This is a genomic window from Streptomyces sp. YIM 98790 (genome assembly GCF_011421595.1).
Classification (GTDB): domain Bacteria; phylum Actinomycetota; class Actinomycetes; order Streptomycetales; family Streptomycetaceae; genus Streptomyces.
Genome location: NZ_WTLH01000021.1, coordinates 1 through 48,443, shown reverse-complemented (window position 1 = coordinate 48,443; position 48,443 = coordinate 1). Strand labels below are relative to the sequence as shown.

At 72.4% G+C, this 48,443-nt stretch carries 47 protein-coding genes, 2 tRNA genes and 2 pseudogenes; 27 read left to right on the top strand and 24 right to left on the bottom strand.

Annotated elements, in window-relative coordinates:
* Nucleotides 1-161 precede the first annotated feature (161 nt).
* The 8 genes from rpmE to GQS09_RS06305 all read right to left on the bottom strand — a co-directional run bounded on the left by rpmE (nucleotide 162) and on the right by GQS09_RS06305 (nucleotide 10,371).
* The gene (rpmE, locus tag GQS09_RS06340; protein ID WP_093841034.1) at nucleotides 162-377 is read right to left on the bottom strand and encodes a 50S ribosomal protein L31; all 216 of its coding nucleotides are present in this window, start codon (nucleotides 375-377) and stop codon (nucleotides 162-164) included.
* A gap of 122 nt (nucleotides 378-499) precedes the next feature.
* Nucleotides 500-1,648: an LCP family protein gene (locus GQS09_RS06335; protein WP_165984994.1), complete on the bottom strand. Its 1,149-nt coding sequence runs from the start codon at nucleotides 1,646-1,648 to the stop codon at nucleotides 500-502.
* A gap of 201 nt (nucleotides 1,649-1,849) precedes the next feature.
* The gene (gene rho / locus GQS09_RS06330; protein WP_165984993.1) at nucleotides 1,850-3,835 is read right to left on the bottom strand and encodes a transcription termination factor Rho; all 1,986 of its coding nucleotides are present in this window, start codon (nucleotides 3,833-3,835) and stop codon (nucleotides 1,850-1,852) included.
* A gap of 505 nt (nucleotides 3,836-4,340) precedes the next feature.
* Nucleotides 4,341-5,285, bottom strand: coding sequence for a homoserine kinase (gene thrB, locus GQS09_RS06325; protein WP_165984992.1), 945 nt, complete (start codon nucleotides 5,283-5,285; stop codon nucleotides 4,341-4,343).
* A gap of 243 nt (nucleotides 5,286-5,528) precedes the next feature.
* Entirely contained in the window at nucleotides 5,529-6,641 is a 1,113-nt protein-coding gene (gene thrC / locus GQS09_RS06320; RefSeq protein ID WP_165984991.1) for a threonine synthase, read from the bottom strand.
* Nucleotides 6,642-6,676: 35 nt separating this feature from the next.
* Nucleotides 6,677-7,969, bottom strand: a complete 1,293-nt coding sequence (locus GQS09_RS06315; RefSeq protein WP_165984990.1) for a homoserine dehydrogenase — start codon at nucleotides 7,967-7,969, stop codon at nucleotides 6,677-6,679.
* A 92-nt stretch (nucleotides 7,970-8,061) separates the two neighbouring features.
* On the bottom strand, nucleotides 8,062-9,453 hold the full coding sequence (gene lysA / locus GQS09_RS06310) for a diaminopimelate decarboxylase (protein WP_165984989.1): 1,392 nt from the start codon (nucleotides 9,451-9,453) through the stop codon (nucleotides 8,062-8,064).
* A 123-nt stretch (nucleotides 9,454-9,576) separates the two neighbouring features.
* Nucleotides 9,577-10,371 carry a DALR anticodon-binding domain-containing protein gene (locus GQS09_RS06305; protein ID WP_165984988.1) on the bottom strand — a complete coding sequence of 265 codons (795 nt, stop codon included), beginning with the start codon at nucleotides 10,369-10,371 and terminating at the stop codon, nucleotides 9,577-9,579.
* A 215-nt stretch (nucleotides 10,372-10,586) separates the two neighbouring features.
* On the opposite strand from GQS09_RS06305, the gene GQS09_RS06300 reads away from it, so the two are divergent.
* The 3 genes from GQS09_RS06300 (at nucleotide 10,587) to GQS09_RS06290 (ending at nucleotide 11,937) form a co-directional block, all read left to right on the top strand.
* Nucleotides 10,587-10,658: transfer RNA gene (locus tag GQS09_RS06300), tRNA-Arg, on the top strand.
* A 290-nt stretch (nucleotides 10,659-10,948) separates the two neighbouring features.
* Nucleotides 10,949-11,269: a hypothetical protein gene (locus GQS09_RS06295; protein WP_165984987.1), complete on the top strand. Its 321-nt coding sequence runs from the start codon at nucleotides 10,949-10,951 to the stop codon at nucleotides 11,267-11,269.
* The gene (locus GQS09_RS06290; RefSeq protein ID WP_165984986.1) at nucleotides 11,269-11,937 is read left to right on the top strand and encodes a nucleotidyl transferase AbiEii/AbiGii toxin family protein; all 669 of its coding nucleotides are present in this window, start codon (nucleotides 11,269-11,271) and stop codon (nucleotides 11,935-11,937) included. Before GQS09_RS06295 ends, GQS09_RS06290 begins: the two co-directional genes overlap by 1 nt.
* 1,176 nt (nucleotides 11,938-13,113) lie before the next feature.
* On the opposite strand, the gene GQS09_RS30910 is transcribed toward GQS09_RS06290, so the two are convergent.
* Nucleotides 13,114-13,383, bottom strand: a complete 270-nt coding sequence (locus GQS09_RS30910) for a hypothetical protein (protein ID WP_399552424.1) — start codon at nucleotides 13,381-13,383, stop codon at nucleotides 13,114-13,116.
* Nucleotides 13,384-13,516: 133 nt separating this feature from the next.
* Between GQS09_RS30910 and GQS09_RS06275 the strand changes: the two genes are divergently transcribed.
* From GQS09_RS06275 to GQS09_RS06225, 11 genes are all read left to right on the top strand, one after another.
* Nucleotides 13,517-13,581: transfer RNA gene (locus tag GQS09_RS06275), tRNA-Arg, on the top strand.
* Nucleotides 13,582-14,106: 525 nt separating this feature from the next.
* Nucleotides 14,107-14,370, top strand: coding sequence for a CopG family transcriptional regulator (locus tag GQS09_RS06270; protein WP_165984985.1), 264 nt, complete (start codon nucleotides 14,107-14,109; stop codon nucleotides 14,368-14,370).
* Entirely contained in the window at nucleotides 14,367-14,780 is a 414-nt protein-coding gene (locus tag GQS09_RS06265; RefSeq protein WP_165984984.1) for a PIN domain-containing protein, read from the top strand. The genes GQS09_RS06270 and GQS09_RS06265 overlap by 4 nt, the downstream gene beginning before the upstream one ends.
* Before the next feature lie 381 nt (nucleotides 14,781-15,161).
* Entirely contained in the window at nucleotides 15,162-15,536 is a 375-nt protein-coding gene (locus tag GQS09_RS06260) for a BlaI/MecI/CopY family transcriptional regulator (RefSeq protein ID WP_165984983.1), read from the top strand.
* The gene (locus GQS09_RS06255; protein ID WP_165984982.1) at nucleotides 15,533-16,513 is read left to right on the top strand and encodes a M56 family metallopeptidase; all 981 of its coding nucleotides are present in this window, start codon (nucleotides 15,533-15,535) and stop codon (nucleotides 16,511-16,513) included. Before GQS09_RS06260 ends, GQS09_RS06255 begins: the two co-directional genes overlap by 4 nt.
* A 216-nt stretch (nucleotides 16,514-16,729) precedes the next feature.
* On the top strand, nucleotides 16,730-17,395 hold the full coding sequence (locus GQS09_RS06250) for an SCO family protein (RefSeq protein ID WP_165984981.1): 666 nt from the start codon (nucleotides 16,730-16,732) through the stop codon (nucleotides 17,393-17,395).
* Nucleotides 17,396-17,412: 17 nt separating this feature from the next.
* A complete protein-coding gene (locus GQS09_RS06245; protein ID WP_313896010.1) occupies nucleotides 17,413-17,955 on the top strand; it encodes a DUF2752 domain-containing protein in 543 nt (180 codons plus the stop codon).
* 88 nt (nucleotides 17,956-18,043) lie between these two features.
* Entirely contained in the window at nucleotides 18,044-18,313 is a 270-nt protein-coding gene (locus tag GQS09_RS06240) for an SHOCT domain-containing protein (protein WP_165984997.1), read from the top strand.
* A gap of 870 nt (nucleotides 18,314-19,183) precedes the next feature.
* Nucleotides 19,184-19,831, top strand: coding sequence for a DUF3105 domain-containing protein (locus GQS09_RS06235; protein ID WP_165984980.1), 648 nt, complete (start codon nucleotides 19,184-19,186; stop codon nucleotides 19,829-19,831).
* Nucleotides 19,828-20,472: a DUF305 domain-containing protein gene (locus tag GQS09_RS06230; RefSeq protein WP_165984979.1), complete on the top strand. Its 645-nt coding sequence runs from the start codon at nucleotides 19,828-19,830 to the stop codon at nucleotides 20,470-20,472. Before GQS09_RS06235 ends, GQS09_RS06230 begins: the two co-directional genes overlap by 4 nt.
* A 228-nt stretch (nucleotides 20,473-20,700) precedes the next feature.
* Nucleotides 20,701-21,567, top strand: coding sequence for a F510_1955 family glycosylhydrolase (locus tag GQS09_RS06225; RefSeq protein WP_165984978.1), 867 nt, complete (start codon nucleotides 20,701-20,703; stop codon nucleotides 21,565-21,567).
* Nucleotides 21,568-21,601: 34 nt separating this feature from the next.
* Here GQS09_RS06225 and GQS09_RS06220 read toward each other — a convergent pair whose 3' ends face one another.
* From GQS09_RS06220 to GQS09_RS06195, 6 genes are read right to left on the bottom strand one after another with little or no spacing between them, the layout of a single operon-like run.
* Nucleotides 21,602-22,228 (bottom strand): TlpA disulfide reductase family protein, encoded by a 627-nt coding sequence (locus GQS09_RS06220; RefSeq protein WP_165984977.1) that lies wholly within the window; start codon nucleotides 22,226-22,228, stop codon nucleotides 21,602-21,604.
* Nucleotides 22,229-22,230: 2 nt separating this feature from the next.
* On the bottom strand, nucleotides 22,231-22,545 hold the full coding sequence (locus GQS09_RS06215; RefSeq protein ID WP_165984976.1) for a hypothetical protein: 315 nt from the start codon (nucleotides 22,543-22,545) through the stop codon (nucleotides 22,231-22,233).
* Nucleotides 22,542-22,796: a DUF2933 domain-containing protein gene (locus GQS09_RS06210; protein WP_207957517.1), complete on the bottom strand. Its 255-nt coding sequence runs from the start codon at nucleotides 22,794-22,796 to the stop codon at nucleotides 22,542-22,544. Before GQS09_RS06210 ends, GQS09_RS06215 begins: the two co-directional genes overlap by 4 nt.
* Before the next feature lie 11 nt (nucleotides 22,797-22,807).
* Nucleotides 22,808-23,119 (bottom strand): glutaredoxin family protein, encoded by a 312-nt coding sequence (locus tag GQS09_RS06205; protein WP_165984975.1) that lies wholly within the window; start codon nucleotides 23,117-23,119, stop codon nucleotides 22,808-22,810.
* Nucleotides 23,116-23,823, bottom strand: a complete 708-nt coding sequence (locus tag GQS09_RS06200) for a peroxiredoxin (protein ID WP_165984974.1) — start codon at nucleotides 23,821-23,823, stop codon at nucleotides 23,116-23,118. Before GQS09_RS06200 ends, GQS09_RS06205 begins: the two co-directional genes overlap by 4 nt.
* Nucleotides 23,813-24,844 (bottom strand): cytochrome c biogenesis CcdA family protein, encoded by a 1,032-nt coding sequence (locus GQS09_RS06195; RefSeq protein ID WP_243761156.1) that lies wholly within the window; start codon nucleotides 24,842-24,844, stop codon nucleotides 23,813-23,815. Before GQS09_RS06195 ends, GQS09_RS06200 begins: the two co-directional genes overlap by 11 nt.
* 175 nt (nucleotides 24,845-25,019) lie before the next feature.
* On the opposite strand from GQS09_RS06195, the gene GQS09_RS06190 reads away from it, so the two are divergent.
* Together GQS09_RS06190 and GQS09_RS06185 are read left to right on the top strand one after the other, a co-directional pair.
* Complete coding sequence (locus GQS09_RS06190; RefSeq protein WP_165984973.1) at nucleotides 25,020-25,796, top strand: cytochrome c biogenesis protein CcdA; 777 nt, start codon at nucleotides 25,020-25,022, stop codon at nucleotides 25,794-25,796.
* 77 nt (nucleotides 25,797-25,873) lie between these two features.
* Complete coding sequence (locus GQS09_RS06185; protein ID WP_165984972.1) at nucleotides 25,874-26,515, top strand: TlpA disulfide reductase family protein; 642 nt, start codon at nucleotides 25,874-25,876, stop codon at nucleotides 26,513-26,515.
* Nucleotides 26,516-26,878: 363 nt separating this feature from the next.
* On the opposite strand, the gene GQS09_RS06180 is transcribed toward GQS09_RS06185, so the two are convergent.
* A complete protein-coding gene (locus GQS09_RS06180) occupies nucleotides 26,879-27,184 on the bottom strand; it encodes a hypothetical protein (RefSeq protein ID WP_165984971.1) in 306 nt (101 codons plus the stop codon).
* Nucleotides 27,185-27,962: 778 nt separating this feature from the next.
* On the opposite strand from GQS09_RS06180, the gene GQS09_RS06175 reads away from it, so the two are divergent.
* The 6 genes from GQS09_RS06175 (at nucleotide 27,963) to GQS09_RS06150 (ending at nucleotide 34,098) form a co-directional block, all read left to right on the top strand.
* The gene (locus GQS09_RS06175) at nucleotides 27,963-29,330 is read left to right on the top strand and encodes a vanadium-dependent haloperoxidase (protein ID WP_165984970.1); all 1,368 of its coding nucleotides are present in this window, start codon (nucleotides 27,963-27,965) and stop codon (nucleotides 29,328-29,330) included.
* Between the two features lie 105 nt (nucleotides 29,331-29,435).
* Nucleotides 29,436-30,635, top strand: a complete 1,200-nt coding sequence (locus tag GQS09_RS06170; RefSeq protein WP_165984969.1) for a sensor histidine kinase — start codon at nucleotides 29,436-29,438, stop codon at nucleotides 30,633-30,635.
* Nucleotides 30,636-30,654: 19 nt separating this feature from the next.
* Nucleotides 30,655-31,347 (top strand): response regulator transcription factor, encoded by a 693-nt coding sequence (locus GQS09_RS06165; protein ID WP_165984968.1) that lies wholly within the window; start codon nucleotides 30,655-30,657, stop codon nucleotides 31,345-31,347.
* A gap of 414 nt (nucleotides 31,348-31,761) precedes the next feature.
* Complete coding sequence (locus GQS09_RS06160; protein ID WP_165984967.1) at nucleotides 31,762-32,706, top strand: ABC transporter ATP-binding protein; 945 nt, start codon at nucleotides 31,762-31,764, stop codon at nucleotides 32,704-32,706.
* Between the two features lie 14 nt (nucleotides 32,707-32,720).
* Complete coding sequence (locus tag GQS09_RS06155; protein ID WP_165984966.1) at nucleotides 32,721-33,458, top strand: ABC transporter permease subunit; 738 nt, start codon at nucleotides 32,721-32,723, stop codon at nucleotides 33,456-33,458.
* Nucleotides 33,448-34,098: a TetR/AcrR family transcriptional regulator gene (locus tag GQS09_RS06150; RefSeq protein WP_165984965.1), complete on the top strand. Its 651-nt coding sequence runs from the start codon at nucleotides 33,448-33,450 to the stop codon at nucleotides 34,096-34,098. The genes GQS09_RS06155 and GQS09_RS06150 overlap by 11 nt, the downstream gene beginning before the upstream one ends.
* Before the next feature lie 222 nt (nucleotides 34,099-34,320).
* Here the strand turns inward: GQS09_RS06150 and GQS09_RS06145 are convergent, their stop codons facing one another.
* From GQS09_RS06145 to GQS09_RS06120, 6 genes are all read right to left on the bottom strand, one after another.
* Complete coding sequence (locus tag GQS09_RS06145; RefSeq protein WP_165984964.1) at nucleotides 34,321-35,256, bottom strand: anchored repeat-type ABC transporter permease subunit; 936 nt, start codon at nucleotides 35,254-35,256, stop codon at nucleotides 34,321-34,323.
* A complete protein-coding gene (locus GQS09_RS06140; RefSeq protein ID WP_165984963.1) occupies nucleotides 35,253-35,990 on the bottom strand; it encodes an anchored repeat-type ABC transporter ATP-binding subunit in 738 nt (245 codons plus the stop codon). Before GQS09_RS06140 ends, GQS09_RS06145 begins: the two co-directional genes overlap by 4 nt.
* Entirely contained in the window at nucleotides 35,987-37,510 is a 1,524-nt protein-coding gene (locus tag GQS09_RS30285; RefSeq protein ID WP_165984962.1) for a choice-of-anchor M domain-containing protein, read from the bottom strand. The genes GQS09_RS06140 and GQS09_RS30285 overlap by 4 nt, the downstream gene beginning before the upstream one ends.
* A gap of 62 nt (nucleotides 37,511-37,572) precedes the next feature.
* Entirely contained in the window at nucleotides 37,573-39,102 is a 1,530-nt protein-coding gene (locus GQS09_RS06130) for an anchored repeat ABC transporter, substrate-binding protein (RefSeq protein WP_165984961.1), read from the bottom strand.
* Nucleotides 39,099-40,238, bottom strand: a complete 1,140-nt coding sequence (locus GQS09_RS06125; protein ID WP_165984960.1) for a choice-of-anchor M domain-containing protein — start codon at nucleotides 40,236-40,238, stop codon at nucleotides 39,099-39,101. The genes GQS09_RS06130 and GQS09_RS06125 overlap by 4 nt, the downstream gene beginning before the upstream one ends.
* Before the next feature lie 136 nt (nucleotides 40,239-40,374).
* A complete protein-coding gene (locus GQS09_RS06120) occupies nucleotides 40,375-41,016 on the bottom strand; it encodes a choice-of-anchor M domain-containing protein (RefSeq protein ID WP_165984959.1) in 642 nt (213 codons plus the stop codon).
* 279 nt (nucleotides 41,017-41,295) lie between these two features.
* Here GQS09_RS06120 and rpsR point away from each other — a divergent pair, with 279 nt between their 5' ends.
* A complete protein-coding gene (rpsR, locus tag GQS09_RS06115) occupies nucleotides 41,296-41,532 on the top strand; it encodes a 30S ribosomal protein S18 (protein WP_165984958.1) in 237 nt (78 codons plus the stop codon).
* An 89-nt stretch (nucleotides 41,533-41,621) separates the two neighbouring features.
* Nucleotides 41,622-42,212: a GNAT family N-acetyltransferase gene (locus GQS09_RS06110; RefSeq protein ID WP_165984957.1), complete on the top strand. Its 591-nt coding sequence runs from the start codon at nucleotides 41,622-41,624 to the stop codon at nucleotides 42,210-42,212.
* 351 nt (nucleotides 42,213-42,563) lie between these two features.
* Here GQS09_RS06110 and GQS09_RS06105 read toward each other — a convergent pair whose 3' ends face one another.
* Both GQS09_RS06105 and GQS09_RS06100 read right to left on the bottom strand, forming a co-directional pair.
* On the bottom strand, nucleotides 42,564-44,948 hold the full coding sequence (locus GQS09_RS06105; RefSeq protein ID WP_313896009.1) for a carbohydrate-binding protein: 2,385 nt from the start codon (nucleotides 44,946-44,948) through the stop codon (nucleotides 42,564-42,566).
* 184 nt (nucleotides 44,949-45,132) lie between these two features.
* Nucleotides 45,133-45,893, bottom strand: a pseudogene (locus GQS09_RS06100) (polysaccharide lyase family 1 protein); the annotation flags it as partial.
* A 391-nt stretch (nucleotides 45,894-46,284) separates the two neighbouring features.
* On the opposite strand from GQS09_RS06100, the gene GQS09_RS30585 reads away from it, so the two are divergent.
* From GQS09_RS30585 to GQS09_RS06085, 3 genes and pseudogenes are all read left to right on the top strand, one after another.
* Nucleotides 46,285-47,676 (top strand): FAD-dependent oxidoreductase, encoded by a 1,392-nt coding sequence (locus GQS09_RS30585; RefSeq protein WP_165984956.1) that lies wholly within the window; start codon nucleotides 46,285-46,287, stop codon nucleotides 47,674-47,676.
* Between the two features lie 87 nt (nucleotides 47,677-47,763).
* Nucleotides 47,764-48,015, top strand: a complete 252-nt coding sequence (locus GQS09_RS06090; protein WP_165984955.1) for a hypothetical protein — start codon at nucleotides 47,764-47,766, stop codon at nucleotides 48,013-48,015.
* A 27-nt stretch (nucleotides 48,016-48,042) separates the two neighbouring features.
* Nucleotides 48,043-48,443: pseudogene (locus tag GQS09_RS06085) on the top strand (radical SAM protein); the annotation flags it as partial.

The window sequence follows — 48,443 nt, the reverse complement described above, 5'->3', positions numbered from 1 at the left end:
CGGTCCGGTCCCGCGGGCCGGTGGCCGGGGAAGGGGTGCGGCCCCGCCCCCGGCCACCGCACCGGGCCGGGTGAGCGGCGGGCGCGCGCAGCGCACATGCAGCCGGTCCCGGCCGTCCCCGTGGGGCGGCCGGGACCGGCGCTGCGACGCTGTGGTCGGCGTTACTTCTTCTTGTTCTTGCCGAAGCGCGCCTCGAAGCGGGCCACACGGCCGCCGGTGTCGAGGATCTTCTGCTTGCCCGTGTAGAACGGGTGGCACGCGGAGCAGACCTCCGCGCGGATCTGCCCGCTGGTCACGGTGGAGCGGGTGGTGAACGAGTTGCCGCAGGTGCAGCTCACCTGGGTCTCGACGTACTCGGGGTGGATGTCGCGCTTCAAGGCATCTCCTAGATCTCGGGAGGGCGCCGGGTCGCTCCGCCGTGCGCGTCGCGTGAACCGGGGCCGACGTCCCAGTCTGCCAGGACCGGGCCGCGTCATTCAAAACGGCCCCGGGGCCCCCGCTATTCCCCCGCGTCCCCCGGCTCCGGCACGGCGCTGACCTCGGGCGACGGCTCCTGTCCGGCCACCGGGCCGCGCAGCGCGGAGGCCGGTACCCGCCGGTCGGCGCGCAGCGCGTCCCACACCTGCCCGGCCTGCGGTTCCAGCGGCACGACCCGGTTGGGGGCGGACGGGTCGGTGGTGACCGGCAGGGTGATCAGCTGCAGGTCCTCCGGCTCCAGGCCGCGCAGCGTGCGGCCCAGCCCGGCCAGCCGGGCGACCGAGGCCAGATCGCTGTCGGTGGTGACCGCCGAGGTGGCGGCGGAGGCCAGCTCGTAGAGCCGTTTCGGGCTGCCGAACAGATCCAGGCCGCTGACCCGCTCGGCCAGCGCCTCGATGAAGACGTGCTGGAGCTCTATCCGGGCCAGATCACTGCCGTCGCCCACGGCCTTGCGGGTGCGGACCAGGGCGAGCGACTGCTCGCCGTCCAGATGGTGGGTGCCGGCCGCGAGGTGGAGCTTGCTGTCCTCGTCGTGCAGCGGCCCGTCGAGGGTGACGGTCACCCCGCCCAGCTTGTCCACCAGGGTGGCGAACCCCTTGAAGTCGATCTCCAGGTAGTGATCCATGCGGATGCCGGTCGCCGCCTCCACCGTGCGCACCGCGCACACCGGGCCGCCCAGCGCATAGGCCTCGTTGAACATGGCCCGGTCGGCGGCCGGCACCTTGCGGCCCTCCCGGTCGGTGCAGGCCGGGCGGGGCAGCAGGGTGTCCCGGGGGATGGAGACCACGGTGGCGGTGTCCCGGTCCCGGTGCAGGTGGACGACCATGGCGGTGTCCGACCGCGCCTGCCCGCCGGCGTCCCGGCCGGCCCGGCCGCTGCGCGCGTCGGAGCCCAGCACCAGCAGGTCGAGGGAGCCGTTGTCGGTGTTCTCGGGGCGCCCGCCGCCGGAGATGTCCACCTGGTCGATGTTGCTGTTCAGCCGCAGGTACAGCCCGGCCCCGGCGGCCCCGGCGGCCAGCAGGGTGCCCACGACGGCGGCGGCCACCAGGCGGCGGGTGCGCCACCGGCGGCGTCCCGCGCCGGAAGCGGTGCTGCCCGGCGGTCTGCCCGGCGGGCCGTCCCGCGGGCCGTGCGCCGGGCGGTCCGCACGGTCGTCCGCTCTGCCGTTCATAGGCCCAGGTACCTCTCCTGACGGGCCGGACGCACAGCGCCGTTCCGTCCGGCCGGTGCGAATACCCCCGAACAGCCGACAGGCCCCAGTCTCGCGCGGGCGTCCGCGGGCCGCCTCCCGGCAGCCGCGAGGGCCGCCGCCACCTGCGGTGACGACGGCCCTGCGGGGTCGTGCGGAAACGGGGAGGGGGGACGGGCCCGGTCAGTCCCCGTTGCCCGGGGTGGGCGTGTTCTTCTGGATCTGCAGCAGGAACTCGGCGTTGGACTTGGTCTGCTTCATCTTGTCCAGCAGCAGCTCCACGGCCTGCTGCTTCTCCAGAGCGTGCAGCACCCGGCGGAGCTTCCAGACGATGGCCAGCTCCTCGCCGCCCATCAGGATCTCCTCCTTGCGGGTGCCGGAGGCGTCCACGTCCACGGCCGGGAAGATGCGCTTGTCGGCCAGCTTCCGGTCCAGGACCAGCTCCATGTTGCCGGTGCCCTTGAACTCCTCGAAGATCACCTCGTCCGCCCGCGAGCCGGTGTCCACCAGCGCGGTGGCCAGGATGGTCAGCGAGCCGCCGTCCTCGATGTTCCGCGCGGCGCCGAAGAACTTCTTCGGCGGGTAGAGCGCGGTGGAGTCCACACCGCCGGACATGATCCGGCCGGAGGCCGGGGCCGCCAGGTTGTAGGCGCGGCCCAGGCGGGTGATGGAGTCCAGCAGCACCACCACGTCGTGGCCCAGCTCCACCAGCCGCTTTGCCCGCTCGATGGCCAGCTCGGCGACGACCGTGTGGTCCTCGGCCGGGCGGTCGAAGGTCGAGGAGATGACCTCGCCCTTCACCGAGCGCTGCATGTCGGTGACCTCCTCGGGCCGCTCGTCCACCAGCACCACCATCAGGTGGCACTCGGGGTTGTTGCGGGTGATCGAGTTGGCGATGGCCTGCATGATCATCGTCTTGCCGGCCTTGGGCGGCGAGACGATCAGACCGCGCTGGCCCTTGCCGATGGGCGCCACCAGGTCGATGATCCGCGGGGTGAGCGCGCCCGGGTCGGTCTCCAGGCGCAGCCGCTCCTGCGGGTAGAGCGGGGTCAGCTTGTTGAACTCGGGCCGCTGGCGGGAGACTTCGGAGGCCATGCCGTTGACCGAGTCCAGCCGCACCAGGGCGTTGAACTTCTCCCGGCGCTCGCCCTCGCGGGGCTGGCGCACGGCGCCGGTGACGTGGTCGCCCTTGCGCAGCCCGTTCTTGCGGACCTGGGCGAGGGAGACGTACACGTCGTTCGGCCCCGGCAGGTAGCCGGAGGTCCGCACAAAGGCGTAGTTGTCCAGGATGTCCAGGATGCCGGCCACCGGGATGAGCACGTCGTCCTCGGTGATCTGCGGCTCGCCGGCCTCGTCACGGCCCCGGCGGCGGCGGTCGCGGTAGCGGCCGCGGCGCCCGCGGCGCCCGCCCTCGAAGTCGTCGTCCCGGCCGTCCCGGCCGTCCCGGCCCCGGCCGCCCTGCTGCTGGCCCTGGCCGCCGCCGCCCTGCTGGCGGTCCTGGCGGTCCTGGCCCTGCTGCCGCTCCTGGCGGTCCTGCCGGTCCTTGCCGCGGCGCTCGCGCTTGCCCTGGCGGTCCTGACCGTCCTCACGGCCGCCGCCGTCGGCGCCCCGCGTCTGGTCGCGGGAGCCCTCGGCCTTCTCGGCCTTCTCCGCCTTCTCGGCCTTGGCGGTCTTCGCGGACTCCCGCTGCGCGGTCTCGGCGATGCTCTCCGCCTGGGCGGGGGCGGTGTCGCCGCCCTGGCCGGGGATCTCGGCCTGCTGCGGCGCCGCCGCGGCCTGCTCCCCGGTGCGCGACCGGGAGGTGGCCCGGCGCTTGGGCTTCTCGGCCGCGGGCGCCCCCGCACCCGGCTGCGCCGGTGCCTCGGCGGCGGGTGCCGGCTCCGCCGGCCTGCTGTCCGCGCCGCCCCCGCCGTTTCCGCCGGTGGCGGCCTGCTTCTCCTTGATGACCTCGATCAGCTGGCCCTTGCGCATCCGTGCGGTGCCCCTGATGCCGAGGGCGGACGCAACCTGCTGGAGCTCCGCCAGCACCATGCCCTCGAGGCCGGTGCCGGAACGCCGACGCCGCGGGGCGCGGCTGGGGGCAGCGTCCTTGCCGGACGCGGTGGCATCACCGGAGGTCTGGTCTGCGGTGTCGGCACTCACGCCCATCAGATCGGTGGTGTCGCTCACGAAGGGTCCTTCCCTGGAGCGGACGTCGGCCTGTCTGGCTCGGCGACCGGTCGTGCTGTCCGGCTGCGGTCCCGTCGGTGAAGTCCGGCGGACCGGGCCGGGCGGTGGATTCCGCCGTTCCCTGTGAATGTGGCGGAAGGAATGGGTTTGACGTGTGGTGCGGGGCGATCATCAGGATCGTTTTGCACCGGCTCCGGAGCATGCTCCGCACTGCCTGGCAGGCTGCTGAGGCAGTGGAGGCTCCCGAAGAGAGGCGGTCCCAGCGAAGTGGGGCCAGGAATAGCGTGCCGTCCCTTGGTGCGTCCGGTGGTTGTCGTCCCCCGCCGGAGCGTCCCGAGCGGGTGAGCCCCGCATGGTCGGTACGCCTAGACCTTGAGATTAACACTACCGGATGCCGATGCATTCCCCCTTCCTGCCTACCCTTTTCCCGGCCGCTTCATGTGCGCGCCCATGTGCGCACCGCAGCCCGCCAGTTCCGGCCGCCGGGAGCAGGTTCCCCCGCGGGTCACCGGGCGGTCTCACCCGCTCCGGCCAGCGGCAGGACACTTGCCCCGGTCAGGTCCAGAGAGAGCCGGTTGGCCGTCCAGCCCTCCCCGGCGAGCCGGGAGATCTTCTCCGCGTCGCCCTCCTGGGCGAGCGCGAGCACGGTCGGTCCGGCGCCCGAGATGACGGCCGGCACGGCGTCGGCGCGCAGCCTGCGCACCAGTTCCATGCTCTCGGTCATCGCCGGTTCGCGGTAGTCCTGGTGCAGCCGGTCTTCGGTGGCCGGGAGCAGCAGCTCCGGGCGCCGGGTCAGCGCCTCCACCAGCAGGGCGGCGCGGCCGGCGTTGTGCGCCGCGTCCACATGCGGCACGGTGCGCGGCAGCAGGCCCCGGGCGGTCTCGGTGAGCAGCGGCCGGGCGGGCACGAACACCACGGGCACCACGGCGGCGGCCGGCTCCATCCGGATGGCCCGCACCGAGCCGCCCGCGCCGGCCTCGCTCCAGGCCAGGGTGAAGCCGCCGAGCAGGCAGGCGGCCACATTGTCCGGGTGGCCCTCCAGCTCGGTGGCCAGCTCCAGCAGGGTCTGGTCGGTGAGGCGGTTCTCGCCGCCGGTGGTGACCGCGCGGGCGGCCAGCAGACCGGCGCAGATGGCGGCGGAGGAGGAGCCCAGGCCGCGGCCGTGCGGGATGCGGTTGGCGCACACCACCTCCAGGCCGCGCGGCTGGCCGCCGAGCACGTCGAAGGCGTTGCGCATGGCCCGCACCATGAGGTGCCGTTCGTCGCGCGGCAGGGTCCGGGCGCCCTCGCCCGCGATGTCGATCTCCAGCCCGGCGTCCGCCACCCGCACCACGACGTCGTCGTAGAGCCCCAGGGCCAGCCCCAGGGCATCGAAGCCGGGGCCGAGATTGGCGCTGGTCGCGGGCGTCCGTACCCGGACGGCAGCGGCGCGGAAAGCGGGGTGAGCCATCGCTCGGTGACGCTCCTCGATGTCATGCGGATGCTGCGCCGGGCGCCTTCGCGCACGGCGGACGCGGTGCGGGACGCGCGCTCGTGACCCCTGCCGGTCCCCCCGACGGGTCACGGTGGTGGACGGCCTGCCCGTACTCGGCAGGGACGGCAGGTCCACGCCGGAACACATACCAGCCTATCGAAGGAAAGTTCAGCCGCGATACAGGGTGCCCGCAGCGCGGACACCCGTGTCGCGGACGGCTCAGGCCAGGCCGAGGCGCCGGGCGGCGGCGTCGGCGTCCACCGGGACCGTCACCGGGCGGGGCGCGCCGGCCACCGCCCAGTCCGGGTCCTTCAGGCCGTTGCCGGTGACCGTGCAGACGATGCGCTGGCCGGGGTCGATCAGGCCCTGGTCGGCGGCCTTGACCAGACCGGCCACCGAGGCGGCCGAGGCGGGCTCCACGAACACGCCCTCCTGCGAGGCCAGCAGCTTGTAGGCGGCAAGGATCTGGCGGTCGGTCACCTCGTCGATCAGGCCGCCGGATTCGTCGCGCGCGGCCACGGCCTGCTCCCAGGAGGCCGGATTGCCGATCCGGATCGCAGTGGCCAGCGTGGACGGGTCCTTGACCGGCTCGCCCCGCACGATGGGCGCGGCTCCGGACGCCTGGAACCCAAACATGCGGGGCGTGCGGCTCGCCGGGGCGCCCAGCGGGTGGGCGGTGTCCGCGTACTCGCGGTAGCCCTTCCAGTAGGCCGTGATGTTTCCCGCGTTCCCCACCGGGAGGACGTGGATGTCGGGGGCGTCGCCCAGCATGTCGACGATCTCGAAGGCCGCCGTCTTCTGGCCCTCGACACGGTCGGGGTTGACCGAATTCACCAGCGCCACCGGGTACTTGTCCGCCAGCTGCCGGGCCAGCGTGAGGCAGTCGTCGAAGTTGCCGTCGACCTGGAGGATCTGCGCCCCGTGCACCAGGGCCTGGCCCATCTTGCCCAGCGCGATCTTGCCCTGCGGCACCAGCACCGCACACACCATGCCCGCCCGCACCGCGTAGGCCGCGGCGGAGGCCGACGTGTTGCCCGTGGAGGCGCAGATGACCGCCTTGGCGCCGCTCTGCCTCGCCTTGGAGATGGCCACCGTCATGCCGCGGTCCTTGAAGGAGCCCGTGGGGTTGGCGCCCTCGACCTTGAGGTGCACCTCGCAGCGTGTCAGCTCCGACACCACCTGCGCGGGAACCAGCGGGGTACCGCCCTCACGGAGCGTGACCACGGGCGTGCGGCTGTCGACCGGCAGCCGCTCCCGGTACTCCTCGATCAGCCCGCGCCACTGCCGGCTGGTGCCGCTGCCGGTGATGCCGGCGGCCTGCTGTGCGTCCATGACGTCCACTGCTTCCTTCTGCTCCCTTGTCGGGGCTACTCCCCTTCGACCCGCATGGTGCTCGCCACATCACGCACCGTGTCGAGCCGGCGCAGCGCCTGTACCGTTGCGCCGAGCGCGGCATCGGTCGCCTCGTGAGTGACGATGACCAGCGAGGCCTCCCCGTCCTTGCCCTGCTGGCGGACGGTGTCGATGGAAACGCCGTGCTCGGCGAAGCTCAGGGCCACCTGCGCCAGCACGCCGGGTTTGTCGGCCACGTCGAGACTGATGTGATACCGGGTGGTCACCTGCCCCATCGGGCTGACCGGAAGCTGCGCGTAGGCCGACTCGCCGGGCCCGCGCGCCCCGCCCAGCTTGTTCCGGCAGGCCGCGACGACATCGCCCAGCACCGCCGAGGCGGTGGGCGCGCCGCCGGCCCCCGGCCCGTAGAACATCAGCCGGCCCGCCGACTCGGCCTCGACGAACACCGCGTTGTAGGCCTCGCGCACCGAGGCCAGCGGATGGCTGAGCGGGATCATGGCCGGATGGACCCGGGCGGTGACCGACCGCCCGTCCGGGGCGCGCTCGCAGATCGCCAGCAGCTTGACCGTGCAGCCCATGCGGCGGGCCGAGGCGATGTCCCCGGCGGTGACCTCGGTGATGCCCTCCCGGTGCACTTCCTCCAGCCGCACCCGGGTGTGGAAGGCGATGCCGGCGAGGATCGCCGCCTTCGCCGCCGCGTCGAACCCCTCGACGTCGGCGGTCGGATCCGCCTCGGCGTATCCCAGGGCCGTGGCCTCCGCAAGCGCCTCCCCGTAGCTGACGCCGGTGGACTCCATCCGGTCGAGGATGAAATTGGTGGTGCCGTTCACAATGCCGAGGACGCGGTTCACCGTGTCACCGGCGAGGGACTCGCGCAGCGGGCGCAGCAGCGGGATCGCCCCGGCGACCGCCGCCTCGAAGTACAGATCCGCCTGGTGCTTCTCGGCGAAGGCGTGCAGCGTGGGCCCGTCCTCCGCCAGCAGCGCCTTGTTGGCCGTCACCACGCTGGCGCCGGCCTCGAAGGCCGCGGTGATCAGCTTCCGGGCGGGCTCGATCCCGCCGATCACCTCCACCACCACGTCGACGTCCTCGCGGGAGACCAGGCCCGCGGCATCCGTGGTGACCAGCGCCTCGGGCACGCCCTCCCGGGGCCGGCCGGCGCGCCGCACCGCGATCCCGGCGAGCTCCACGGGAGCGCCCACCCGGGCGGCGAGATCGTCCGCGTGCGTCGTCATGAGGCGGGCCACCTGCGAGCCGACCACTCCACAGCCCAGCAGCGCCACCTTCAGCGGACGCGTACGCACCATTCGCTCTCGCCTTTCAGCTCACTCGCGGAATATCAGTCTCACGCACCGGTCTGACACCGCCCTCTCCCGGTTCAGTATGCGAGATCCGGGTGTCAGCCGACATCGAGCCGCAGCAGATCCTCCTCGGTCTCCCGCCGCACGATCACCCGGGCCTGGCCGTCGGCCACCGCGACCACCGGGGGGCGCGGGACGTGGTTGTAGTTGCTCGCCATGGAACGGCAGTAGGCGCCGGTGGCCGGGACCGCCAGCAGGTCCCCCGCCTCGGTGTCCGCGGGCAGATACGCGTCCCGCACCACCACGTCGCCGCTCTCGCAGTGCTTGCCCACCACCCTGGCCGCCATCGGCCCGGCCTGCGAGGACCGGCTCACCAGCCCGACCGTGTACGCGGCGTCGTACAGCGCGGTCCGGATGTTGTCCGACATCCCGCCGTCCACGCTCACGTACGTCCGCAGCCCGGCCAGCGGCTTGACCGTCCCCACCTCGTAGAGCGTGAAGGCCGACGGCCCCACGACGGCCCGCCCCGGCTCCACCGACAGCCGCGGCACCCGCAGCCCCGCGAACTCGCACTCCCGGGTGACGATCTCGCCCAGCGCCTTGGCGATCTCGTGCGGCCCGCGCGGATCATCCTCCGAGGTGTAGGCGATCCCGAGCCCGCCCCCCAGATCGATCTCCGGCAGCTCCAGGCCGTGCTCGTCCCGGATGGCGGTGAGCAGCCCCACCACCCGGTGCGCCGACACCTCGAAACCCGCCATGTCGAAAATCTGCGAGCCGATGTGGCTGTGCACCCCCACCAGCTCCAGCGCGTCGGGATGCGCCAGGACCCTGCGGACCCCCTCGGCCGCGTCGCCGCCCGCCAGCGCCAGCCCGAACTTCTGGTCCTCGTGCGCGGTGGCGATGAACTCGTGCGTGTGCGCCTCGACCCCCACCGTGACCCTGACCAGCACCTTCTGCCGCACGCCGGACAGCCGCGCGGCGACCGCCACCCGCTCGATCTCCTCGAACGAATCCACCACGATCCGCCCGACCCCCGCCGTGACCGCCCGCTCGATCTCCGCGACGGACTTGTTGTTGCCGTGCATGGCGATGCGCTCCGGCGGCATGCCCGCGCTCAGCGCCACCGCCAGCTCGCCGCCGGTGCAGACATCGAGATTCAGCCCCTCCTCCTTCAGCCAGCCCACCACGGCCCGGCAGAGGAACGCCTTGCCCGCGTAGAAGACGTCCGCCCCCGCGAACGCCTCCCGCCAGGCGCGGCACCGCTCCCGGAAGTCCCGCTCGTCGAGCACATAGGCCGGGGTGCCGAACTCCTCCGCCAGCTCCCGGACCCCGATCCCGCCGAGGGAGACGGCCCCGTCCTCCCCGCGCCGCGCGGTCAGCGGCCACACCTTCTCGTCGAGCGCGTTGAGATCCGCCGGCGGCGGACTGTAGTGGCCCTCCGGCAGCACATCGCCATGACGGGGCCCGGCCGGGTGCGCAGAACGGCTCATCTCTTCTTCGACCTCTTCACTCTTCTCGTCTTCCGCCGCCCGCCGGCGCCCGCCGCCGCCCCCGGCGGCTTCCGGTGCGTTCCGGTGCCCTCCGGTGGTACGGCTCCGCGGCGGCCGCAGCGGCTACAGGTGATCAGGAGCACTCACGCCCAGCCGGTACAGGCCGTCCGCCAGCACCGTCCCGGCGGCCTGGGCAAGGGCCAGCCGGGCGCGGTGGACGGCCCCGGGTTTCTCGTCCCCGGCCGGCAGCGGCGGCCGCTCCGTCACCGCCCGCATCAGCGCCTCCGCCGCCTCGGTGAGATACCGCGCGATCCCCCGGCGCCCGCCGCCCTGCCGCGCGACCCGCGGCCACTCCCCCAGCACCGCGGCCAGCGCCACCTCGGCCCGCCCGCTCAGCCCGCCCGGCTCCGGCTCGAGCCCCATCCTGCTGCCCTCGCGCACCAGCGCCCGGCACCGCGCGTGCGCGTACCGCACCTCGAACAGCGGATTCCCGGCGCGCTGCACCAGCAGCGCCGCCTCGCCGGCGGCGGTCCCGGCCGCCCGGGCCCAGGCCCGCGCGTCCCGCCCCGGATCCTCCCGGAGCACCGGCACCGGCGGACGCTGCAGCGTCTCCTCCACCGTGGTCCGGACGGCGGCCCCGCCGGCGGTCCACACGTTCACGAATCCCGGCCCGGCGACCTCGGCCCGCTCCACCCCGGGCAGGCCCGTCAGCCCGTCCCGGATCAGCCCGGCCACCTCCCGCGCCGGCCGTCCGGCCTGCGCGGCCAGCTTCAGCGCGATCCCGGTCGCCCACTGCGCGTCCCCGTGCGGCGGACGCCGCACCCCGGCCTCCGCGGGCACCCCGGCCTGCAGCACACCACTGTCCACCGCGCCGCGCACGCAGCGCAGCACGGCCTCGGACAGCTCGGCGGGGGTCACGCCCCCAGCGTACGGAAACCGCCCTTCCCCCACCTCCCGATTCCACCCCGTGGACCTCTGCGTCCCCGTCACCCCGCTCACCCCACCGGCCCCCGGCGGCCCCACCGGAAGTGGTGCGCGAGCACCCTCCACGAGCTGATAGTGTTCTTCCGTCGCCGCAAGCACCGCGACGACACCGCCCCCGTAGCTCAGGGGATAGAGNCCGCGACGACACCGCCCCCGTAGCTCAGGGGATAGAGCAACGGCCTCCGGAGCCGTGTGCGCAGGTTCGAATCCTGCCGGGGGCACCGGAAAACGAGGCCCTGACCAGCGGAAACGTTGGCCAGGGCCTTATTTGCATGCGTCGATCACCAACGGTCATCCCAACAGTGGGTCCTCCATCCGCTCCTGCCCGACCTGAGCATTCGCCCTCTCGCGTGCTGGGAATGTGAAATGTCCGATCCTGGAAGTTGCCTCACGCGCGGGATGCACACGGGACAAGCAGGCCGCCCGGAGGGGTTCTCATCGGGCTCGATGCCTCCGGCTCGGTCGGATAGTTCGGTACCACAACGGCATGAGTCTGCGGCATGCTGGACCTATGAGCAGGTACGCCGCCGCGCGGTTCTACACACTGCCGGAGTCACTCGACGACCTGGTCGGGCCGACTTCGGGCACCGTGATACTGCCCAGGCACATCGACTGGGGCCCTCACTATGAGTACGACCTCGCCGACGAGGCCGATGTGCTGCTCATGTACGAACGAGTCATCCGGGAAGCCCAGAGCCCTGACGACCTGCGGGCGTATCTGAACGCCGATCTGCTGCGTCGGCACTGGATGCACCTCTTCCTCCCCGTCCGCGCCTGCACGGCGTGGCAGACCCGCTTCCCCGAACTCACCCCGAGGGTGGCCGCCGCATAGTGGACGAGCTGCACCGCCGACTCATCCGTATCGGGCTTGACGCACTCGCCGACGACTTCGGGTATGCCCTGGCAGGCGGCTACGCCGTCCAGGCCCACCAGATCGTGAGCCGGATCAGCGACGACGTCGACCTCTTCGCTCCGATCAGCCGGGCCACCACGGAGATGCCCGCCGCCACCGAACGTATCGTCGCCGCCTACCAGGCCGCGGGCTTCACCGTGGAGGTCGTCCACCAGAGCCCGCAGCACACGTACACGCGGCTGAACGTGATCGACCCCGCCAATGGCGTCCAGAACAAAGTGGAGCTCGTCGCCGAGTTCCTCCATCACCTTCCCGTGTCCTGCGAGCTGGGTCCGGTTCTGCACCCTGACGATGTTGCCGCGGGCAAGACCAGCGCACTGGACAGCCGGGCTGAGGTCCGTGACGCCATCGACGTCGATGGTCTCCTCAAGGCCGGCTACACCCGGAGACGCCTGATCGAGCTGGCCCAGCAGACGGACAGCGGCTTCGACCCGCACATGTTCGCGGATTCACTCGCCCGGATCCAGCGCTACACCGACAAGCAGTTCGCCGCCTACGGTCTCGACGCTGCCGAAGCGTCGGCACTGCGTGAGCGGTTCGCCGACTGGCAACACCAGCTCACCGCAGAGCATCCTCATCGCTTCTGAAACGCGTGGCTGCTCACCCGGCACTCGGCGTAGCGAGTAGGCAGGAGCTCGACGCTGTTGTCGGCCCGCTCAACAGCCTCGGTGCGGCCCACCCACCCCGAGCGCCAAGGCGTTCCAGGTTTCCCTATCGCTCGAGCCTCACCCGCCCCCACGGCCTGCGCCTCTCACCGGACGGCCGCTACGCCGAGGCCAATGGCCTGCGCTGGACCGACGCGGAGGAGCCGGTAGCCACCCGCACCGACGCCCCGCTCCCACTCGCCGACTTGCTGCGCATCCCGCCGGGCGAGCCGATGTACACCCAACCAAGGGCTCCAGACCGCCGACCGTGGCCGCCTGCGCCAGCTCCACAGCACCTACGTGCCGTTCTACGCACTCATCGGTTCCAAGTACGAGGAGCACAGGCCCCGCCGCCAGCCCCACACTGTACGAAGCCCTGGCCGAACTGGGCCACCAACTCCACGTCACCGAGTACCTGCGCACCCGGATGCCACTTCCCGACCAGGCCCAGGCCCTACGCCCTCCTGATGGCGTCCCCCTGCTCCACATCCTCCGCGTCGCCCTCACCGACGCGGACAAGCCCCTAGCCCTAGAGGAGTTCCAACCCCCGGCGACGACCTGGAGCTGTCCTACCAGCTCTGACCATCGCCCGGTTCAGACTTTCTCTACATCATCAAGTCGCCGCGCAAGCGGCGGCCCCGGGGCCGCCGCTCCTGTCTTCGCCCCGCAGCGCCCCGGCCCGCCGACCCACCGGCCCGCGCTGGGACACCCACGACGAATACTCCACTCCATAGGACGGGTAGAGAGTCAGGCCGAAGAAGGCACCTCTAGGATGTCTCGGATCGCTCGATCATTGTTTCAACAGACAAGGTCTCACCCGACGCCAAGAGAGTCTTCTCTGAACTGAACAGAACCCCTCGGACTCGCCGCATGGGCTATGCTCAGCCAAGTAACGCCAGTACTGGCCAACCAATATACGTGGAAGGCCTTGAAAACGTCACATCAACCTTTACGCAGGAAGTGCAAAGAGTTTCGACTAATCGAGCCAACTCGTACCTCAAAATTCCCGAGGTCTTGACCGGTTACACGCTTTCTGATTTTTGGAGCTAGGTTCACACAGCACCAATCAAGCACGCAAGGCACTGGAAGACCTTCATCGTGGACATACCGGCTGAACAGCTAACGTTTTCCGTAATACAGGCGTCGGCTAGCGGGTGGGCTGAATACCACGCAGATCGGAGCTGTAACGGCCTTGGCTTCACTGCGGGACATCGGTTCCAGGCTGCCGGGGTCCCGGGCGATGCGGACGATGACCGGGGCCGAGGCGAGGCGGTAGACCGCGTTGGAGCCGAGGCGGAGCAGCTCGGCGCCGGAGGGGTCGAGGCCCGCCGCGCGGCAGGTCTGTGCGAGCACGTTCCCCGCCAGCTCTGCGGTGAACTCCGCCGCCATGCCCGGTACCTCCCCGATCACGAGAACCCGAAGCCACCCTTCCACACCTCCCCCGGGCCGGAGCCGGAGGAACGGTATTGTGGCGCATTCTTGGCTCGTCTCGGCCGTGCAGCCGTTGCGCGGGAGCTTGACCAGCGCAGACGCCGGTTGTGCACGGGGCCTCCGGAGCCGTGTGCGCAGGTTCGAATCCTGCCGGGGGCACCGGAAATCAAGGCCCTGAACTGCGGAAACGCGGTTTGGGGCCTTTCTTGTGCATGCCGAAACGCACACGCGCATCGGCCGTGGCCGCTCGCCCGGCATGTCTTCGACCTGCGACTTTATGGCGCCAGACGGGTAAGGTCCCAAATGTCCGGTCGTGGGACGGAAATGCCGCGAGGCGGTGCCGCCCCCGGAGGGCACCTGCTGTGAACTGGTTGGTGCTGACGACGAGGGTGGTGCGGGGTGCTCGGCGTGCTCGAGCGCGAAGACGCAGGGAGAGGAGCCGAGCCCTTGGCCATGGGCTGGCTTGCGGCGCAGGCGCCAGCGGTAGGTCACACCGTCCACCACGACGTCGAGTCGGTCCAGGCCCGGCCGGACCTGTCACCGGAAACTGTCACCCTCCGCATGACGTCCACCGCCATCTCCCCGGGTGAACGCCCAGCTCACCACCCTTCATACCACCAGCAGCCCTCTGGACCTGGGCAAACCGGTCTGCACCGGAGCATTGGCGGTAGCATAAGGAGCATGAGCGAGCCCACCCAGAAGTACTCGATCACCATGCCCCGGGACATCGCCGAGGCCGCCCGCGCCCGCAGCGGCCCCTCCGGCCTGTCCGCCTACGTAGCCGCCGCCGTCGCCCGGCAGATCGAACGCGACAACCTCAACGAGCTCATCACCGTCGCCGAAGCCGAACACGGCCCCATCACCGAAGAAGAGATCCAGGCCCTGCGCGACCAGCTCCACCGCGCCCGCACCGAGCAGCACACCGGCGAGGCCCACGCCGCATGACCCGCCCCACCGCCACCCCCGGCGGCACCCTCGTCCTCGACAGCGAAGGACTGGCCAAGGCGGTCCTGCGCGACCGCACCATCACCACCTGGCTCGCCCTGGCCCGTGCCGACGACCTGCGCGTGATCACCTCCGCGGCAACGCTTGTCGAAGTCATGCACCCGCGCATCAAGCGGCCGGCTCTGGAGTGGACCCTCTCCCGCCTCGTCATCGAACCCATCACCGAGACCGTCGCCCGGCACGCAGCGGCCCTGCTCGCCGACGCCGGACTGCACGGCCACAAACACGCCATCGACGCCATGCTCACCGCCACCGCCCTCGCCGCCACCGGCCCTGTCACGGTCCTCTCCTCCGACCCCGACGACCTGACCGCGCTGGCCGGCGGACGCGTCACCGTGATCAAGGTCTGAGCAGATGTTCTCCACAGCGGAGCCGGCCGACTTCACGACAGAACCAAGGGCTCGTAATGATCTTGGAAAGCGGCCGAGCAGCCCATTCCGTGGCTGGTCGGGACGGGCGGCGGTCGGTGCGCATCCGGGGTCCGGAGCCGTGTGCGCAGGTTCGAATCCTGCCGGGGTGTTCCGGGGATGAGGGCACCGGTCCTCGTTCCCGTGCCGGCGGAAGCCGCGAGCGACCCGTCTCCGGCTGCGGCGCGCTGCGCCTGGCCGCCGACGTGATGCTCGCCGGGTGGGCCTGGCGCCGATGCCTGGAGCTGCAACTCTGGACACGCTGCCCGAGAGAGGCAGGCACGTACTATGGCGTTTAGGTTTTCGTGAAGGGAGGACGGCCGGATGCGGGGCTTCGGCGAGCTGGAGCAGGCGATCATGGATGTGGTGTGGTCTGCCAAGGAGCCGCCGACGGTGCGCGAGGTTCTGGCCTGTCTCAACGGCGGGCGGCCGCAGCCGCTGGCGTACAACACGGTGCAGACGGTGATGGAGGTCCTGCACCGCAAGGGCTGGCTGACGCGGTCGAAGGACGGCAGAGCCTTTCGGTATCAGGTGACCAAGAGCCGTGAGGAGTACGCCGCCTCCCTCATCGACCAGGTCTGGGAGAGCGGCGCGGACCGCGCCGCGACCCTGGTGCGGCTGTTCGAGAAGTTGGACGACGCGGAGGTCGCCGAGCTGCGGGCGGCGCTCATGGCGCGGCGCGCGGAGGGTGAGTCGTGAGGATCGCTGTCCTGTTGCTGGGCTATGCCACGGTGCTGGCGGTGCTGGCGCCGATGCTGCTGGCGCGGCCGGGCTGGACGGCGCGGGCGCCCAAGCTGGGCATCTGGGCCTGGCAGGCGGTCACGGCCACCGTCATCGCCTCCGTCGCACTGGCCGGGCTGGCCCTGGCCGTGCCGACGGTGCCGGTCAGCGGCAGTCTCGCCGAGATGCTGCACGCCTGTGTCATGGCGCTGCGCGCTCAGTACGCGGTCCCCGGCGGTGCGGCGGCAGCGGCTTCCGGGACGGCACTGGCCGTTGCCGTGGCGGGCCGTACCGGGTGGTGTCTGGGGGCGGCCGTGTGGCGGGCACGCCGGGAGCGCGTGCGGCACGCCGCCGTGCTGGCCATGGTCGGTCGCGCCCGGCCCGACCTGGGTGTCACCGTGCTGGACGACGACCGCCCGGCCGCTTACTGTCTTCCCGGTCACGGCCACCGCATCGTGCTGACCACGGCGGCCCTGGCCGCGCTGGACCCGCGGGAGCTGGGGGCGGTGATCGCGCATGAGCGGGCCCACATCCGGCAGCGGCACCACCTGGTCCTGGCCTATGTGGAGGCCATGGAGCGGGCCTTCCCGGGCCTGCCGCTGTTCCGCCTGGCGGCGCAGGAGACGCGGCGGCTGGTGGAGCTGGCCGCCGACGATGCGGCAACGGCCCGCACCGGCTCCCTCACCCTGGCCGGTGCTCTGGTGGGGCTGGCCGGCGCCGGGGCACCCGCCGCGTCCCTCGCGGCGTCCGGCGGTCACGTGGCCGGCCGGGTGCACCGGCTGCTGGGCCCGCGCCGGCCGGTGCGCCGTGCGGTGGCCTGGGGCGGGGCGCTGACGGCGGGGGTCCTGCTGGCTGTGCCGTTCGTTCTGGCCGCCCAGCCCGCGGTCGCGGCGACGGGGATGAGCACCTGCCCGCTGCCGGACGATCCGGTCGCCGCCGCGGAGCCCGTGGTGTGAGTTTTCCGCCGGGGACCGGCGGTTCAGGGGACTGGTGAGTTGGTCCCCGCTGTCGCGGTCCTGCCCGCACCGCAGCCTTCCGCGGCGTTCGCGTCGCAGCCGGGGGTGACGTCTGGCCGGGATCGGTCTGCCGTAGACTCCCACCAATACCTAAGGAGCTTAGGTTTATGGTGCGGGTGTGCGGCATCCGCTCGCCGATTCCTGGAGCCGTTCATCATGCGCAAGCCCTCCGTGCCGGCCGTTGTCCTGGCCGTGATCGCCGCGCTGGCCCTGTCGGCCTGCGGCGGCGGTGGCGGTTCCGAGGAACCGCCGGGCGCCGTCTTCAGCGAGGTCTCCACGGGCCCGACCCGGGCCGCGACCGTGCTGGACCAGCCTTTCCGCAAGCCGGACCTGGTCCTGACCGACACCCGCGGTGAGCCGTTCGACCTGCGCGAGGACACCGAGGGAAAGCTCACTCTGCTCTATTTCGGCTACACCCACTGCCCCGACGCCTGTCCGCTGACCGTGAGCAACCTCGCACTGGCCTATCAGGATCTGTCACCGGCGCAGCGCGAGCAGCTGCGGTTCGTCTTCGTCACCACCGATCCCGAGCGCGACACCCCGGAAGAGCTGGGCAGATGGCTGCGCGGTGCCGGGAGCCCGGACTTCATCGGGCTCAGCGGCGACTACCGGACCGTGGAGGCCGCGGCCCGCTCCGTGGGGGTGGGCATGGCGCCGCCCACGGTCGACGAGGACGGCACGGTGACCGCCACCCACGGCAAGACCGTTCTGGCCTTCTTCGCCGAAGATGACAAGGCGCATGTGATCTACAGCGGTGAGGAGGCCACAGCCGAGGACTACGCGAGGGATCTGCCCAAGCTGCTGAGGGGCCGGACCCCGTGAAGAAGCCGGGAGCGTGGGTGAGAAGTACGGCGTGGCAGTACGCGATGCCGTTCCGTCTGGCCTGGGAAGAGCGGGACGGTCACCGATGGGCGGGCCCGCTGGCGGCCGTCGGGCTGGCGGCGGGGGCGGCCATGGCGCTCTTCGGCCTGCCCCCGGTGGATCTGCACGGCCCGCTGCACTACGCCGGAGTGATGGGGCCGCTGTGCGGCGGCACCCGCGCGGTGCACGCGGCGGCGCTGGGGGATCTCGGCGACGCGCTGCGCTTCAACCCGCTCGCTGTGCTTCTGGTGCCGGGCGCGGTCGCGGCACTGGTCCGGGAGGCGGCCGGACGGCTGACCGGCCGCTGGCCCAATGTGCGGATCACCCACCGCCGTGCCGCGATCGCCGCCGCAGCGGTGCTGACCGCCGCCCTGACCGTCCGGCAGCAGACCCGGGCGGACCTGCTGGGCCCGGAGCCGGACGGCGGGATGGCAGCCGGGCTGCTGCTGTACGCGGCGGCCGTTCCGCTGGTGGCGGCACTCGTGGTGGTGCTCCTGCTGCGGCGGCACCGGCACCGCTGACCGCCCCCGGCGTACCTGCCCGGCGCCGAGCCGCAGAATCCCGCTTAAGGTAGAAAAAGGTGCATTCAGGGCGGAGGTGATGGTGGTGATGTACTGGGACGGCGGTGGCTGGATGTGGATGATGGCCATCGCGCCCCTGGTGTGGATCGCTCTGATCGGCCTGGTGGTCTGGGCCGTGATCCGCCTGTCGCAGAACACCTCCCGGACCGGCGGGGAAGCCGGAAGCCGCGACCACGGCATGCCTGGCCGGGAGAGCGCGGAGGAGATCCTCGACCGCCGGTTCGCCCGCGGGGAGATCGACGCAGAGGAATACACGCAGGCACGCGGGCACCTGGCGCGCCACCGGCCGGAGCCGTAGCACCCCGGGCGCACGTCGGACACCGCGCCGCCACCTCTCCGCGCCGCCGGCCAGGGGCCCGGTACGCCCCTGGGCGCCGGCGGCGGGCGCCTGGTACATTCGCTGTCACCTATGCGTCTTAGGTTTTGGAGGTGGCGGCTGTGCCCACAGCCACCGGGAACGGGACCGCGCCCTCGTCCGGCCGCGGGAACCGGTACGCGCCATGGCAGGCGCCCGCTCCTTTCCGTGGACGCTTCCCGGCCGGCGAACGGGCCGGTATGGCCGGGGTCGCCTCCGGCCCCGCCTGCGGTCGGGGCAGGTTCGCCGGGCCGGCCCCGGCCTGGCCGGGATCCGTGCGGTGAGAATGATCCCGCTGCTGCGGAGGGAGCCGCGTCCTGCCGTCCGGTCATCCGGCCGTCGAGGGCGGGCCGTTGCTCGTCTGCTCACCGCGGTCCTCCTGGCCGTCGTCTCCGTGCTCTTCGCGTGTGCGGCGGCCGACGCCCGGCAGCCCTCCGCCGGCACGGATCACCACCCGGCGCCGGCGGCCTTCCCGGCCGCGGAGCCGGCGACGGGCGGTGAGCCCTGTGCGGAGTGCGCCGGGGACGGCGGCGGTGAACGCTGCGCGGAACCGGCTGTCGCACCGGAGGCGCGGCAGGCCACGTTCCCGGCCACCGCGGACGGGCTGCCTCCCGCCGCCGTCCCGCCGGCTCCGGCGCCGGGCCCGCCGGCATCGGAGCCGGGCTGCCGCAGCCCGGCCGAGCCCCGGCCGCCCGGCCTGCACGTGCTGCAGCTGCTGCGGGTGTAGCGCGCCCCGGCCCGGGCGTGCCCCGCGCGCCCCGGGTCCGCCGCTGTCCGCCCACCCACACCGCAGCACAAGGACGCATACCGACCATGAGTTCCGCCAACCGAAAGGCGCAGGCGGCCGAGCGCCGCGCCCGTATCGAGGCGATGCGCCGCGCCGACCAGGCCCGTGAACGCCGCAGCAAGATCATCACCTGGGGCGCCGTCGCCGTCATATCCGCCGCCACCCTGGGCGGCGGCTGGTACCTGTGGTACTCCACCGAGCAGGACGAACAGGCCGCCGCAGCCGCCCGCAAGGCCACCGTCGAGGGGGTGGAGACCTGGGCGGACCTCTCGCAGACGCACACCACCGAGCCGGTGGACTACGCCATGAGCCCAGCCGCCGGCGGCGATCACCACCCGGCCTGGCTCGCGTGCGACGCCAAGGTCTACGAGGAAGAGGTCAGCGAGGAGCAGGCCGTGCACTCCCTGGAGCACGGCGCGGTATGGATCACCTACAACGACCAGGCCGCGGACGGCGACATCAAGGCCCTGACCGACCGGGTCGCGGCCACCCCCTACACCTTTCTGAGCCCGTACGCCGACCAGGAGGACCCGGTGGTGCTGACCGCCTGGGGGCACCAGCTCGCCGTCGACGACGCCGACGACCCGCGCGTGGAGCAGTTCCTCCTCAAGTACGTGCAGGGCGAGCAGACCCCCGAGCCCGGCGCCACCTGCGCGTCCGGGAGCATGCCATGACCCGGCCCGGCCCGCGCGGGCGGCTGATCGCCGCCGGTGGCGCGGTGGCGCTGGTCGTGCTGGCCGCCGTACTGCTCGCGGCGGCCCGGCTTCCGGGCAGCGGCGACCGGCCACCCGGGCAGGACTCGGCGGACGCCGGTTTCGCCCGGGACATGGCGGTCCACCACCAGCAGGCCGTGGAGCTGTCCTTCATCGTCCGCGACCGCACCGACGACCCGGAAGTCCGCCGCCTGGCCTACGACATCATCAACACCCAGGCCAACCAGCGCGGCATGCTGCTGGCGCTGCTGGAGTCCTGGGACCTGCCGGTGGTCTCCGCCGACCCGCCCATGGCCTGGATGGACCACACCATGGACGGCGGCATGTCCGGCCGGGACGGCGGTGCGCTGATGCCCGGGATGGCCACCGAGGAGAAGATCGACGCCCTGCGCCGGGCCGAGGGCACCGACGCCGAGATCCGCTACCTGCAACTCCTCACCGAGCACCACCGCGCCGGAGTGCACATGGCACAGGCCGCGGCCGATCAGGCACAGGAGGAGCAGATCACCGGTCTGGCCGAGGGCATGGTACGCGGCCAGGAATCGGAGATCACGCTGATGGCCGCGATGCTCACCGACCGCGGCGCCGCCCCGTCCGGATGAACACGGCGACCGGGTGAGACGACACTACGGTGGGGGTCTGCCCGGCAGGCCCTCACCTCCCCGCCGGCACCGGCCGTCTGGTGCGGACGCTGCGTGACGCCCGGGCGCGCGGCTGCCGACCGCCGCCGACGGCCCGACACCGCTCCCGGCACTCGGCCGTACGAGGGCTGATGCCCCGAGGACGGGCGGCGCCCACCGCTCCGCACCCATCGCCCCAAGAGGAGTCTCATGTTTCTGCACACCCGTATCCGGCGCGTCCTGACCGCCGCCACAGCGGCGCTGGTCCTCGCCCTGACCGCCTGCGGTTCCGACGATTCCGGAGACGGCGAGGAGACCGCCGCACCACAGGACGTGGACCTGGCCCACATCCACGGACTGGGCATCAACCCCGCGGACGGTCTGCTCTACGTCGCCACCCACCACGGTGTGATCACCGTGCGGGACGACGGCTCCGCCGAACTCGTCAGCGAGGACAGAGCCGACTACATGGGCTTCACCGTCGCCGGGCCGGACCACTTCTACGGCAGCGGCCACCCCGAACCCGGCAGCGACGAGCCCGCCGACCGCGGCCTGCTGGAATCCACCGACGGCGGCCGCACCTGGACCGCCCTCTCCCTGGCCGGAGAAGCCGACTTCCACGCCCTGGAATACGCCCACGACACCCTCTACGGCCACACCCACGGCCGGATCATGACCAGCCCGGACGGCCGCACCTGGGACACCGGCGCCGAGATCGCCGCCGTCGACCTCGCCGTCAGCCCCGACGACCCCGCCCTGGTCCTGGCCACCACTCAGCGGGGCATCGCCACCTCCACCGACGGCGGTGCGACCTTCGACGACGGCGGCGACACCGTCGCCGCCTTCCTCTCCTGGGCCCCCGACGGCACCCTGTACGGCCTGGACCCGGACAGCACCGTGCTGCGCAGCGAGGACGGCGGGGCCACCTGGACCCGCGCCGGACAGGTGCCCGGCGGCGGCCCGCAGGCGCTGACCGCCCTGGCCGACGGGCGCCTGCTCGCCGCCACCGGAGGCGGCGTCTACGAATCCACCGACGCCGGTGAGTCCTTCACCGAACGCATCGCCACCACGGAGTGACGCCGCACCCGGCCCTTGCGCAGGGGGTGGGCGGTCAGGCGGTCTCGGCGGCGATGTCCTCGATGATGGGGAGGAAGTCCCGGTAGGTGAGAGGGCCGATGGACACAGCGGCCACCCGGCCCTCCCGGTCCAGGACGTAGGTGGTGGGCACGGCCCGCGGGGCCAGGCTCTGGAAGCCGGCCATGGTGCGGCCGGAGGGGTCGTAGATGCTGGGGTAGGTGATGCCATAGGTGCGTTCGAAACCCTTCGCCGCGGTCCGGTTGTCGCGGACGTTGATGCCGAGGAACGTCACCCCCAGGGGTTCGGTCTGCTCGGCGAGCTCCTTGAGCTCGGGGGCTTCCTTGCGGCACGGCGCACACCACGATCCCCAGATGTTGATCACGACGACGTCTCCGCGCAGCGACGCGATGTCGGCTTCCGCACCCTCCAGGGTGGTTCCCTGCACCGTGGGGACCACGGTGCGTTCCGCCGGGGCGAAGTACTGCGAGGAACTGCCCTGCGCCGCTCCCAGCCCCGCCGACCCGCCGCTGTCCTCCTGGACGCTGCCGCAGGCGGTGAGGGTGGCGGCGGTAAGGGCGAACAGCCCCGTGAACACTGTGCGCCGGGACGGCTCCGCCGGGCGGGAGCGGGCAGCGGTCCGCCGCAGGGATATGTGGGACATACTCAGCGTGACTCGTCTTTCCGGAGCTGTACCGCGTCCTCCCGGGAGCGGAGGTCCGGGTGGCGGCGGATCAGCCGGACCTCCTCGCGGAGCCGCGCGGTCTCCGCCTCCGTGCCGTCTGCGCCCGCCGCCGCCGGCGGTGGTGCGGGTTTCCGGCCGTCATGGGTGGCGCGGCAGCAGTCCTGGCTCCGGTTCTCCCCGGATTGCCGCGGCGCCGTGGGGCAGCCGCGGCCCCGGCGCATGGGCCGGACGCAGAAGACGTAGGTCAGGGCGATCGCGGCCGCGGCGGACAGGGGCGGCAGAACGGTGTCGATCACCGTGCCCGCTCCTGCTCCTGGCGCCCCGCGGCGGGCCGGTCGTCGAGCCGGGCGCGCAGGGAGTCGACCTCGGCGCGCAGGGCCTCGACCTCCTTCCGCCGGGGGTCGGTGGTGAAGCCCGCGTGGCCGGCGGCCCCGGCGTGGGGAGCCGGGGTACCGCCCTGCGGGCGGTTGCCCTTCATCATGAACCACATCATCAGGCCCATGCCGAGGGGGCAGGCGAGTACGGCCAGTGCGTAGAAGGCGTCCACGGGAGTCTCCTTTACGAGGCTTGGCTCGGGGTTGCGGAAGCGGTGGAAGGGGAGTCCGTGGCGGCGCGGAGGGCGCGGCGCAGACGCCGTTCGGAGAGCCGGCCGTACGAGAAGGGCTTCCCGTCGAGCAGGACGCCCGGGGCGAACAGGACTCCGGCGGCGGCACCGAGCCGCTGCCCTTCGTCGCTGGTCAGGTCGGTCTCGGTGACCTCCAGCGGGTGGTCCTTGCCCACGGTGGCCAGGACCTGCTTGGCGTGCTCGCACAGGCTGCAGTCGGCCTGGGTGAGCAGGGTGACGCGGTGGGCAGGGCGCGGCCCGGTCATGCCGTGCGTCCTTCCGTCAGATCGGCCAGCAGCTTGTCGACAGGGACGTACATGGTGTAGTCGGGGGCCCCGCCGTAGTCGGCGCGCCACTGGATCTTCCCGTCGGGGCCGACCAGGATGAAGCTGTGGCCGTTCGTCGAACCGCCCATCATCCCGTACTCGTTGGTCGTGTACTCCTTGGAGACCTTCAGGCCGGGGTCGGAGAGCACCGGGGAGGTGATGCCCTCGTCACCGGCCTTGCGCCGGGTCAGATCGGCCGGGTCGGTGGTGAGGGAGAGCATGGTGTCGATCCCGAGGACCTCGGCCTTGTGCCATTCCGCTTCCAGGTCGGTGATCTGGTCCCAGCACGGCTGGCAGCCTCCCCCTTCGTGGAAGTACAGCAGCACGGTCTCGCCGCGATGACCGGAGAGGGTCTCCTCACCGCCCGCGCTGGAGGCGAGGGTGAAGTCCGGGGCGGTCTCGCCGATGCCGGGCTCCCCGACGTCGTAGCTGATGTTCCGGGCGTTCTCCTCGCCCTGGCGGAAGATCACGTACAGGGCGGCGGTGACAACGATCACCAGAGCGGTGACCAGGGCGGTGCTGCGCAGCCGCTGGTTGCGCCGCTCATGCTGACGCTCCTGCGCGCGCAGTGCCCTGGCCCTGGCCAGCCGGGCTGCCTTGGTTCCGGGCCTGCGGCCGGCGCCGGTGGCGGTGTCAGTGGCCATCGGTGGCGGTCTCCTCCTTGGTGGTGCGGGCGGGTGTGGCGGCGGCCGTCGCCGCTGTCGGGTGAAAGGAGCGGGCTGCCGTCCCGGGCTCGGCACAGCACGCGGCGGCGTCCGCGGTGGCGGAGCCTTCGCTGCCGTGGTCGGCGGGTTCAGCGGGGCCGGCGGGGGCCGGAGAGCTCCGCAGGGCGCGGCGGATCAGCAGGGCCAGGGTGGCGGCGGCGGTCAGGGCCACTGCCCAGCCGGGCGCCCAGGCGAGTGCGTCGGTGATCCGCGAGGCGAGGTGGTCGAGATCGGCCGCGAGCCGCACCCGCCAGCCAGAGCGGGCCATGTCCGGTCCCTTCAGGGCCAGCACCATGGTCAGGATGCCCATGGCCACCAGCAGAACTCCGGCCAGCAGGTCGCCCAGTGGCAGGCTGCGCCGCCATGCTCCGGCCCGCAGCCGGACCCGGCGGTTCTGCAGCACCCGCGCCGGTCCACGGTGACCGCGTTCCCAGGCCAGGGCGATCACCACCAGCGGGGCGACCATGCCCAGCACGTAGATCAGGCCCACGCTCAGCGCGGCCGGGAAGGAGCCGCTGGCCCCTGACAGCACGGCGACCCCGGCCAGCACCGGGGCGCAGCAGGCACTGGCGATCCCGGAGAACGCCCCCAGCCCGTAGGCGGCGCCGAATCCGCCGCCCCGGCGCGGAGCGCCCCCGGACGGCATCGGCAGCTTCGGCTTCCACCCGGCCAGCACCGCCAGGCCGCCGGCCAGCATCAGCACCCCGCCGGTCAGATACACCCACACGTGGTACTGCTGGAGTGCGGCGGACAGCGCCGCGGCACCCAGTCCGACCGGGACGATGACGGTGGCGACCCCGCCGCCGAACGCCAGGGTCGCCGCCACCACGCGCCCGCGGGAGCGGAAGCCGGTGGCGAAGTAGGCGGGCAGCATCACCGAGATGCAGCACGGTGCCAGCAAGGCGACCATTCCGCCGAGGAACGACGCCAGCAGCGTCGTCCCGAAGAGCAGTTCGCTCATCCACCAGCCCTTTCCGGCGGGTCACGGGCCGTTCCGCCCGCGAAGACCTATGCAGCTTAGGACCTAAGATACATAGGAGATAGAGTGCGTGTCGATCCACTCCCCCGACGGCGTCCCGGCTGCGGCATCCGGCCGGCCCGGCGCTGCGGGACCGCAATCGCCGAAAGGTTCCTTCGTGTCCGTCGACATCGGCCAGGTGGTCGGCTCCGGCTCCCTGCTGCTGGCCGCCCCCATCGCGGTGGCCGCGGGAGCGATCACCGTCGCCTCTCCCTGCTGCCTGCCCCTGGTGCCGGGCTACCTGTCGTACACCACCGGCATGACCGCCGCCGACGCCCACGAGGCCCAGCGGTCTCCCGGCGGCCGGGCCAGATCCCGGGCACTGCTGGGCACGGCTCTGTTCGTCCTGGGGTTCGCCGCCGTGTTCACCGCCTACGGCGCGCTGTTCGGTTCCGTCAGCACCCTGCTGCTCGCCCACCAGGACACCGTCCTGCGCATCCTCGGCGCCGTCACCATCGTGCTGGGCCTGATGTTCGCGGGGGTCCTGGAACGCGTTCCGGTGCTCTCGCGCACCATCAAGCCGCGCTTCACCCCGCGCGCCGGACTCGCCGGGGCACCGCTGCTGGGCGTGATGTTCGGCATCGGCTGGACGCCGTGCATCGGCCCGACCCTGGCCGCCGTGCTCTCCCTGTCCCTGACCACCGGATCCGCCGGACGCGGCGCCCTCCTCGCCTTCCTCTACGCGGTCGGGGTCGGCGCGCCCTTCCTGCTGTTCACCCTCGCGCTCGGCAAGTCGCTGCGCGCCTTCGAGGCCGCCCGCCGCCACACCCGCACGCTTCTGCGCATGGGGGGCGTGCTGCTCCTGGCCGTCGGCATCGCACAGGTCACCGGCCTGTGGAGCCTGATGATCTACCACATGCAGACCTGGATCAGCGGATACGAACTCCCCCTGTGATCCCATCGGGAAGACGGGCGGCAGACGCCGCAGGGGCCGTGACGGGCCGGGCCGGACGGACGTGCCACACTCCCCCCATGTCGCCTAAGAAGCTTCGGAGTAACGTCCGGTGGCCGCCGGACACGGGCCTGCCCTCCCGCCGGCACGTCCTCGCGGCCGGTGCGGCGCTGCTGTTCACCGGGTGCACCTCAGGGACGACGGGATCCGGCACGGACCGCTCCCGCAGTGACGGGGACAGCTTCCCGGCGGGCACCGGGGAGATCACCGCGATCCCCGCTGAGCAACGCGTTCCGGCCCCGGACATCTCCGGCGAGAGCCTGGACGGCGAGCCGCTGGCGCTGTCCGACCACCGCGGGAGCGTGGTGCTGCTCAACGTGTGGGGGTCGTGGTGCGAGCCGTGCAAGGCCGAGGCGCCGCACCTCCAGCGTGCCTTCGACCGGACCCGCGACAAGGGAGTGCAGTTCCTGGGCATCAACACCCGCGACCTGTCCCCGGGCCCGGCCCGGGAGTTCGAGCGGCGCTACGGCATCACCTACCCCAGCTTCTACGACCCCGAGGGACGGCTGGTGCTGCGCTTCGACGGCCACCTGCTGCCGCAGGCGATCCCGTCCACCGTGGTGATCGACCGCCGGGGCCGGATCGCGGCCCGGGCACTCAAGGCGCTTGACGAGGAAGAGATCCTCGCCATGCTCCAGCCGGTCATTGCGGAAGGCCGGTGACCGGCATACCCGCCCCGCACCCCCTGGACACCGCACAGGACACGTCCCAAGCGCCGGGGGCGGAGACGGACTCCGCCGTCCTGCCCAGCGCCCTCCGTTCCTTGCCTCAGCCAGCGCCTCACCTCTTCCGAGCCCATGCCGATCTTCAGCGGGTGGTACCCCAGTCCTGGCCATCCCCTGCCGCCGGTATCGCGCAATAGCAGGCATATAGTGGCTTTTCATCCGCGTGGGCCATTTGCGGGCTCGCAGGGCTGATGTAGTGTCGGCAACGCCCTGAGCTGGATTGATCTTGATGGTGTTTCCGCCGGTCGGCCCCGCTCCCCGGGAAAGCTGAGACCTCTCTCCGGCAGAGCCGGTTCGCGATCAGCCCCAGGGCGCGAAGCCGTCTGACAGATCGAGGTGGAACGGCGAGCCGTAAGCCTGAGGAGCCCAGCCGCGTGCCACATCGGAGGGCAGCACCGGGCGGGAGATCCTGCCCACCCAGTTGCCCGGGTGTGGGTGGCTGGTGGTGACGACGAGGGCGGTGCCGGGGTTATCGGCGTGCTCGACCGCGAAGACGCAGGGAGAGGAGCCGAGCCCTTGGCCATGGGCTGGCTTGCGGCGCAGGCGCCAGCGGTAGGCCACACCGTCCACCACGATCCGCCGTGATCCCTTGCGCACCAGCGCCATCCCCACCTCCCCGCCGAGCCGGCCTTAGCGGGCTGCGGTCGCAGACGTCTGCGGGTTTCCCGGGCATGGCAAGAGCCCCGGAGGTGCTCCGGGGCTCATCGGGGGCGACGTCGGTCCCAGCTCTGCCGGCGGTTCAGTCGTCCAGACCCTCCCCCAGCCCTTTCATGATCCGGTCGTTCACTTCTGCTTCTTGACCGTCGATGCATTTGGCGTAGATCTTGAGCAGGACCTCCACGGGGTGGCCGGCGCGAGCGCGCGTTGCTTCAGCCCGCGCCGGTCGTGGACTTCCCCCGGGTCGGTCCACCACGCGGCCCGTCGCCGTCGCCCGCGCTCATGCGACCGCTACGCGGCGTCGGTGACTGACCCGCGGCAGTGGGGTGGCCGGCCCATGACCGGCCGGCCGGTCATGGGCCGGCGGGACCGGGCGGGCCGGCCGACCGCACCACCCGCCCGCCGGAGCGGCTCGCGGGACGGCTCCGCCCGGTGCGGGGCATGGTGGCCGGGCGTCGCCGAACAGGCGTGGTACCCCACAAGTTGCAGGCAGCGGGCCGCTGTACCGCGATGGTCACGTGAAGTTCCATCTGCTGCGGGACGCACCGCTTGCGGCCCCTTCGTAGCGTCGTGCACCGGAGTACGCAGGTCTCGGTGTCAGGACCCGGTCCGGGCCCGCGTGTTCCACGCGTGTTCGCCGACGAGCACGCGTTCTTCTTCCCGGCAGCCGCAGGAGAGGCACGTGTTGGACGCAAAAAGGCCGCCGCGACGGCGTCGCGGGCGGATCATGGGCTTGTTACTCGCGGTCGTCGCCCTGTTCGGGGGCTCGCTGACCGTCGCACCGCAGACCGCTGCCGCCGCACCGCCCGACTACACCGGCGATCCGGTGCACTACTGGAACGACGTCCTGCTGGATGTCTTCCGCCAGCAGGAGGGTGCGGACGGCGCCCCGGGCCGGCTTGCCCGCGCCGCGGCGATGATGAACGCCGCGATCTGGGACGGCGAGAGCTCGTACCGGAAGCGCTGGCACACCATGCGCTACCGGCCGTACATCAACGCCACGTACTACGACGCCTGGAGCGAGGGGCCCGGTGAGGAGGAGCGGATCATCGGCAGGACGGCGTACAACGTCCTGCTGCACCTCTTCCCGGACCAGGCGTACTACCTCGACAACAAGTTCACCGAGCGCTTCGGCACCCAGCCCACCGACTTCGACCTCCTCGACATCACCGTGGTCGGCGACATGGTCAGGCAGATCGAGAGCGCCCGCAGCGGCGACGGCTCGGACGCCGACCAGCGCTACTCCGCCGACGGAGTGCCCGGTGCCTGGCGGGCCACCAGCTATCCGGACATGCCCGACCCCGGCTGCCGGCAGGACAGCCAGGCGGTGACCCCGGCATGGGGACAGGTGCGGCCGTTCGCGATCCCCGGCGGCTCCGCGTTCCGGCCGGCGACACCCGGCCTCTACGGGGACTACGCGACGCTGCTGGCCAGCGACGCCTACGCGGAGCAGGTGGAGGTCGTGCGCCGCCTCGGCGCGAAGGACTCGACCGAGCGGACCACGGACCAGACCGCCGCGGCCTGGTTCTGGGCCCATGACCTGGACGGCACCTACAAGCCGCCGGGGCAGCTGCTGCAGCACACCAAGGAGGTGGCCCAGCAGGAAGGGCTGAGCACCTACGGCAACGCCCGTCTCTTCGCCCTCGTCTCGCTGGCCCTGGCCGACGCCTCCATCGCCGCGTGGGATGTGAAGTACCGGACCCCCATCGACCTGTGGCGCCCGGTCTCGGCGATCCGCGAGGGCGGCCTCGACCCGGCGTGGCAGCCGCTGTCCGCCGACCGGGACGGCAATGCCGTCAACCCGTGCTTCCCGGCGTGGACCTCCGGTCACGCCACCTTCGCGGGCGCGTGGGCCGGGATCATGAAGCGGTACTTCGGCACCGACACCATCCAGATCACCCTGACCAGCGAGGACCCGCACGCTCCGGTGAAGCGGAGGACCTTCTCCTCCTTCAGCGCGGCTGCCCGGGAGAATGCCGACAGCCGCGTCTGGCTGGGCGTCCACTACCCGTGGGACTCCACGGACGGTCTCCGGGTGGGTGATGACGTGGCCTCGTACGTCATCGCCAACACCCTTCAGCGCATCCCGTCCTGACCGCCCCGCCGCCCCGGTGGCCTGACCGCCCCGGGGCGGCGGCGGCCCCCGGAATACCGCGGTGGTTTGACGCCCCGCCGGCCGCGTCAGCGGTACGGTGCGGCGATGCGACCGCCGCCCCTGTCGTTGCGCAGGCACCCCCTGGTTCTGGATACGGGCATCGCCCTGGGCTGTCTGATCTGCTCCCTGCTGCTGGGCCGCCAGGACACCGGCGAGGGCTACCCGCCGCTGGACGCCGAGGGGTACGCGCTGACATCCATGATCTGCCTGCTGCTGTGCCTGCGGCGCCGGTGGCCGGTCGCGGTGGCGGCGGGGATCCTGGCGCTGTGGACGGGGTACATCGCGCTCGGCCACTGGCCGGTGGTCAACAGTCTCGCCGCCCAGCTGGCCCTCTACACGGTGGCCGCCGCCCGCCCGCTGCGCACGGCCGCCGCCACGGGCGCGGCGCTGGGCGGGACCTGGGTGTACTCCGGTGTCATCTCCCCCGACGGCGGTTCGGTGGCCGCCGCCGCGGCGCTGGGCGTCGTCGTCCCGGTGGTCCTGGTGCACTACGGCCGGCACGTGCGGGAGTCCGAGCAGCGCGGCGAGCGGCTGAGGGAACTCGCCGCCCAGCTGCAGGCGGAGCGCGACGAGAAGGCCCGCCGGGCGGTGGCCGAGGAGCAGACGCGGATCGCCCGCGAGCTGCACGACGTGATCGCCCACCACATGTCGGTGATCTCCCTGCAGTCGCGGCTGGCCGGCTATGTCTTCGACACCGACCCCGCGACCGCCCGGGGGGCGCTGGGCACCGTCGCCGACACCGCCGCACAGGCGCTTGAGGAGATGCGGCGGATGCTGACCCTGCTGCGCCACGCGAGCGGCGGCGCCGACGCATCGTACACACCGATGCCCACGCTCGCGGGTCTGCCGGAGATGGCGGACCGGGTACGCGCCAGCGGTGTTCCCGTCGATCTGGTCGTGGAGGGCGAGGCGCGGGCATTGCCGCCCGGGGTGGAGCTGTGTGCCTACCGCGTGGTGCAGGAGGCTCTGACCAATGTCCTCAAGCACGCCGGGCCGTCCCGTGCCGAGGTGCGTGTGCGGTACGAGCGGCATCGTCTCCTGGTGAGGATCACGGACGACGGCAGGGGTGCGGAACCGGGCATCGGCACAACCGGGGGCGGGCACGGGTTGATCGGCATGCGGGAACGCGCCAAGCTCTACGGAGGTGACGTGATCAGCGGCCCGCGTCCGGAAGGCGGCTTTCAGATACGGCTCTCGCTGCCGGCCTCCGACGCGGCCGGGCCGGGGGTGGGGCCCGCCAGCTGAGCAGGAGGGGGATGCTCACATGACGACCCGGGTCCTGGTGGTCGACGATCAGTACCTCGTCCGCGCCGGAATCGTGGGGCTGCTCCGCGCGGCGGAGGGCATGGAGGTCGCGGGCGAGGCGGCGGACGGCGCGGAGGCCGTCGCCGAGGCGGCGCGCTGCCGCCCCGATGTGATCCTGATGGACATCCGGATGCCCCGGATGAACGGCATCGAGGCGACGCAGCGGATCCTGGCCGGCGGAGCGGATCCGCTGCCCCGGATTCTGATGCTGACCACCTTCGACCTCGACGAGTACGTCTACCGGGCGTTGCGCGCGGGCGCCGCCGGATTTCTCCTCAAGGACACCGGCCCGGAACGCCTGTTCGCGGCGGTGGCGGCGGTGGCCGGCGGTGACTCGCTGTTCGCACCCAGTGTGACGCGGCGGCTGGTGGAGGCGTTCACCCTCGCCCCCGGGGCGGCGGCCACGCCCGGCGAAGGGTCCCCCGGCCACCAGCCGCCGCGTCGGCTGGAGCAGCTCACCGTCCGCGAGACCGAGGTGCTGAAGCTGACGGGCACCGGGATGTCCAACCGCGAGATCGCGGGGCGGCTGGTGGTCTCCGAGGCGACCGTGAAAACGCACCTCAACCGCGCCATGGCGAAACTTCGTCTGAGCAGCCGGGCCCAGGCCGTGGTGCTGGCGTACGAATCGGGTCTGGTGACACCGGGGCAGTGAACCGCCCCCTGGGCCGCGGACACCGCCCGCGGGGCCTCGGGCACCGGCCGCACGGCCGGGGCCCGTTGTCCGCGCCTGCTGCTCTGGCCGGGTGATGCTCAGCACTCTGCGGGGGCGGGCCCGGCGAGCCCCGGAACCGGGACATCACCGGCCGCCCCCGGCTTCCCCCCGCCGTCCTGGGAGAAGGCGGCGGCGCGATGGCCGGCGGTCTCCGTCCGGGTGACCGCGGACGCGGTCGTGGCGTCGTGGGCCATGCCTGTCCCCGGTCCGGGCCGCGGCAGGCGGGCTGCGGAGGGGCGGGGGCGGCCGGAGCCGGGAACCGGAGTCGTCGGGCGGGATCGGCATGTGCTTAGAATGAACACGTGTTCATGAACAGATGTTCATGAACGGGTGCTCATTTCTTTGGGGAGTGGCATGACGGCTATCGAGGTCAGAGGGCTGACGAAGTCCTACGGCGGTCGGCGGGTGGTCGACGCCGTGACGTTCACCGCGCCCGCCGGGCGGGTCACCGGGTTTCTGGGGCCCAATGGGGCCGGGAAGACGACCACGCTGCGGATGGCACTGGGGCTGCTGCGGCCCACCGGCGGGGAGGCGCTGATCGGGGGCCGCCACTACGGGCAGCTGGCGGCTCCGCGGCGGACGGTCGGCGCGCTGCTGGAGGCCACCGGTTTCCATCCGGGCCGCAGCGCCCGGGACCATCTGCGGATTCTGGCCCGTCTCACCGGGGTGGGGGCGGCGCGGGTGGAGGAGGTGCTGGCGCGGGTGGAGCTGTCCGGGGACGCCCGGCGCCGGGTCGGGGGCTATTCGCTGGGGATGCGCCAGCGGCTGGGGCTGGCCGCCGCACTGCTGGGTGATCCGGACGTGCTGGTGCTGGACGAGCCCGCCAACGGCCTGGACCCGGCCGGGATGGCGTGGCTGCGCGGGCTGCTGCGCGAGCAGGCGGCGGCGGGCCGCTGCGTCCTGGTCTCCAGCCACGTGCTGAGCGAGGTGGCGCAGACCGTGGACCACGTGGTGATCATCAGCCGGGGGCGGACCCGGTTCGAGGGGGCGCTGGGCGAGCTGGGCGACCGCGCGGTCGTGGTGCGCACTCCGGAGCCCGAGCGGCTGCGCCGTGCGCTGGCCGAACAGGGGCACGAGACCGGCGACAGCGATCTCGATGCCGGCACCCTGCGGGTCCGCTCCGCGGGCGCCGAGGAGATCGGCCGCCTGGCGGCCGGGGCGGGCATACCGCTGTTCCGGCTGAGCGAGGAGGGCGCCTCGCTGGAGGAGGCGTTCCTGCGCCTGACCGGATCCGGCCCTTCCGAGGACCGCCCGCCCGCCGCCACCGAGTCCGCGTCCGCCTCGGCGGCGACCCGTTGAAGGAGAACAGCACCGTGACCGTCTGGACCGATCTGATCCGCGCGGAACTGCTCAAGTTCCGTACGGTGCGCAGCCCGTGGCTGCTGCTGCTCGCCGCCGCGCTGTTCACGGCCGCCGGCACGGCCGGGCCGTTCCTCGCCGGCGACGATCCCGGCCACGCCGCGACCTGGAGCCGGGCCGCCGCGCACGCCGGCCTGGCCTCGCTGTTCTCCCTGGTGCTCGGGGTGCTGGCGGTGGCCGGCGAGCACCGGCACAAGACCGTCACCGACACCTATCTGGCCACCCCGCGGCGGGACCGGGTGATCACTGCCAAGCTGGTGCTCTGCACCGTCGCCGGATTGGTGTTCGGCCTGGTGACGGCGGCGGTGGCGTTCGCCGTCACGGCCGTCGCGGTCAACGCTTGGGGCGGCGCCTTCGACGCCTCGGACGGGGAGCTGTGGCGCACGCTGGCCGGGGGCGTGGTGTGGAACACCGCCTTCGCGGCGATCGGCGTGGGTGTCGGCGCGCTGGTGCGCAATCTCGCCGGGGCAATCGCCGCGGCCCTGGCGTGGGTGGCCGTGGTGGAGGGCGTCATCGCCCAGCTCGTCGGCGATTCGGTGGCCCGCTGGCTGCCGCTGGCGAGCGGCCGGGCGCTGGCCCGGATCGGCGAGGACACGCTGCCCCAGTCGGGGGCAGGGCTGCTGCTCGCCGGATACGCGGCGGTGCTCGGCGTGCTGGCCGCCTCGGTTACGCTCAGGCGTGATGTCACCTAGAAAACCCGCCGTGCTGAGGGACGGCGGCGGCGAGCAGTCACTGCGCGAATACCTGGTCACCGCCGCCGCCCGCCTCATCGCGGAGCGCGGCACGGCCGCCCTGACGGTCCGTGACATCGCCCGCGAGGCCCGGGTTGCCGACGGAGTGCTCTACAACCACTTCGCCGGCAAGGAGGAGCTTCTCGCCCTGGCCCTGCACGCCCACGTCCACGAGGTGATGGAGCAGGCCGGGAGCGCCCCGGTGGCCGGGCAGGGCACGGTGGAGGACAACCTGCGTTCCTTCGTCGAGCGCGGTCTGGGCGTGCTGGGCAGGCTGCTGCCCGCCTTCGCCGGGCTGCTGGGCCAGCCGAAGGTGCTGACCCACTTCCACCGGCCCGGTGCTCACCCCGGCCGGGACGGTTTCCGGGACCAGCTGATCGGCTATCTGCGCGCGGAGCGGGAGCTGGGCCGGATCGCCGCCGAGGCGGACCCGGAGGCCGCCGCCACCATGATCATGGGCGCCTGCCACGAACTCATCCTCCCCCGGCTCTTCTTCCCGGACGCGCCACAGGTGCCGGAGGTGCTGGAGGTGCCCCCGGGTTTCGCGGACGGCATCGTCACCACCGTGCTGCACGGTATCGCCCCGGCCCGCACGTCCTGACCGCCGGCGTGGGGTCGCCGGTGGGTGCGCGCGGAGCGGCGGACCCGCCGCCGCGCTCGGCGGGCGTGGTGGGCGAGCACGGCATGCGGGTCGCGGCCGCGGTCGCGGCCCGGGGGGCGGTGGGTGGTGTGGCGGGCAGGATACGGGGGCTCCGGTCCGTGTCCTTCCCCTCCCGGGGAGGGGACGGACGCGGGCCGGAGGGGCGGCGGCGGGGCGGGCCGGTCAGCCGGGAGAGGGGCTCCCCTCGGGCTGCACCACGGTGCCCCCGGCGGGCCGCCGCGCCCCCGGCCGCCGTCGCCCGCGGACAGCGGCCGAGGCCCGCAGCCGGGACGCCAGGCCGTGCCGGGGCGCCAGCAGCCAGGCCACCGTGAAGAAGGCGGTGAGGACGATCACGATGGTGCCGCCGGCCGCCAGATCGTGGTGGTAGGAGACGTACAGGCCGAGCAGGCCGCCGCCGGCGCCGAGCACCGCGGAGAGCACGGTCATGGGCCAGAGCCGGTCGGTCAGCAGCCGCGCGGTCGCGGCCGGGGTGATCAGCAGGGCCAGCACCAGGACATTGCCGATGGCCTGCAGCGACATCACGATGACCAGTGTCACCAGCACATACAGCAGCAGGTCGAGGCGGAACACCGGCAGTCCGGCGGCGCGTGCGGTCTCCCGGTCCAGGGCCACCGCCACGAGTTCCTTGCGCAGTGCGAGCGTGACGGCGACCAGCACGGCCGCCATGCCGCACACCGCCCACACATCGGCCGTGCCGACGGCCAGGATCTGTCCGAAGAGGAACGAGGCCAGGTCGGTGCTCCAGGTGTCGCGGGTGCTGACCAGGACGATGCCCAGGCCGAAGGCGAACGCGAAGAACACGCCGATCACCGTGTCCTCGCGCAGCCGCCGGTTCTGCGACACCACCGCGATCAGCACCGCCGTCGTCACCCCGGCCGCCGCGCCGCCCAGTACCAGGGAGCCCTGGAAGGCGTAGGCCAGCGCCACACCGGGAAAGGCGGCGTGCGCCACGGCGTCGCCGATGAAGGCCATGCCGCGCAGCACCACGAACACGCCGATCACCCCGCAGGCCGCCCCGATGACCAGGGCGGCGGTGAAGGCCCGCTGCATGAAGGGCAGGTGCCAGGGGTCGGCGAGCAGCCCCCACAGCCCGGTCATGACGCCGTGCCGGTCGCCGTGAGGCCGAAGGCGCGCAGCAGGCTGCCGGTCTCGGTCAGCAGCTCGGGTCCGCCCTCGGCGACCACCGTGCCGTCGACCAGCGCCACCCGGTCGCAGGTCTTGGCGGCGGTGGGCAGGTCGTGGGTGGCCATCAGCAGCCCGGTGCCGGCATCGCGCAGCTCGGCCAGCAGCTCCCCCAGCGTCTCCTGGGTGGGGGTGTCCACGCCGGTGAAGGGCTCGTCGAGCAGCAGCAGCCGGGGGCCGGTGGCCAGGGCCCGCGCGACGAGCACGCGCTGCCGCTGGCCGCCGGAGAGTTCACCGACCGGGCGCCCGCGCAGGTCCGTCAGGCCCACGCGTTCGATGGCCTGCTCGGCGGCGGCCCGGTCGGCGGCCCGTGCCGGGCGCAGCCAGCCCGCGGACCGGGTGCGTGCGGCCAGGACCGCTCCCGCGATGTCGATGGGGAAGTCCCAGGCGAATTCGTGCCGCTGGGGGACGTAGCCGATCAGGTGGCGGGCGCGGCCGACGGGCAGCCCGGCGATCCGGACCTCCCCTCCGGCCAGCGGCACCAGGCCCAGTACGGCGCGCAGCAGTGTGGTCTTCCCGGCGCCGTTGGGGCCGATGAGGCCGACGAGTTCGCCGCCGTGCAGGGTGAGGGAGGCGTCGCGCAGCACTTCCCGGCCGCCCAGCAGCACGGTGGCCGCGTCGACGGTGAGCAGGGGTTCTCCGGTGGTCATCGCGCCGCTTCCCGGTGGCCGCGCCGGATGCGGGCGGTCAGCAGGAGGGCTGCCGTGCCCAGGCCGAGCAGGGCCAGCGCGGTGGCGGCGGGGGCCAGGGCGTCGGAGGCCCCGGTGTCGGGGAGGGCGTCCCGGCTGCCGCCGCCCTGTGCGCTGCCCTGTGTGTTGCCCTGTGCGTCGCCGGATGCGCCCTGGGCCGCCGTGCCGCCCGTGCCGCCCGTGCCGCCCGAGGCACCGGAGCCGCCGGACGCGCCCGGGCCTGCCGAGCCGCCGGAACCGCCCGGGCCGCCGGTGGCGGAACCGCCGCCGCTCCCGCTGTCGCCGGGCGGTGTCACGGTGCCGGGGTCGGTCGCGCCGACGGCGAAGGCGAAGGTCTCGGTGTCGCTGATCTTCCCGCCGCCGGACAGGGTGGCCGTCATGCTGAGCGTGACCTGGTAGGTGCCCTCCTCGGTGAAGGCCCAGCCGCCGTGCGCGTGGGTGTTCTGCGGCACGTCGAAGGCGTCCGGGGTGCCGTCGCCGCTGTTGAACAGGACGGTGGCGCCGTCCATCACGTCATAGGTCCACAGCGCCAGGTCCCCGGGACCGGAGACGCTGTCCAGGCGGAACTCCACCGGCCCGGTGGTGGCGCCTGCCGGTATGTGCTCGGTGCTCCAGCCGGGCCACAGCAGGCCCTCCTGCTGCACCTGGTCCAGCAGCCACACGGGATCTCCCGGGTCGCCCAGGAAGGCGAACTGCGGGTTGTCCGGCACTTGCTGCTCGGCCTCGGGTTTCACATGCAGGACGAGGGCGCCGGGCTCCCGCCAGGTGGAGCTGCCGGGGACGGTGCCGTCCTTGACGTGGATGTGCAGGTCGCCGTCGAGGACGCGGGCCGCGATGTCGATGTGCCCCTCGTCCAGGACGGTGCGTTCCCGGCTGGCCCCGGTGGTGTCGGTCGCGGCGGGGGCGGCGACGCGCACGGCGTAGGCGGTCTCGGTCCCGGCGGGGCCGGCCAGGGCCAGTTCGTACTCCCCGGGGGCGGTGAATGCCCAGCGCACGCCGCTCAGGTCCCCGGTCGCCCCTCCGGTCAGCTCGACGCCGCCGGCCGGGAGTTCCTGCCCGGCGGCGAGCAGCACCTCGGGGGCCGCGGACCCGGAGGTTTCGTAGACGGCCACCGGCGCGGGACCGGCCAGGGCGGTGAGGGTGACCGGTCCGGCCTCCGCCGCCTCCGCCGCCTCCGGGGTGTCCGGGGTATCCGAAGTATCCGGGGTGTCCGCCGTGTCCGCCGTGTCCGCCGGGAGGGCGGCCAGGGAGAGTTCCCAGAGCCGGGTGCCGGGGGTGCCGAGGAACGCGTACCGGGCGTCGTCGGGCACCGTGGTCAGGTCGTCGTCGTCCAGTGCGATCGGCTCGGCCGTCCCGGCCGCCCCGGCGGCGGCCGGCGGCCCTTCCTCGGCCCGGGCGGGGCCGGCCAGGGTGGCGGCGGTGATGCCCCACGTGAGGGCGGCGGCCACGGCGCCGGCCCGGATGGTGCGTCCGGTCCTCATCAGACCGTGTCTCCTCTTCTGCTGTGCCATGTCGGTGCTGTCCGCGACGCTGTCGCCGGTGCTCATGCCAGGCACCGGGCGAGTTCGTCGGCGTTGTGGCGCATCATCGCCAGGTAGTTCTCCACCTCGTCGTCGAAGGCGTCGCCGTAGATCACGCACACCTGCACGCCCTGGTCGGAGGCCACCTGCCGGAGCACATCGGCCCGTGAGGCGAGATTGGGCTCCACGAACACGGCAGGGACATCGCGCTCCGCGATGGTGGCGCCGAGTTCCTCGATGTCCGCGGCGCTCGGCTCCTGGCCCGGCACCGGCACCACGAAACCCGCGACCTCCATGCCGTAGGCGCGGGCGAGGTAGCCGAAGGCGTCATGGGTGGTGATGAGCTGGCGGTTCTCCTGCGGAATGGTCGCGATCCGCTCTCTGATGTGCGCGTCCAGCGCAGCCAGTTCGCGCAGATAGCTCTCGGCGCGGTCGGCGTAGTGGGCGGCGCCGTCCGGGTCGGCGGCGGTGAGCGCCTCCTGGATGCGGCGCACATACGCCTCGGCGTTGCTGACGTCCGCCCAGGCGTGCGGGTCGAGTTCGCCGTGCACGTGCTGTCCGAGCACGGCCTGGGGCAGCACCCACAGACCGGCTCCGGGTTCGCCCAGGAACCGGTAGGGCTCCTCGGCGGGTACGGTCTCCCGGGCCTCGTCCGGGACCGCGATCACCACGTCCCCGGCGGCGTGGTGGACGCGTTCACCGGTGCTCTCGTCGTCCGCCCGCACGGCGAGGGTGCCGGTCTCGGCGTTGAGCGCGACATCGGCGTGGCCGGAGTCGAGCACGGTGCGCCCCTCGGTTCCCTGCGCAGCGGACGGGCCGACCGTGAAGGTCAGGGTGCCGCCGTCGATGGGTTCGGTCCGGCCGTCCAGCATCTCGGTCTGGCCTGTCAGCTCCAGCCGGTAGGTCCCCGGTTCGGTGAAGGCCCAGTTGAGGTGGGTGTGTGCCTCGGGCGGCAGGGTGGTGGTGTCCGTGCCGTCGAAGCCGTCGGAGGAGTCGACGAACACCTGCGGCGTGCCGAAGGTGTCGGTCAGATACATGTACATCTCGCCCGGGCCGTCCAGGGCGGTGGCGGTCAGCCGTACCTGGGAGCCCTCTCCCGGGACGGCACCTTCGACGGCCAGGCCCAGCCACAGCACGTCCAGGTCCAGGTCCTCCCTGAGCGGGATGACCGTGCCCCCGTACTCCTCCAGGTTCTCGGTGACCTCCACGACCGGCACCCCGTCCGCCGCGTTGGAGTGGACCATCCGCATGATCCCGGGCTCCTCCAGCAGCAGGCCGTTGCCGAAGACGAGGTCCGCCTGGGTGACCTTCACCGTGTCGGCGGGGCTGGGTTCGTAGGAGTGCGGGTCGCCGTGGTGCGGCACGATCGAGGAGACCCGCACCCGCTCACCGCCGACCTGGGTGACGAGGTCGGCCAGGATGGGGGTGGTCGTGGACACCGTGAGCGCGGCATCCGGGCCGCCGCCTTCGTCGGTGCTGCCGCCGCTGCATCCGGCCGCCAGGACGGCACCGGCGGCGGTCAGGATCACGGCGAGACGGTGCCGCACGGTCATCGGCCCGCTCCTCGCGCCCACCGGCCCCGGCGGGCCAGGCGCAGGGCAAGGACACCGCCGGCGCTCAGCACGAGTGCCGTCCAGGCGAGGGGCAGAGCCGTCCCGCCGCCGGTCGCGGCCAGTTCCCCCTGCGGGCTGACGCCGCCGGTGGCGGTGCCTGTGCCGGTTCCGCCGGAGCCGCCCGGCGCTCCGGCGGAACCGCCGGAGCCGGTGGACGAAGCACCGCCGGTCGCGGCGCCGCTCTGGCCGCCGGAACCGCCCGGGTCGCCCGGGTCGCCCGGGTCGCCCGAACTCCCGGAGTCACCGGAACCACCCGCATCGCCCGAGCCGCCCGCATCGCCGGAACCGCCCGAGGCATCCGAGCCGCCGGTGCTGTCCCCGGGGTCCGCGGGCCCTTCCGGGTCCGGAAGTTCGACCCCTGCCGGATCGGTGGCGCCGACGACGGCGGTCAGCGTGCCGGCGTCGGATACCCGCTCCCCCGAGGCGAGTGTGGCACTCATCTCCAAGCGGATGCGGTAGACGCCTTCCTCGGTGAAGAACCACAGCGGGTGGGCATGTGTGTCGGCGCGCAGTTCGACGGTGCCGGGCTGCTCCCGGGTGCCGTCGACCTCCAGCCCGACGACCACACCCAGCTCCGGGTGGTCCGCCCACTGGCCGAGGAAGAAGCCTCCCGGGCCCTGGACCTCGGTGAAGGTCGCGGTCACCGGTCCCTGGATCGCGCCGGGCGGCACCTCCTGGGTGTTCCAGCCGGGCCACAGCAGCGAGGAGTCACCGAGTACGTCGCGGTCCGTCCAGACCGTGTCGCCGGTTGCGCCGAGGTGCTCGGGCAGCATGCCGGGCGGCAGTTCGGGGATCTCCCAGGCATGGCGTTCGTCGAAGTGCAGGATGACGTCGTTGGGCTCGCACCACACGGTCGTCCCCGGCACGGTGCCGTCCTTGATCTCATACGTCAGCCGCCCGTCGGTCAGCCGGGCGGCCAGGTCGAGGTGACCGCCCGACAGCACCGCGCGGTCCCGGGCCGGCGGCTCCTCCGCGGGCGCCGCGGAGAGGGCCGGCGCGGCGGCGGTCAGCAGCAGGCCGCCGACGACGGCCGCCAGCACGGCCGGCCGGAGACAACGGTGAGGGCTCCTCGTCATGAGGCAACTTCCTTTGTGATTCAGCGTTCGGGGTGGAGCGGGCCGCGCCGGGGCCCGTGATCGGCACCGCAGGAGGAGGGACCGCGGCGCCCCGGCGCGGGGTTCATGACGGAGCAGTGCGGCGGATGAGCCGGGCTCAGCCGACGCTGAAGGTGAACTCCTCGGTCACCGGGGCGAGCGGCGTGCCGTTGGCGAGGGTGCCGCGGACCGTGAAGCCCACCGTGTACGCACCGGCCTTGGTGAAGGCCCAGTTGGCGTGCAGGTGTTCGTGGGAGTCGAGGGTGAACCGGTCGGCGGTGGAGATGCCGTTGCCGGAGTCGACCAGCCGGGTGAAGGCGGGGCAGAAGCTGTTGGTGTAGATGCTGACGTTCCCGGGGCCGGAGACGGAGGTCAGCTCGATCGTCAGGGCGTCGTTCTGCAGGACACCGTCCTCGATCTCGGCGGCTATGCCCGGCCACAGCAGGTTCGTGTTCTCGATCTGCGGCAGGCGGTAGACGGTGGAGCCGCCCGTGCCCAGGAAGCCGTAGCAGGAGCTGGAGGGCACGGTGTAGGCGGAGCCGGGCAGTGCGACCAGCGTGACGTCGGCCGGGTCGTACTCCACCTCGTTGGTCTCGTCGTGGACGTGGACGTCGAACGCACCGCCGGACACCTCGACGGCGATGACGTCGACATGGCCCTGGGAGAGCGGGGTGGCGGCATAGGCGTTGGTGAGGGCGGCGCACGAGAGGGCGGCGGCGACACCGCCGGCGACCGTGAGGAACCTGGGCAGAACGCGCATGATGACCCTTCAGAGAAGAGGACGGGTTCCGAGGACCGATCAGACGATAATCGTTTTCATTTTCTCTAGGAAGCCCCGGCCGCCCTTCCGGCACCGACGTGACCGAGATCACCGGCAGTCCGGCCGACGGGGGCAACGGGGCAACGCGTCCGCACCGCCGACCCCGAGAGCCCCAGCCTTCCACCCCGGGGAACGTTTGGAAATGGAAACCATTGCCATATACTCGTCGGGGCGCGACGCCCTCCGCCCGACTCCGTCTTTCCCGCCGAAGGAGAAGCCGTGCCCCGCCGCCCCGACACCGGCAAGCGCGCCAAGCCGCGCCCCAATCCGCTGGACGCCGCAGGAATCACCTACATCGACTACAAGGACACCGACCTGCTGCGGAAGTTCATCTCCGACCGCGGCAAGATCCGCAGCCGCCGCGTCACCCGCGTCACCGTCCAGCAGCAGCGCCAACTCGCCCGCGCCATCAAGAACGCCCGCGAAATGGCACTGCTGCCCTACGCGACCCGGTAGCCGTCCCGCCCCGCATCCACCCGAACACCGACACCAATACCGACACCAATACCGACACCGACACCGACACCGACACCCACGGAATCCGGATGAGCGACTATCCCCCACCCCGCCGGATCGGCCCCTACCTGATCCGCCCGGCCACCACCGAGGACGCCGACGGCGCCCGCGGCGTCATGCTGGACACCTTCTACCGTGAGTTCGGCTACGGCTACGTGCCCGCCTGGCATGCCGACGTCATGGACCTGCACGGCACCTACCTGACGGACCAGCGGCACCTGCTGCTGGTCGCCCTCCACGGCGACCAGCCGGACCGGCAGGTCGTGGCCACCACCTGCCTGCACTCCCGCGGCCCCGCACACCCCCCGCACCCGCGCTGGATCGCCGAACGCTACCCCTCCGGCTCCACCGCCCAACTGCTGCGCGTCTACGTCCGCCCCGAGCACCGCCGCCACGGACTCGCCCGGGCCATGGTCGCCATGGCCGCCGACTTCGCCGCCACCATCGGCTACGCCAGCCTCTACCTGCACACCAATGCCGACATCCCCGGCGCCCAGCCCTTCTGGGACAGCGTCGCCAAGGAGATCTTCGACGCCCGCACCACCGGCGAGCACGGCCCCGGCGTCGCCACCGTCCACTACGAGATCCCCCTCCCCCCGCTGCCCCCGCGATCTCCGTGACCGTGCCCGTGCCGTGCCGTGACCGTGCCCGTTGCGCTGTCCGCGTGTGCCACGGCACCGTTGACAAGGATGTCCGCCGGCCGGTTGCCGGCGCTGCCATTGGCGTACCGGACAGCGAGGGTCGCGGTACCGGCGTCGGTGGCGTCCACGGTGAACTGCACCGCCGCGCCGATGACGTTGTGGGTGTTGCAGAACCCGCTGCCGGAGTACCCGGAGTGGGAGGAGTGAGCCGTGGCAGAGGCCGTCGCCCATGGCCCGGAACTGGCGTCGGCCCCGGTACGGCCGGCCGGCCCGGTCTGTTCTGACGGGCCGGCCGGCATGCAGTCGGCTCCAGCGCTGTGGCCGGATGGGCTACAGGGTGACCGTCCTGCCGCCGATGGTGACGACCAGGCGGCCGTCGGAGGCGAAGTGCCAGTCCAGGGAGCCGCTGTAGGCGGAGCAGCGGGACCCGTTGGAGCCGGACCAGAACTGGTTGGAGCCGTCGGCGTTGCCGATGATGCGGTCGGTGGATCCGCTGTCGCAGGAGGTGTTGTTGCGGAACACCGAGGAGCCGCCGTCGAAGTTGAAGTTGCGCTCTTCGTTGCCGATGCTCAGGTTGTCCGAGACCGTCATCGAGCCGAGGTTCCGGTTGTAGGTGAACCCGTGCTTGCCGTTGTCGTAGGCGATGTTGCCGCGGATGACGTGGTCGACCCCGATGTCCTCGCCGCCGAGCTTGTAGCCGTTGCGGTCGCCGTTGCCGTGCTGGGAGCCGTTGCTGAGGGTGCCGTTCTCGTAGGCCAGGGAGTGCTCGATCGTCACCGCGCCGATGGGCCCGGTGTCGCTCTTGGTGTACAGGTCGTAGCCGTCGTCGATGTTGTTGTGGGACACGGTGTAGCGGAAGACGTTGCCGGGGCCGACGGTGAGCTTCGGGGCGAAGCCGTCGGCGTCCTCACCGTCGGAGTCGACGTTGTCGTGCGACACCGCGCTCAGGATGAGGTTGTTGGACGGCCACTCCGACCTGGGGGCCCCGGCGGTGTACCGCGAGAGCTGCAGCCCGGTGTCCCGGTTGTAGCGCGTGACCGTGCGCTCGATGATGTTGTTGCTGCCGCCCACGACAATCCCGTTGTCACCGGCGTGCTCCACGACGATGCCGTAGATGTGCCACCAGTCCCCGCCGATGGCGAGCCCGCGGTTGGCCGAGTTCTCGCTCTGGGCCGAGAAGTTCAGCACCGGAGTCTCCCCCGGGTAGGCGAACAGCTCCGTGCGGTCGCCGGAGGTGCCGTCGTTGCCCGGCCTGATGTGAACCGTCTCGGAAAGGTTGTACCTTCCGCCGCGCAGGTAGATCGTCCCGCCGGGCTGGACGCGGTCGATCGCCGAGGTCAGCGTCGTCGGCTGCGACTCCGTTCCGGGCGCGCCGGCGCTGCCGTTCGGTGCCGCGTACAGGGCGCCCGACGGGTCGCCGCCGCCGGTGCTGCCGCTTGTCGAGCCGCTGGTGGAACCCTCGGTGGTCGACCCGGTGGTGCCGCCGTCGCCGGTGGTCGCATCGAGGTAGTCGATGTTGGGCAGACCCTCGGAGCCGGTGGCGGTGAGGCGGATGGTGTTGCTGCCGGAGTTCACCGGAACGGTGAGCGTGGTGGTGGCCCAGGCGTTCCAGGCCCCGGTGCTGCTGAAGGAGAGGCTCTGGGCCGGGGAACCGTTGACGGTCACGTCGGCCGGGCGACCGGAGGAGCTGCCGTTGGCGTAGCCGATGGTCAGCGACGCGGTCCCGGAGGCGGCGGCGTTGATGGTGAACTGCGCCGCGGCGCCCGAGGAGTTGGAGGTGTTGCAGAATCCGCTGCCGGAGTAGCCGGAGTGGTCGGAGTCGATGGTGCCGTCGCAGGTGGCGGGGGAGTTCTCGGCCTCGTAGCGGGTGGGCGGGTTGGTGCCGCCGCTGCCGCCGCTGCTGCCGGTCGTGCCGCCGGTGGTGGTGGTGCCGGTGGTCGCGCCACCGGTGGTGGTGCTGCCCGGGGAGCCGGCGTAGGTCTCGAACTCGGCGACGCGCGGTGTGCCGGTCGAGCTGGTGATCTCGAAGTTGATCTTGCGCAGCGTGGTCGGGGCGAAGGTGATGACACCTGCCCCGCTGCCGGTGGTCAGGACGGCGCCGCTGTCGTGGTCGACGACCCGCCAGGAGCCGATGTTGCCCTGGGCTCCGGCCGCCTCGCGGATGTTGATCGTGGACACCGTGGTGGCGGAGCCCCACTTGACCGAGATGCGGCCCGTTGAGCCGGTCGGCGACCAGTAGGTGCTCATGTCACCGTCGATGACGTTCCCGTAGCTGGTGCCGCTGGCCTTGCTGGAGCCGTCGGCGCCCGCCCCGATGCTGAGGTTGGTCCCGCCGGGAGGGTCGGTGGGGTCGGTCGTACCGGTCGTACCGGTCGTACCGGTCGAGCCCGTCGAACCGGTGGAGCCCGTCGAGCCCGTCGAACCGGTGGAGCCCGTCGCTTCGCAGTTGCCGTCGGAGACCCGGTTGCCCTTGCCCGCGCCCGCGGTCTGGCTCAGCACCTCCGGCACGCAGCCGGCGTCGTCGAGCTCGTAGGAGTACGGAATGCTCACCGATGTGGTGGACTGCGGGTCGGGGCCGGCGGGGTAGTTCTCGCTTCCCTCGCTGGACCAGGTCACGTTGTCGAAGATGTTGCCGCTGACCTGCCAGTAGCCGGCCTCGTCGGTGTAGAAGGTGCCCAGGACGTCCTTGGAGTCCTGGAAGTAGTTGTTGTCCACCTTGGCGCGTGCTCCGGCGCGGGAGTTGATGCCGGANGGACCAGGTCACGTTGTCGAAGATGTTGCCGCTGACCTGCCAGTAGCCGGCCTCGTCGGTGTAGAAGGTGCCCAGGACGTCCTTGGAGTCCTGGAAGTAGTTGTTGTCCACCTTGGCGCGTGCTCCGGCGCGGGAGTTGATGCCGGACTTGTGGATGTTGACGTAGTGGTTGTTGTAGATGTGGGCTATGCCGCCGCGCAGCAGGGGTGTGCGGGAGTCGATGTTCTCGTACAGGTTGTGGTGGTACGTGATGTAGCCGTTGGAGCGGTCGCTCTCGCTGGAGCCGACGAGGCCGCCGCGGCCGGAGTTGCGCAGGATGCTGTAGGACAGCGTCACGTACTGGNGTCGAACAGGCCGTCGAAGCCTTCGGACTCCCCGCCGGAGGCCTCCAGGGTGACGTGGTCGACCCAGACGTTGCGGACGTTGCTCTCCATGCCGATGGCGTCGCCGCCGTTGGAGGTGGGAGAGCCGGACTTCTTGACGTTCCGTACGGTCACGTTCTGGATGATGATGTTGCGGGAGTCCCGGATGTGGATGCCCAGCTGGTCGAAGACCGCGCCACTGCCCACGCCGACGATCGTGACGTTGCTGATTCCCTTGAGCTCGATCACGTCGTCGGAGGTGTCGCAGCCGTCGCCCGACACCTTGCTGGTGTTGCCGTGGTTGATGGTGCCTTCGACCTCGATGGTGATCGGGACGCTGGTGCTGGACCGGTTGCACAGGGCCGCATGGATCGCGGTTCCCGTCGTGGCCCGTACCGTCTGCCCGCCGGCACCACCGGTCGTCCCGCCGTTCTGCGTGGCGTAACCCGTGACACCGCCGGTCGCCGCCGACGCCTGGGACATGGGCAGGGCCAGACCGGCCGCGACCACGGCCACAGTGGCCAGCGTCGGCACTAGTCGACGCATGACTACTCGTTTCACTGCTTGCACCTCCGAAGGGTGAGTCTTGACATGTACCCCCCGAGACTAGGGAAAGCGCTTTCAGCGTCAAGGGGTTTGGTGCAACCGATTGCACGACCTTCGAACGCCTTCCCTGCCCACCATGCATCTGACCAGCCACTTCAGGAGCATCTGGACTCGACTTGAGGGGTGAACACCTCAAGGTGTGCAACCGATTGAGCTCACCGCGCCCCGTGTGCCCGGCATCCGGATCTCCACCAGCCGTTACAGGATGGGCCCGAGCCGTGCCGGTGACGCCCGGCGCGGCGGGTACCGCCCGTCGGACAAGCAGGCGTCATGCGATGCCGGGGACAAAGAGACAAAGAGATAAAGGCACAAGGAGACAAGGGATGGTGCCGTGGAGGGGTATGACGTGGTGGTGGCCGGTGGCGGGAGCGCAGGGCTGACCGGGGCCCGTACCGCCGCCCGGCTGGGCGCCCGCGTCCTGCTGGCGGAGGTGAACGAGCCGGGCGGGGACTGCCTGTGGACGGGGTGTGTGCCCAGCAAGGCGCTGCTGCACGCCGCCGCCCGGGGCGAGGGATTCGGCGCGGCCATGGCGCAGGTGCGGCGGGCGGTGGCGGCGGTCGCGCCGCACGATTCCGCCGAGGCGCTGGAGGCGCAGGGGGTGGCGGTGGTGCGGGGCCGGGCCCGCTTCACCGGGCCGCGCACGCTGGAGATCGAGGGTGCCGAGGAGAGCCGGCAGGTGCGGTTCCGGTACGCGCTGATCGCCACCGGTTCGTCACCGTCCCTGCCCCCGGTGCCCGGTCTGGCCGAGGCCGGCCCGCTGACCAGCGACACCGTGTGGGAGCTGGCGGAGCCGCCGGAGCGGATGGTGGTGCTGGGCGGCGGGCCCATCGGCTGCGAACTGGGGCAGGCGTTCGCCCGGCTGGGCGTACGGGTGACCGTCGCGGAGCGGGCGGAGCGGCTGCTGCCGCAGGAGGAACCGGCGGCCGGTGAGCTGCTGCGCGAGCGGCTGGAGGGAGAGGGCGTCGCCGTGCTGACCGGGTTCCGCGCCGGGCGGGTGACGGCCGGGGAGGTGCACGGTACCGGCGGGCGGGTACTGCCGTTCGGGCGGCTGCTGGTCACCACCGGCCGCACGGCGAACACCGGCGGACTCGGCCTGGCGGCGGCCGGAGTGGCGGTGACCGGGCGGGACGGCGGGGTGCGGGAGGTGCGGGTGGATTCCCGGCTGCGCACCGCGAACCGGCGGGTCTACGCGGCCGGGGATGTCACCGGGCGTTCTGCCTTCACCCACACCGCCGGGGCGCAGGCGGCGGCGGCCGTCACCCACGCGCTGCTGGGGCTGCGGCGCGGCCCGGACCTGCCGTCCGCGCCGTGGGTGACGTTCACCGATCCGGAGGTGGCCCGGGTGGGGATGAGCGCGGCGGAGGCGAGCGAGGAGTACGGCAGACGGTGCCGGGTGCGGACGGTTCCGCACGGGCGGGTGGACCGGGCGGTCGCCGACGGCCGCACCGACGGTTTCACCACGCTGGTCCTCGGTCCCCGGGGCCGTCTGGTCGGCGCCACCGTGGTGGCCCCCCGGGCCGGGGAGACCATCGCCCATCTGGCCGCCGCCGTCCGCCTGGGCTGGACCCCGGGCGACTACGCGAGGACCGTGCACCCCTACCCGACGTACGCCGACGGCCCCTGGCAGGCCGCCCTGGAAGAGGTCTACGCCTCGCTGGCCGCCCCCGGCGCCCGCCGCCTCACCGGTGCACTGCTGGCGCTGCGCCGGGCCCTGCACCGCTGACGGCCAAGGCCCTGGGCCGCGCGGCACGGCGCAGGAACCGTAAGCGGCCTCACAGTCCGCCGACGGGTGCGGCTCTAGCGTGGCGGCATGGTGCTGCGCAGCGCGCCGGGCGCGGTGCACACGGCGATGGGAGTGGGCCGGCTCGTCTCCTTTCCGGAGGTGACCCGCGTCCTGTCCGCCCCTCAGCCGGTGGAGGGCGCGCCCGCCACCGCGCCGGCGGCGGCGCTGATCTGCGGGGAGCTGATCTGCGACGAGCTGCTGTGCGGGGTGTGGCCCCCGGCCCGGCCGCGGTCGGGGGCCGCCGCTCCGGTCGCGCGGCGCCGCGTACCACCCGGGTGACGAGACGAAGGAGCAGGTGAAGGCCGCATGACCAGTGCCGATCAGCCGCACGGGCGGAAACGCCGCGAGCGGGAGGAGGTGTTCGTGGAGTTCACCAGGTCCCTCTGCCCGCTGTGCAAGACCCCCGTCGACGCGCAGGTCAACATCCGCGACGGCAAGGTGTTTCTGCGCAAGCGCTGCCGCGAGCACGGGGAGTTCGAGGCGCTGGTCTACGGCGATGCCGAGGAGTACCTGTCCTCGTCCCGGTTCAACAAGCCGGGCACCTATCCGCTGGCGTTCCAGACCGAGGTCAAGGACGGCTGCCCGAGCGACTGCGGGCTGTGCCCGGAGCACAAGCAGCACGCCTGCCTGGGCATCATCGAGGTCAACACCGGCTGCAATCTGGACTGCCCGGTCTGCTTCGCCGATTCCGGGCACCAGAGCGACGG

What these genes read in the sequence shown, in the direction of transcription:
- thrC (WP_165984991.1), bottom strand. Translation starts at nt 6,641, where the DNA reads ATGGACGCACAGCAGGCCGCCGGCATCACCGGCAGCGGCACCAGCCGG.
- lysA (WP_165984989.1), bottom strand. Translation starts at nt 9,453, where the DNA reads ATGAGCCGTTCTGCGCACCCGGCCGGGCCCCGTCATGGCGATGTGCTG.
- GQS09_RS06130 (WP_165984961.1), bottom strand. Translation starts at nt 39,102, where the DNA reads ATGACCGTGCGGCACCGTCTCGCCGTGATCCTGACCGCCGCCGGTGCC.
- GQS09_RS30910 (WP_399552424.1), bottom strand. Translation starts at nt 13,383, where the DNA reads ATGGCGGCGGAGTTCACCGCAGAGCTGGCGGGGAACGTGCTCGCACAG.
- GQS09_RS06295 (WP_165984987.1), top strand. Translation starts at nt 10,949, where the DNA reads ATGAGCAGGTACGCCGCCGCGCGGTTCTACACACTGCCGGAGTCACTC.
- GQS09_RS06270 (WP_165984985.1), top strand. Translation starts at nt 14,107, where the DNA reads ATGAGCGAGCCCACCCAGAAGTACTCGATCACCATGCCCCGGGACATC.
- GQS09_RS06125 (WP_165984960.1), bottom strand. Translation starts at nt 40,238, where the DNA reads ATGACGAGGAGCCCTCACCGTTGTCTCCGGCCGGCCGTGCTGGCGGCC.
- GQS09_RS06220 (WP_165984977.1), bottom strand. Translation starts at nt 22,228, where the DNA reads ATGTCCCACATATCCCTGCGGCGGACCGCTGCCCGCTCCCGCCCGGCG.
- GQS09_RS06180 (WP_165984971.1), bottom strand. Translation starts at nt 27,184, where the DNA reads ATGGCGCTGGTGCGCAAGGGATCACGGCGGATCGTGGTGGACGGTGTG.
- GQS09_RS06140 (WP_165984963.1), bottom strand. Translation starts at nt 35,990, where the DNA reads ATGACCACCGGAGAACCCCTGCTCACCGTCGACGCGGCCACCGTGCTG.
- GQS09_RS06165 (WP_165984968.1), top strand. Translation starts at nt 30,655, where the DNA reads ATGACGACCCGGGTCCTGGTGGTCGACGATCAGTACCTCGTCCGCGCC.
- thrB (WP_165984992.1), bottom strand. Translation starts at nt 5,285, where the DNA reads ATGGCTCACCCCGCTTTCCGCGCCGCTGCCGTCCGGGTACGGACGCCC.
- GQS09_RS06195 (WP_243761156.1), bottom strand. Translation starts at nt 24,844, where the DNA reads ATGAGCGAACTGCTCTTCGGGACGACGCTGCTGGCGTCGTTCCTCGGC.
- GQS09_RS06265 (WP_165984984.1), top strand. Translation starts at nt 14,367, where the DNA reads ATGACCCGCCCCACCGCCACCCCCGGCGGCACCCTCGTCCTCGACAGC.
- GQS09_RS06170 (WP_165984969.1), top strand. Translation starts at nt 29,436, where the DNA reads ATGCGACCGCCGCCCCTGTCGTTGCGCAGGCACCCCCTGGTTCTGGAT.
- GQS09_RS06145 (WP_165984964.1), bottom strand. Translation starts at nt 35,256, where the DNA reads ATGACCGGGCTGTGGGGGCTGCTCGCCGACCCCTGGCACCTGCCCTTC.
- GQS09_RS30285 (WP_165984962.1), bottom strand. Translation starts at nt 37,510, where the DNA reads ATGAGGACCGGACGCACCATCCGGGCCGGCGCCGTGGCCGCCGCCCTC.
- GQS09_RS06110 (WP_165984957.1), top strand. Translation starts at nt 41,622, where the DNA reads ATGAGCGACTATCCCCCACCCCGCCGGATCGGCCCCTACCTGATCCGC.
- GQS09_RS06240 (WP_165984997.1), top strand. Translation starts at nt 18,044, where the DNA reads ATGTACTGGGACGGCGGTGGCTGGATGTGGATGATGGCCATCGCGCCC.
- GQS09_RS06315 (WP_165984990.1), bottom strand. Translation starts at nt 7,969, where the DNA reads ATGGTGCGTACGCGTCCGCTGAAGGTGGCGCTGCTGGGCTGTGGAGTG.
- GQS09_RS06225 (WP_165984978.1), top strand. Translation starts at nt 20,701, where the DNA reads ATGTTTCTGCACACCCGTATCCGGCGCGTCCTGACCGCCGCCACAGCG.
- GQS09_RS06235 (WP_165984980.1), top strand. Translation starts at nt 19,184, where the DNA reads ATGAGTTCCGCCAACCGAAAGGCGCAGGCGGCCGAGCGCCGCGCCCGT.
- GQS09_RS06230 (WP_165984979.1), top strand. Translation starts at nt 19,828, where the DNA reads ATGACCCGGCCCGGCCCGCGCGGGCGGCTGATCGCCGCCGGTGGCGCG.
- GQS09_RS06090 (WP_165984955.1), top strand. Translation starts at nt 47,764, where the DNA reads ATGGTGCTGCGCAGCGCGCCGGGCGCGGTGCACACGGCGATGGGAGTG.
- GQS09_RS06250 (WP_165984981.1), top strand. Translation starts at nt 16,730, where the DNA reads ATGCGCAAGCCCTCCGTGCCGGCCGTTGTCCTGGCCGTGATCGCCGCG.
- GQS09_RS06205 (WP_165984975.1), bottom strand. Translation starts at nt 23,119, where the DNA reads ATGACCGGGCCGCGCCCTGCCCACCGCGTCACCCTGCTCACCCAGGCC.
- GQS09_RS06120 (WP_165984959.1), bottom strand. Translation starts at nt 41,016, where the DNA reads ATGCGCGTTCTGCCCAGGTTCCTCACGGTCGCCGGCGGTGTCGCCGCC.
- GQS09_RS06260 (WP_165984983.1), top strand. Translation starts at nt 15,162, where the DNA reads ATGCGGGGCTTCGGCGAGCTGGAGCAGGCGATCATGGATGTGGTGTGG.
- GQS09_RS06335 (WP_165984994.1), bottom strand. Translation starts at nt 1,648, where the DNA reads ATGAACGGCAGAGCGGACGACCGTGCGGACCGCCCGGCGCACGGCCCG.
- GQS09_RS06150 (WP_165984965.1), top strand. Translation starts at nt 33,448, where the DNA reads ATGTCACCTAGAAAACCCGCCGTGCTGAGGGACGGCGGCGGCGAGCAG.
- GQS09_RS06160 (WP_165984967.1), top strand. Translation starts at nt 31,762, where the DNA reads ATGACGGCTATCGAGGTCAGAGGGCTGACGAAGTCCTACGGCGGTCGG.
- GQS09_RS06185 (WP_165984972.1), top strand. Translation starts at nt 25,874, where the DNA reads ATGTCGCCTAAGAAGCTTCGGAGTAACGTCCGGTGGCCGCCGGACACG.
- GQS09_RS06175 (WP_165984970.1), top strand. Translation starts at nt 27,963, where the DNA reads ATGGGCTTGTTACTCGCGGTCGTCGCCCTGTTCGGGGGCTCGCTGACC.
- GQS09_RS06200 (WP_165984974.1), bottom strand. Translation starts at nt 23,823, where the DNA reads ATGGCCACTGACACCGCCACCGGCGCCGGCCGCAGGCCCGGAACCAAG.